General features: G+C 74.4%; 53 protein-coding genes, 2 pseudogenes and 1 riboswitch (1 of these 56 cut by a window edge). Of the genes and pseudogenes, 23 read left to right on the forward strand and 32 right to left on the reverse strand.

Annotated elements, in window-relative coordinates; all coding sequences use genetic code 11:
- The first annotated feature begins 235 nt into the window (after positions 1-235).
- Positions 236-1,225: an acyltransferase family protein gene (locus AB2L27_RS12890; RefSeq protein WP_370441881.1), complete on the forward strand. Its 990-nt coding sequence runs from the start codon at positions 236-238 to the stop codon at positions 1,223-1,225.
- On the opposite strand, the gene AB2L27_RS12895 is transcribed toward AB2L27_RS12890, so the two are convergent.
- Positions 1,226-2,845 carry a dolichyl-phosphate-mannose--protein mannosyltransferase gene (locus tag AB2L27_RS12895; RefSeq protein ID WP_370441882.1) on the reverse strand — a complete coding sequence of 540 codons (1,620 nt, stop codon included), beginning with the start codon at positions 2,843-2,845 and terminating at the stop codon, positions 1,226-1,228. It abuts the gene before it with no gap.
- Between the two features lie 224 nt (positions 2,846-3,069).
- Here AB2L27_RS12895 and AB2L27_RS12900 point away from each other — a divergent pair, with 224 nt between their 5' ends.
- On the forward strand, positions 3,070-3,225 hold the full coding sequence (locus AB2L27_RS12900; RefSeq protein ID WP_370441883.1) for a hypothetical protein: 156 nt from the start codon (positions 3,070-3,072) through the stop codon (positions 3,223-3,225).
- Positions 3,226-4,097: 872 nt separating this feature from the next.
- Here AB2L27_RS12900 and AB2L27_RS12905 read toward each other — a convergent pair.
- On the reverse strand, positions 4,098-5,462 hold the full coding sequence (locus AB2L27_RS12905; RefSeq protein ID WP_370441884.1) for a glycosyltransferase: 1,365 nt from the start codon (positions 5,460-5,462) through the stop codon (positions 4,098-4,100).
- 288 nt (positions 5,463-5,750) lie between these two features.
- Here AB2L27_RS12905 and AB2L27_RS12910 point away from each other — a divergent pair, with 288 nt between their 5' ends.
- A complete protein-coding gene (locus tag AB2L27_RS12910) occupies positions 5,751-6,809 on the forward strand; it encodes an acyltransferase family protein (RefSeq protein ID WP_370441998.1) in 1,059 nt (352 codons plus the stop codon).
- On the opposite strand, the gene AB2L27_RS12915 is transcribed toward AB2L27_RS12910, so the two are convergent.
- From AB2L27_RS12915 to AB2L27_RS12925, 3 genes are all read right to left on the reverse strand, one after another.
- Positions 6,794-7,855: a DUF4124 domain-containing protein gene (locus AB2L27_RS12915; RefSeq protein WP_370441885.1), complete on the reverse strand. Its 1,062-nt coding sequence runs from the start codon at positions 7,853-7,855 to the stop codon at positions 6,794-6,796. The two genes, AB2L27_RS12910 and AB2L27_RS12915, sit on opposite strands and share 16 nt — an antisense overlap.
- Positions 7,856-8,044: 189 nt before the next feature.
- A complete protein-coding gene (locus AB2L27_RS12920; RefSeq protein ID WP_370441886.1) occupies positions 8,045-9,265 on the reverse strand; it encodes a nucleotidyltransferase family protein in 1,221 nt (406 codons plus the stop codon).
- A 12-nt stretch (positions 9,266-9,277) separates the two neighbouring features.
- Positions 9,278-9,415 (reverse strand): lasso RiPP family leader peptide-containing protein, encoded by a 138-nt coding sequence (locus tag AB2L27_RS12925; RefSeq protein ID WP_370441887.1) that lies wholly within the window; start codon positions 9,413-9,415, stop codon positions 9,278-9,280.
- A 112-nt stretch (positions 9,416-9,527) separates the two neighbouring features.
- Between AB2L27_RS12925 and AB2L27_RS12930 the strand changes: the two genes are divergently transcribed.
- Positions 9,528-10,379 (forward strand): phosphoenolpyruvate carboxykinase (ATP), encoded by an 852-nt coding sequence (locus AB2L27_RS12930; protein ID WP_370441888.1) that lies wholly within the window; start codon positions 9,528-9,530, stop codon positions 10,377-10,379.
- On the opposite strand, the gene AB2L27_RS12935 is transcribed toward AB2L27_RS12930, so the two are convergent.
- The 4 genes from AB2L27_RS12935 to AB2L27_RS12950 all read right to left on the reverse strand — a co-directional run bounded on the left by AB2L27_RS12935 (position 10,362) and on the right by AB2L27_RS12950 (position 14,108).
- Positions 10,362-11,516, reverse strand: a complete 1,155-nt coding sequence (locus AB2L27_RS12935; RefSeq protein WP_370441889.1) for an asparagine synthase-related protein — start codon at positions 11,514-11,516, stop codon at positions 10,362-10,364. The two genes, AB2L27_RS12930 and AB2L27_RS12935, sit on opposite strands and share 18 nt — an antisense overlap.
- Positions 11,513-11,824 carry a lasso peptide biosynthesis protein gene (locus tag AB2L27_RS12940; protein ID WP_370441890.1) on the reverse strand — a complete coding sequence of 104 codons (312 nt, stop codon included), beginning with the start codon at positions 11,822-11,824 and terminating at the stop codon, positions 11,513-11,515. Before AB2L27_RS12940 ends, AB2L27_RS12935 begins: the two co-directional genes overlap by 4 nt.
- 110 nt (positions 11,825-11,934) lie before the next feature.
- Positions 11,935-12,198: a PqqD family protein gene (locus tag AB2L27_RS12945; RefSeq protein WP_370441891.1), complete on the reverse strand. Its 264-nt coding sequence runs from the start codon at positions 12,196-12,198 to the stop codon at positions 11,935-11,937.
- On the reverse strand, positions 12,195-14,108 hold the full coding sequence (locus AB2L27_RS12950) for an ABC transporter ATP-binding protein (protein ID WP_370441892.1): 1,914 nt from the start codon (positions 14,106-14,108) through the stop codon (positions 12,195-12,197). The genes AB2L27_RS12945 and AB2L27_RS12950 overlap by 4 nt, the downstream gene beginning before the upstream one ends.
- 87 nt (positions 14,109-14,195) lie before the next feature.
- Here AB2L27_RS12950 and rsmI point away from each other — a divergent pair, with 87 nt between their 5' ends.
- Positions 14,196-15,074, forward strand: coding sequence for a 16S rRNA (cytidine(1402)-2'-O)-methyltransferase (gene rsmI / locus AB2L27_RS12955; RefSeq protein WP_370441893.1), 879 nt, complete (start codon positions 14,196-14,198; stop codon positions 15,072-15,074).
- Between the two features lie 9 nt (positions 15,075-15,083).
- On the opposite strand, the gene AB2L27_RS12960 is transcribed toward rsmI, so the two are convergent.
- From AB2L27_RS12960 to AB2L27_RS12970, 3 genes are all read right to left on the reverse strand, one after another.
- On the reverse strand, positions 15,084-16,124 hold the full coding sequence (locus tag AB2L27_RS12960) for a hypothetical protein (protein ID WP_370441894.1): 1,041 nt from the start codon (positions 16,122-16,124) through the stop codon (positions 15,084-15,086).
- Positions 16,125-16,318: 194 nt separating this feature from the next.
- Complete coding sequence (locus AB2L27_RS12965; RefSeq protein WP_370441895.1) at positions 16,319-17,938, reverse strand: solute symporter family protein; 1,620 nt, start codon at positions 17,936-17,938, stop codon at positions 16,319-16,321.
- Positions 17,935-18,309 (reverse strand): DUF485 domain-containing protein, encoded by a 375-nt coding sequence (locus AB2L27_RS12970; protein ID WP_370441896.1) that lies wholly within the window; start codon positions 18,307-18,309, stop codon positions 17,935-17,937. Before AB2L27_RS12970 ends, AB2L27_RS12965 begins: the two co-directional genes overlap by 4 nt.
- A gap of 152 nt (positions 18,310-18,461) precedes the next feature.
- Here AB2L27_RS12970 and AB2L27_RS12975 point away from each other — a divergent pair, with 152 nt between their 5' ends.
- Entirely contained in the window at positions 18,462-19,718 is a 1,257-nt protein-coding gene (locus AB2L27_RS12975) for an amidohydrolase (RefSeq protein ID WP_370441897.1), read from the forward strand.
- Between the two features lie 97 nt (positions 19,719-19,815).
- Positions 19,816-20,730 carry a diacylglycerol/lipid kinase family protein gene (locus AB2L27_RS12980; protein WP_370441898.1) on the forward strand — a complete coding sequence of 305 codons (915 nt, stop codon included), beginning with the start codon at positions 19,816-19,818 and terminating at the stop codon, positions 20,728-20,730.
- Between the two features lie 12 nt (positions 20,731-20,742).
- On the opposite strand, the gene AB2L27_RS12985 is transcribed toward AB2L27_RS12980, so the two are convergent.
- The 4 genes from AB2L27_RS12985 to AB2L27_RS13000 all read right to left on the reverse strand — a co-directional run bounded on the left by AB2L27_RS12985 (position 20,743) and on the right by AB2L27_RS13000 (position 24,243).
- Positions 20,743-21,408 (reverse strand): methionine ABC transporter permease, encoded by a 666-nt coding sequence (locus AB2L27_RS12985; RefSeq protein ID WP_370441899.1) that lies wholly within the window; start codon positions 21,406-21,408, stop codon positions 20,743-20,745.
- 2 nt (positions 21,409-21,410) lie between these two features.
- On the reverse strand, positions 21,411-22,433 hold the full coding sequence (locus tag AB2L27_RS12990) for a methionine ABC transporter ATP-binding protein (RefSeq protein ID WP_370441900.1): 1,023 nt from the start codon (positions 22,431-22,433) through the stop codon (positions 21,411-21,413).
- Positions 22,430-23,380, reverse strand: a complete 951-nt coding sequence (locus AB2L27_RS12995) for a MetQ/NlpA family ABC transporter substrate-binding protein (protein WP_370441901.1) — start codon at positions 23,378-23,380, stop codon at positions 22,430-22,432. The genes AB2L27_RS12990 and AB2L27_RS12995 overlap by 4 nt, the downstream gene beginning before the upstream one ends.
- A 67-nt stretch (positions 23,381-23,447) precedes the next feature.
- Positions 23,448-23,558: riboswitch (SAM riboswitch) on the reverse strand.
- 58 nt (positions 23,559-23,616) lie between these two features.
- Complete coding sequence (locus AB2L27_RS13000) at positions 23,617-24,243, reverse strand: DUF7711 family protein (protein WP_370441902.1); 627 nt, start codon at positions 24,241-24,243, stop codon at positions 23,617-23,619.
- A 57-nt stretch (positions 24,244-24,300) separates the two neighbouring features.
- Here AB2L27_RS13000 and AB2L27_RS13005 point away from each other — a divergent pair, with 57 nt between their 5' ends.
- Together AB2L27_RS13005 and AB2L27_RS13010 are read left to right on the forward strand one after the other, a co-directional pair.
- A complete protein-coding gene (locus tag AB2L27_RS13005) occupies positions 24,301-24,804 on the forward strand; it encodes an OsmC family protein (RefSeq protein ID WP_370441903.1) in 504 nt (167 codons plus the stop codon).
- A 97-nt stretch (positions 24,805-24,901) separates the two neighbouring features.
- A complete protein-coding gene (locus tag AB2L27_RS13010; RefSeq protein WP_370441904.1) occupies positions 24,902-25,603 on the forward strand; it encodes a GntR family transcriptional regulator in 702 nt (233 codons plus the stop codon).
- Between the two features lie 3 nt (positions 25,604-25,606).
- On the opposite strand, the gene AB2L27_RS13015 is transcribed toward AB2L27_RS13010, so the two are convergent.
- Entirely contained in the window at positions 25,607-26,692 is a 1,086-nt protein-coding gene (locus AB2L27_RS13015; RefSeq protein WP_370441905.1) for an aldose epimerase family protein, read from the reverse strand.
- A 61-nt stretch (positions 26,693-26,753) separates the two neighbouring features.
- Complete coding sequence (locus AB2L27_RS13020) at positions 26,754-27,407, reverse strand: uracil-DNA glycosylase (RefSeq protein ID WP_370441999.1); 654 nt, start codon at positions 27,405-27,407, stop codon at positions 26,754-26,756.
- Positions 27,408-27,750: 343 nt separating this feature from the next.
- On the opposite strand from AB2L27_RS13020, the gene AB2L27_RS13025 reads away from it, so the two are divergent.
- From AB2L27_RS13025 to groL, 3 genes are all read left to right on the forward strand, one after another.
- Positions 27,751-28,008, forward strand: coding sequence for a DUF3263 domain-containing protein (locus AB2L27_RS13025; protein ID WP_370442000.1), 258 nt, complete (start codon positions 27,751-27,753; stop codon positions 28,006-28,008).
- A 417-nt stretch (positions 28,009-28,425) separates the two neighbouring features.
- Positions 28,426-28,629 (forward strand): cold-shock protein, encoded by a 204-nt coding sequence (locus tag AB2L27_RS13030; RefSeq protein WP_370441906.1) that lies wholly within the window; start codon positions 28,426-28,428, stop codon positions 28,627-28,629.
- A gap of 335 nt (positions 28,630-28,964) precedes the next feature.
- Entirely contained in the window at positions 28,965-30,593 is a 1,629-nt protein-coding gene (groL, locus tag AB2L27_RS13035) for a chaperonin GroEL (RefSeq protein ID WP_370441907.1), read from the forward strand.
- A gap of 117 nt (positions 30,594-30,710) precedes the next feature.
- Here groL and AB2L27_RS13040 read toward each other — a convergent pair whose 3' ends face one another.
- The 3 genes and pseudogenes from AB2L27_RS13040 to cofC all read right to left on the reverse strand — a co-directional run bounded on the left by AB2L27_RS13040 (position 30,711) and on the right by cofC (position 33,348).
- Entirely contained in the window at positions 30,711-31,304 is a 594-nt protein-coding gene (locus AB2L27_RS13040) for a suppressor of fused domain protein (protein WP_370441908.1), read from the reverse strand.
- 5 nt (positions 31,305-31,309) lie between these two features.
- Positions 31,310-32,617 (reverse strand): annotated as a pseudogene (cofG, locus tag AB2L27_RS13045) (7,8-didemethyl-8-hydroxy-5-deazariboflavin synthase CofG); the annotation flags it as partial.
- A gap of 44 nt (positions 32,618-32,661) precedes the next feature.
- A complete protein-coding gene (cofC, locus tag AB2L27_RS13050) occupies positions 32,662-33,348 on the reverse strand; it encodes a 2-phospho-L-lactate guanylyltransferase (protein WP_370441909.1) in 687 nt (228 codons plus the stop codon).
- 90 nt (positions 33,349-33,438) lie between these two features.
- On the opposite strand from cofC, the gene AB2L27_RS13055 reads away from it, so the two are divergent.
- From AB2L27_RS13055 to AB2L27_RS13065, 3 genes are read left to right on the forward strand one after another with little or no spacing between them, the layout of a single operon-like run.
- Complete coding sequence (locus AB2L27_RS13055) at positions 33,439-33,891, forward strand: molybdenum cofactor biosynthesis protein MoaE (RefSeq protein ID WP_370441910.1); 453 nt, start codon at positions 33,439-33,441, stop codon at positions 33,889-33,891.
- Between the two features lie 16 nt (positions 33,892-33,907).
- Positions 33,908-34,942 (forward strand): FO synthase, encoded by a 1,035-nt coding sequence (locus tag AB2L27_RS13060; protein ID WP_370441911.1) that lies wholly within the window; start codon positions 33,908-33,910, stop codon positions 34,940-34,942.
- Positions 34,939-36,405 carry a flavin-containing monooxygenase gene (locus AB2L27_RS13065; protein WP_370441912.1) on the forward strand — a complete coding sequence of 489 codons (1,467 nt, stop codon included), beginning with the start codon at positions 34,939-34,941 and terminating at the stop codon, positions 36,403-36,405. Before AB2L27_RS13060 ends, AB2L27_RS13065 begins: the two co-directional genes overlap by 4 nt.
- A gap of 23 nt (positions 36,406-36,428) precedes the next feature.
- Here AB2L27_RS13065 and AB2L27_RS13070 read toward each other — a convergent pair whose 3' ends face one another.
- Complete coding sequence (locus tag AB2L27_RS13070) at positions 36,429-36,698, reverse strand: MoaD/ThiS family protein (protein WP_370441913.1); 270 nt, start codon at positions 36,696-36,698, stop codon at positions 36,429-36,431.
- A 63-nt stretch (positions 36,699-36,761) separates the two neighbouring features.
- Positions 36,762-37,868, reverse strand: a complete 1,107-nt coding sequence (moaA, locus tag AB2L27_RS13075; RefSeq protein WP_370441914.1) for a GTP 3',8-cyclase MoaA — start codon at positions 37,866-37,868, stop codon at positions 36,762-36,764.
- Between the two features lie 146 nt (positions 37,869-38,014).
- Between moaA and AB2L27_RS13080 the strand changes: the two genes are divergently transcribed.
- The gene (locus tag AB2L27_RS13080; protein WP_370441915.1) at positions 38,015-38,164 is read left to right on the forward strand and encodes a hypothetical protein; all 150 of its coding nucleotides are present in this window, start codon (positions 38,015-38,017) and stop codon (positions 38,162-38,164) included.
- A gap of 125 nt (positions 38,165-38,289) precedes the next feature.
- Here the strand turns inward: AB2L27_RS13080 and AB2L27_RS13085 are convergent, their stop codons facing one another.
- A complete protein-coding gene (locus AB2L27_RS13085; RefSeq protein ID WP_370441916.1) occupies positions 38,290-38,580 on the reverse strand; it encodes a WXG100 family type VII secretion target in 291 nt (96 codons plus the stop codon).
- A 167-nt stretch (positions 38,581-38,747) separates the two neighbouring features.
- On the opposite strand from AB2L27_RS13085, the gene AB2L27_RS13090 reads away from it, so the two are divergent.
- Positions 38,748-39,323, forward strand: a complete 576-nt coding sequence (locus AB2L27_RS13090) for a DUF4031 domain-containing protein (protein ID WP_370441917.1) — start codon at positions 38,748-38,750, stop codon at positions 39,321-39,323.
- A gap of 81 nt (positions 39,324-39,404) precedes the next feature.
- Here AB2L27_RS13090 and AB2L27_RS13095 read toward each other — a convergent pair whose 3' ends face one another.
- The 3 genes from AB2L27_RS13095 to AB2L27_RS13105 all read right to left on the reverse strand — a co-directional run bounded on the left by AB2L27_RS13095 (position 39,405) and on the right by AB2L27_RS13105 (position 43,262).
- A complete protein-coding gene (locus tag AB2L27_RS13095) occupies positions 39,405-40,883 on the reverse strand; it encodes a S1C family serine protease (protein WP_370441918.1) in 1,479 nt (492 codons plus the stop codon).
- 94 nt (positions 40,884-40,977) lie between these two features.
- On the reverse strand, positions 40,978-42,546 hold the full coding sequence (locus tag AB2L27_RS13100) for a sensor histidine kinase (RefSeq protein ID WP_370441919.1): 1,569 nt from the start codon (positions 42,544-42,546) through the stop codon (positions 40,978-40,980).
- The gene (locus tag AB2L27_RS13105; RefSeq protein ID WP_370441920.1) at positions 42,543-43,262 is read right to left on the reverse strand and encodes a response regulator transcription factor; all 720 of its coding nucleotides are present in this window, start codon (positions 43,260-43,262) and stop codon (positions 42,543-42,545) included. The genes AB2L27_RS13100 and AB2L27_RS13105 overlap by 4 nt, the downstream gene beginning before the upstream one ends.
- A 108-nt stretch (positions 43,263-43,370) precedes the next feature.
- On the opposite strand from AB2L27_RS13105, the gene AB2L27_RS13110 reads away from it, so the two are divergent.
- A complete protein-coding gene (locus AB2L27_RS13110; RefSeq protein WP_370441921.1) occupies positions 43,371-44,153 on the forward strand; it encodes a HipA family kinase in 783 nt (260 codons plus the stop codon).
- Positions 44,146-44,556 (forward strand): DUF3037 domain-containing protein, encoded by a 411-nt coding sequence (locus tag AB2L27_RS13115; RefSeq protein ID WP_370441922.1) that lies wholly within the window; start codon positions 44,146-44,148, stop codon positions 44,554-44,556. The genes AB2L27_RS13110 and AB2L27_RS13115 overlap by 8 nt, the downstream gene beginning before the upstream one ends.
- 18 nt (positions 44,557-44,574) lie before the next feature.
- On the opposite strand, the pseudogene AB2L27_RS13120 reads toward AB2L27_RS13115, so the two are convergent.
- Positions 44,575-46,283 (reverse strand): annotated as a pseudogene (locus tag AB2L27_RS13120) (PhoX family protein).
- Between the two features lie 233 nt (positions 46,284-46,516).
- Between AB2L27_RS13120 and AB2L27_RS13125 the strand changes: the two are divergent.
- Entirely contained in the window at positions 46,517-48,571 is a 2,055-nt protein-coding gene (locus AB2L27_RS13125) for a M3 family metallopeptidase (protein WP_370441923.1), read from the forward strand.
- Positions 48,572-48,728: 157 nt separating this feature from the next.
- On the forward strand, positions 48,729-49,745 hold the full coding sequence (locus AB2L27_RS13130) for an NADPH:quinone reductase (RefSeq protein WP_370441924.1): 1,017 nt from the start codon (positions 48,729-48,731) through the stop codon (positions 49,743-49,745).
- 65 nt (positions 49,746-49,810) lie between these two features.
- On the opposite strand, the gene AB2L27_RS13135 is transcribed toward AB2L27_RS13130, so the two are convergent.
- The 3 genes from AB2L27_RS13135 to AB2L27_RS13145 form a co-directional block, all read right to left on the reverse strand.
- Positions 49,811-51,484 (reverse strand): DNA repair helicase XPB, encoded by a 1,674-nt coding sequence (locus tag AB2L27_RS13135; RefSeq protein ID WP_370441925.1) that lies wholly within the window; start codon positions 51,482-51,484, stop codon positions 49,811-49,813.
- Positions 51,485-51,521: 37 nt separating this feature from the next.
- Positions 51,522-52,259, reverse strand: coding sequence for a DUF4190 domain-containing protein (locus tag AB2L27_RS13140; protein WP_370441926.1), 738 nt, complete (start codon positions 52,257-52,259; stop codon positions 51,522-51,524).
- A 72-nt stretch (positions 52,260-52,331) separates the two neighbouring features.
- Positions 52,332-54,701, reverse strand: coding sequence for a helicase-associated domain-containing protein (locus tag AB2L27_RS13145; protein ID WP_370441927.1), 2,370 nt, complete (start codon positions 54,699-54,701; stop codon positions 52,332-52,334).
- Positions 54,702-54,753: 52 nt separating this feature from the next.
- Here AB2L27_RS13145 and AB2L27_RS13150 point away from each other — a divergent pair, with 52 nt between their 5' ends.
- Entirely contained in the window at positions 54,754-55,281 is a 528-nt protein-coding gene (locus AB2L27_RS13150) for a DinB family protein (RefSeq protein WP_370441928.1), read from the forward strand.
- A gap of 13 nt (positions 55,282-55,294) precedes the next feature.
- On the opposite strand, the gene AB2L27_RS13155 is transcribed toward AB2L27_RS13150, so the two are convergent.
- Positions 55,295-56,290: a sigma-70 family RNA polymerase sigma factor gene (locus AB2L27_RS13155; RefSeq protein ID WP_370441929.1), complete on the reverse strand. Its 996-nt coding sequence runs from the start codon at positions 56,288-56,290 to the stop codon at positions 55,295-55,297.
- Between the two features lie 91 nt (positions 56,291-56,381).
- On the opposite strand from AB2L27_RS13155, the gene AB2L27_RS13160 reads away from it, so the two are divergent.
- Positions 56,382-56,554 carry the 5' end (the start) of a sulfite exporter TauE/SafE family protein gene (locus tag AB2L27_RS13160; protein ID WP_370441930.1) on the forward strand. Its footprint extends 568 nt past the window's final position, so 173 of the gene's 741 nt are visible here — the first part of the coding sequence; it begins with the start codon at positions 56,382-56,384; its stop codon lies off the right edge, out of view.

Consider the following 56,554-nt stretch of genomic DNA (forward strand, 5'->3'; position numbering starts at 1 on the left):
GCCGGCGACGATCTCGGGGTTGGTGAAGGAGAAGCGGATCCTGGACGGGCGCAACGCGTTGGACCCGTCCAGGTGGCGGGCGGCGGGGTGGACGTACCGCGCCCTGGGCCGACCCCGCGCCTGACCCACCACACACTTCGACGGACGAACAGGATTGCAGCTCGTGAACGGGCCAGGACAGGATCTGCGAGGCGAGACCGTCACTGCTGTCGCTCCCGGGAAGGTGGCCATGCGCATGACGTGGATGGACGTCCTGCGGGGTCTGGCCATCCTGGCGGTCGTGCTCTTCCACGCTGGAACGCTTCTGCGTTACGCCCAGCTCGAGGTACCTGAAGAGCTGCGGGAGTTCAATCGCGCGGTCGCACCCTTCCGCATCCCCATGCTCGTGCTCCTGTCCGGCATGTTGCTTCCGCGTTCGGTCGCGAAGGGAGCGCGGCCGTACACGGCGGGCAAGGCCCGCGCGATCCTGTGGCCGTTCCTGCTCTGGTCGAGCGTGATGGGGGCGATGAAGTGGGTGGAGTACGGTCACCCGTCGCTCAAGTGGTTGCTGCCCAACATCTTCCTCGCCGGTGGAACCTACTTGTGGTACCTGCTGTTCCTGGTCGTCTTCTACGTCGTCGCCCTACCCCTCCGACGTGTGCCCCTGCTGCCCGTGGCGCTGGCGTTCCTCGTCCTGGCCGAAGTCGCGGTGGACGACAGCAAGTGGGGTGAGCGCTTCGCGTTCCTCTTCGCTCTCTTCCTGATCGGCTGGTGGGTGGCGGCCCGCCCGGCTGTCGTGGAGCGTGGACTGTCCTCGAACCGCTGGCCGTTCGTGGCGCTCGGTGTCGGGGTGCTCTCCTACACCCTCGGGGACATGTCGGGGTACGGTCCGCGGGCAATCGCCGGGACGCTCTCCGGGGTCTACCTGCTCGCCTGGGGTGCCTCGAGGTTGTCGAAGGCGCCCGTCCTCCGACCCCTGCGCTTCGTCGGTCGCAATTCGGTGGTCTTCTACTGCGTGCACTTCCCGCTGGTCGTCGTGCTGATGAGCGTGGCTGGCTGGCTCGAGGTCGGCAGTTCAGTCCTGCTCATGGGCGTGGCCTTCGTAGCGTCGGTCGCGGCTGGCGCAGTCCTCTCCCTCCTGCGACCGAGATCGCCGTTCGTCGCCGGGTTGTTCGTCGCCCCGGCATGGGTCGAACGTGCGGTGGCGAGAGTCGCCCCGAGGCGCTGGACGGTTCGACGATCCTGATCAGATCCAGCTCGGCAACCACATCCGCCGGGCCCAGCTGTCGTAGGGGATGACCTGGGCGGTGTAGACCGGCCAGAAGAAGGCGAAGCACGCCACGCAGAGCACGACGACCGCGCCGGCGACCGCGGCGCCCACCCGCCGCCGCAGCAGGGCTGACTCGACGCGCACCCCCGTGCGGAGGACGGCCGTGCTCGGGTCGGGCCCGAGCACCAGGCCGAGCAGGTACACGACGGCCAGGACGACGAACGGGACGAACACCACCGCGTAGAACGTGAAGATCGTGCGGTGCTGGTACTGGAACCACGGCAGGTACGCCCCGGCGTACCCGGCCAGGATCGCCCCGGCCCGCCAGTCCCGGGCGAAGGCCCACCGGAACAGCAGCACCGCCAGGGCGATCAGGCCCACCCACCACAGCACGGGCGTGCCGAGGCTGGTGATGGCCTTGGAGCAGTTCTCGACGGTGCAGCCCTCGACCCCGTTGGCCTTGCTCTCGTAGAAGAACGAGGTGGGCCGCCCCTGCACGAGCCAGGACCACGGGTTCGCCGAGTAGGGGTGCGGGCTGTCCAGGCCGACGTGGAACGTGTAGGCCTGCTGGTGGTAGTGCCACAGGCTGCGCAGTGCGTCCGGCACGACCGCGCCGATCCCGCCGGAGGGGTGCGTGGCGCCCCAGTCCCGGTCCCAGCCCAGGTCGCTGCGGAACCACCCGGCCCACCCGGCGACGTAGGTGAGGACCGCGACCGGCACGAGGGCGAGGAAGGCGCCGATCCCGTCGCGCCAGACCGCCGCCGCGAACCAGGGCCGCACCCCGATCGCGCGTCGCGCCCCCGCGTCCCACAGGACGGTCATGAGCCCGAAGACGGCGAGGACGTAGACGCCCGACCACTTCACCCCGCAGGCCAGGCCGAGGCTCACACCGGCCGCGAGGCGGTACCAGCGGACGCCGATTCGCGGGCCGAGCCCGTCGGCCCCGTGCTCGGCCACCGCGCGCGCCAGCCGGTCCCGGGCGTGGTCCCGGTCGATGAGCAGCAGGGCGAAGGCGAGGAGCACCCACCACATGAGGAAGACGTCGAGCAGGCTCGTGCGGCTCTCCACGAAGTGCTGGCCCTCGAACGTCAGCAGCACCGCGGCGGTCACGCCGAGCAGCGTCGAGCGGAACAGGCGCCGGGCGATGCGCCCGATGAGGAGGATCGACAGCGTCCCGACGAGCGCGGCGGAGAAGCGCCAGCCGAAGGAGGAGTCGACGCCGAAGATCCACTGCCCGACGGCGATCATCCACTTGCCGATCGGCGGGTGGACGACGAAGTCGCCGCTCGTCCCGAACACGTCGGGGGTCCCGGCGGTGAACAGCTCGTCGGGGGCGGAGATGCCGCTGTCGTTGCGCAGCTCCACGCCGTACCGCAGCAGGGAGTACGCCTGCTTGACGTAGTACGTCTCGTCGAAGACGAGCTGGTGGGGGCGGCCGAGCTGGAAGAAGCGCAGGAAGCCGCCGACGGCGACGACCAGCAGCAGTGGCAGCCAGCTGCGGCGCCAGGACTCACCGCTGATCTCCGAGCTGTCTCCCAGGAGCCGACGCCGGGCGTGGGCGGCGGGATCGAACAGGACCTGCGGGCCCGCCGTCACGCCTGATCGCCCGGCGCCGGGACGGCATTTCTGACCAGTCCGTTCGCGATCACTTCGGCATCGTAGGCGCGGTCGGAGCCTCTGGACACACTCGGTGCGTCGGACCGGACACACCCTCGGGGCCCTGTGCCCCTCCGAAGAGGTGGGCCGCGGCTGTGTGAGCTGTCGGATCCGCCGCACGGATCGACGCAGCCTCGCGGCAGCTCGTTGAAGGAGGGAACGTCGTGGTGATCGCGGTCTTCGAGGACCGGCCCAGCCACCGGGTGGGGGCGGAGATCGCGCTGGTGAGCCTGCTGAGGTACTGCCTCGACGCCGAGGCGCACCTGCACTGCCCGAGGGCCGACGGCGACTTCACCGCCTGCCTGTGCGGCTGGGCGTAACCGAGGCCCGCACCTCGCGCACGAACCGCGCTAGAGGTGGCTAGAGGTGGAACGTCAACCGGTCACACCTCACCTCCGGCTCGAACACCTGTCAGCGGGACAGGAGGAGACCGTGTGGCTGGGCACCAGTCCTGGCTCACCAGGACTGGTGCCCCCTGGTAACCGGATCGAGGGCGGACGTCTTCGTCGGCACGGAGGAGACGTCCTAGAGGCAGGTGCAGGGGTGCGCACCGGACCCGGCGTGGGACCTGGAAGCAATCCGGTCGATGCCGTGGACGGTGGACACCGGCCTGGTTCGAGCGACGTGAATTCACTGCTGGACTGCTGGACTGCTGGACTGCTGGACTGCTGGACTGCTGGACTGCTGAAGTCTGGGGCGCGGCTGCTCTCTGACTCCCCGCCACCCAGCGGCAGCCGTGGCGGCAACGGCCGCTGCACCTGCTGGGGGCCAAGGGGTGCTGACAGCCCTGCTCGGCGGCCGCGCCCACGCTGGGGTGCCGGTCCGCCTGCTGGAGCAGGGCACCGACATCGCCCAGTGCTTCGAGCCCGCAGGACTCGCCCTCGGGGGACCGGACCCGGCGGCCTTCCCGCCAGCCGGGGTCTCGCCCTTGGTGCGCACGATGAGGTCCAAGCCGTGGCAGCAGCCGTACCGCGCCGGGGGTCGTCTGTGTGCTGCGCGCGGGCTGCGGCCGCGCGTACGCCGCCATTTCGCCGTGCACGGTACTGGCCGTGTAGCTCCGTAGGGATCTTGCGACGGGTGCCGCGTGGCTACCCGGCAGGTCCGGCGCTCGCCGCGCCTGCCGGGCCCCTCTTCTTGTGACGGTCGTGGACGATGTCGTCCGCCGCGGCCGCCGACGGAGGGGCATGGGTCGCTATCGCATCGAGGGGGTCGGTCGATGGAACTGACCGTGCCGTTCGTGCGGGGCCACAGCCCCTTCGGACGTGTCGATGTTCAACGCCGGGACGGCAGCGCCCGCCCGGTGTCCGCCCAGTATCTCGAAGTACACCGCCGTCACGGCATCGACCTTGCGCTCCCAGTCGAACTCGGCCAAGACCCGTTCCCGGCCGGCCCGCCCCATCGCTACTCCGAGCGCCCGGTCAGAGCCCAGGCGGACCATCGCCTCGGCTAGTGCGGCGGTCATCTCTGACGCGTTCGTCGGTGGGACCAGGAGGCCGGTGACTTCCGGTACGACGTAGTCGGCCGGTCCGCCCCAATCGGTAGCGATGACGGGCAGTCCCACAGCCATCGCCTCCAGCACAACGGCGCCCCCGCACTCGTAGACCGAGGGGAGCACGAGCGCGTCGCAGCCGCGCAGCAGTCGGGCGGTCTCGTCCTGGGAGCTCAGGCCGTGGAAGGTGACGCGCTCACCTAGACCGAGCCGCTGGGCCTGGGCCCGCAGCGCCTCGCGGAGGGGGCCGTCGCCGACGACATCGAGGGTGTGGTCCTGCGGGATCCGGGCGAGGGCGTCCAGGAGCAGGTCGACGCGTTTCCAGTCGACCAACCGCCCCACGAACGCGAACCGCGGGTTCCCCGAGGGCGTCCGCGTCCGCGGCGCGAACCGGGACAGGTTCACGCCGTTCTCGACGAGTTCGACGACGCGTCGGCCACGAGCAGCGCGCGGCAGAGCGTCGCGCGTGCGCGGGTTGGCGACGAACAGGACCGCGGCTCGGCCCTTGCCGTCGATCAACCGGTTCGCGACGTCCGAGCAGGTCCGCACCAGCCAGCGCACGGCGCGCTCGGAACGACGCACTTCGTGGGCGAAACCCTCCGGGTAAGTCATGCCGCCGTTGAGCGGGCCCACCACGACGGGAGCACCGACATCCCGCAGGAAGGAAGGTTGCCGGGGTGAGACGGGTACCGGCTCGTGGACGACGACCTCGGCGGGGGCGGAGTCGACAAGGGCGCGGGCGGTACGGCGTAGGTCGCCGGCCGCGATGGCGCTCATGAGCAGCCAGGTGGACATGGACTTGACGCTGGTGGGCAGGCGGCGGCCGGCGCGTTCGATGCGCCGGCTCGCGCGACGGTCCACGGTGTAGTGGATGCGGTCGGCGTCCTGCGGGAACGTGCTGGACAGTTCTTCACGGTTGCGTTCGTGACACACCAGGTGGGCGTCGAAACCCCGCTCGCGCAGGATGCGGAAGTAGTGCACCGGCAGCATCGCCTCACCACCGAATCGGGTGTTGGCGTTGACGGCGGCCAAGATCACGCGAAGGGTCGACGGGTCGTGTTCCGGCATGCGGCACCTCCTGGGCGGTGTCGGGCGGGCTCGGTGGGGGCGGTAGCGACCCCGATCATGCCTGACCCGGTGTGGAGGACGAAGAGCTGGGAGCGCGCTACGTGAATGCCTTGAGCACGGACGGTAAGAGCTGGTAGCTTCCGCTGGCCGGTGAGCTGACCTTTGCCGCGCTACCCCGCCGACGAGGATCGAGCGATCATGCCTGCCTGGACGAACGCATTTGGTTCCCCGACCCCGGCCGGTGAGACGGCCCCCGCCGTCGCGGCCCGCGGTGGCCACGTTGAGTGGATGGATGCGGCCCGAGGCTTGGCAATCTTGCTGGTGGTCTTCCACCACACCGTGTGGTTCGCCTACTTGACCGAGCTGGCCGACCCGCGGTGGATGCTAGTTGACGCTGTGTTCAACGCGTTCCGCATGCCGATGTTCTTCGCGGTCTCCGGTGTGCTGACCGCCTCGGTGCTCACCCGGCCCTGGCGCGCGATGCTCGCCCGCCGGGTCGTCCCCCTGTTGTGGGTGTATGTCGTGTGGACTGTGATCGTCGAGCTCCTTGAACCGGCGTTGCCACCTGGTGGCGGCTCTGTTCCCGGCGCCTCCCAGGTCGCCTCACGGATCTTGTTCGGAGACAGTGACGCGTGGTACCTCTACGCGCTGGTCGTCTTCGCCGTCGCGGCGAAACTCACCGCCCGGGTGCCGACATGGGTCGTCCTCGGTGTGCTGACAGCCTCATCGGTGGTCTTCGGCAGCGACTTGGTGGTGCCTGACAGCTACACGCTGCACAGCATGGCGATGTACGCCTTGTTCTTCTTTGCAGGGACGAGGTTCCGCCGGCGGGTGCTGGCGCTGCCGCGGTCAGGTGTGCAGTGGTGGGGTGGGGCCGCCGGAGCGGTCGGTTTCGCCGGGGTCGCAGGCACCGCGTACCTGGTCCTGGGGTCGCAGGCACTGTCAGTGCCGGGGGTGAAGCTCGTCCTGAGCTTCGCCGCCCTGGTTGCGGGGTACCTGTTCTCTGTGTGGGTGGCGGGGGTCGTGCTCGGCGCCCCGCTGGTGCTCGTCGGGCGGCTCACGTTGTCGTTCTACGTGACGCACACGTTGGTTGCCCGGGTCCTCCTCCTGGCGGTCCTGGCGGTGCTGCCGGGCGCTGCAGCATCCTCGGCGCTGGGGCAGCTGGTCGTTCCCGTGCTGCTGGTGGCCGCCACACTTGCTGCGGTCGCGCTCGTCCGGGTCCCGTTGGCCGCGGTCCCGGGTCTGTTCACCCCGCCGCGGTGGCTGTTGCACCGGATTACCCCCGCGGTCCGCTCGGGGACCCCGGCAGGCAGGGTCCCCGAGCAGGGGCGTCAGGGCTTGCCGTAGTTCTTCGGGAGGGCCTGCAGCTTTCCCCACGGGAAGTTCGCCATGATCGAGTACTGCGGGGTGCCGCCCATCAGCGACGTCCACGGGTTCGTCCCGGTGCGGGCGATCGAGGCGGCGGGGCTCTCGGCGACGACCGAGGTGCAGCCGGAGGTGTCGGTGACGATGAACCCGTACTTCTGCGCGGCCTCGGCGACCATCTTCGCGATCGGGTGCAGGCTCAGCTTGTCGACGTCCACCGAGGGGTCCAGGCGCAGGCGGGTGCCCTCGGGGACGGCGGCTGCGGAGGTGTCCCAGCCGTCGCCGCGGGTGGCGGGGTAGCTGTAGCCGCGACCGGGCTTGGGCAGGTGCAGGGCGACCGCGTGCTGGATGGAACCGGACTGGACGTCCTTGATGCCGATGGTTCCGCCGGCCAGGGCCAGTCCGCTGGCGCTGGCGCCGAAGGTGCCGCTGAACCCGCCGCGGTCGGTGGACACCCCGTCGATCCGTCCACCCCAGCACGCCTGCCACCTGCCGTCGACCTTCTTGGCCTTCCAGAACTCCCACAGCTGGTCGGTGCTGGGGGAGAAGACCGTGAGCTGGCCGTCGGTGCCGGGCGCGGGGACGGCGTCGGCCGGGATCGGCACCTGGACGAACTGCCCGCCGGGACCGAACAAGCCGGCGGGCGTCTTGCCCTTGCCCTGGCAGTCGTTCCACTTCAGGTCGATGCGCTTCTGGCCGGCGGGGACGGTGTAGAAGCTGGTGTTGTACCTCGTGACGTTGAAGGCGGCGACACCGCCGTAGAGCTTGGCGGTCTGGGCGGCGACGTTCTTGACCATCGCCGCGGAGTTGGGGTGCAGGGGGGCCTTGCGGATGTCCTGGCGCCAGGCGGAGGTGGTGCCGAAGGGGGTGCCGGCGGGCATCGTGACCGGGTTCGCCGTCGTCGTGGTCGCCGTCGTCGAGGCCGCTGTAACGCTTCCGCTGTCCGCCGCGATGGCAGGTGTGGCGGTCCCCACGGTGAGGGCCAGAGCGGCGGGCAGGAGAGCGGCGGAGAGTCGGCGGCGCAACATCAGCAGGTCCTCGCAGGTTTCGACAGGTTCGGTGCGGTACTGAGCCCATCGGGATCGAGCTGCGCGGATCTGGAGTCTGGCACGCCTCGTTCACCCGAACGGGCGTACGTCAGCCTGCCTTTTTACGCTGCGTAATCATAATTCTCGCTGCGTGAGGATTGCCACGTTGCTCTGAGTCCTTTCAGTCGCTTAGGGCGCCTGCGTCTCCGCTGCGGCGAGGGCGAACCAGTCCTGGCGAGCCCGCAGGTCGGGCACCGCCGGGGGAGTCGTCTCCACGGCGGCCCGGGCCCGGACCAGGAACCGGCGCAGGCTGTGCGCGGACGTGCCCCGGGCACCCGCGTAGCAGCGGGTGCTCAACCAGTCGGGACCCTCGAGGGCCTGCGGCGGCACCCAGGCCGTCACCACGCGGCCCACCCGGGACCAGCCCCGCCCGCGCCGGTGCAGGTCGCGCAGCACGTCGGTCGGAACGCGCGCCCCGAGCAGTTCCCGGGCCCGTTGCAGGGCCAGTCCCACGACCAGGCCGGTCCCGGCCTCCCGGGTGAGCGCGACCAGCCCGTCCCAGTCCTCCAGCCGGTCGGCGGCCTGGGCCACGTCGTAGCTCCACCCCAAGCGCCACCCACCGCTGAGCGTCGCGTGCACCGCCAGGTGGTGGGCCTCGTCCACCGGGTGCGGGACCGGCACGTCCAGCCCCAGGACCCGGCGGGTGCGACGACGGTGCAGGACCGTCCGGACGTCGTAGCGGAAGGCGTGCCGGCGTTCGGCGAGGTTCAGGAGGTGCCAGTGCAGGTCCAGCACGGTGCCGTGCGGCAGGGCGAGACCGACCTCGCCCAGCGCCAGGTCGGCGGTGCGGCGCCAGTCCGGGGTGATCACGGCGGCGCCCCCGGTCTCCAGGGCTTCCAGTGCGCGGGGCAGGTCCTCGCCGTGCACGAGCACGTCGACGTCGTGCCACTCGCGGGTGGTCGGACGGGAGTACAGGGACGCGGCGGCGGCGCCCTTGACGACGGTCCACCGCAGGCCCTGCAGGCGGCGGCAGAGCAGGTCCAGGTCGGGTCGCGCCGCCAGGGTCCGGCGCAGCTGGGCCGCGTGCAGCGGCGCGGTCAGAGCGGTCAGACCGCTCAGGGAGGGGGTGCTCGCCAGCACGTCGTGGACGAGCGGACCCACGCGGTGGGCGGCGAGGAGCCGGCCCAGCAGCGCCGGGTCCTGGGCCAGGACCCACCCGGCCTCCAGGTCGGTCGCCTGCCGGTCCTGGCGGGCGCAGCGCAGCAGGTGCAGCACGGCGAGCCCGGTCCGGCGGCGGTCCGCGGGGGGACGGGACAGGCGATCGAGGGCGACGGTGCGCACGATCTGCGGTTCGGGTGGACGGGCGCCGCGCCGCGGCCGGTGTCCCCGCAGGCGCAGGGGCGTGGACACCGGCCGGTCGTCTCAGGAGGCGACGACGAGCGACTGACCCTGGTAGCTGAAGCCGTCGCTCGGGACGCCGATGTCCTTCGGCGTGAGCAGGGTGAGTTCGGCGAACGAACCGAGCTCCGTGACGCGAGGTGCTTCGTACCGCACCGTCATGGTGTGGCCTCCATCCGGGAAGGTGGCGAGATGACGCCACTGTATTCGCGTTCCGTCACCCCATGCGTACTGAACGTCGAAGAATCATGGAGCGAGATGGTGTGATGTGCCCGTGCACGAGCCCACGGCGGCCTACGGCCTGACGTTCCCCGACCTCGTGGGGGGCCGGGAGTTCCTGCGGCCGCCGCGCGGGGACGAGACGGCGTGGCGGATCACCCGCGAGGTCACCGACCGGCCCGCCGCCCCGGCCGGGGTGGGCGAGGACGAGATCACCGACCGGTACGCCGTCCACCCCCTCGGCGACGGCGGCGTGGCCCGCATCGACCGGGCGACCAGGACCACCCACCTCACCACCGCGCACCCGGTGACCGACCGCGAGGTCGTGCACCCCCACCTCGCCTCGACCGCCGTCGTCACCGCCCTCTGGCGCGGCCTGCCGGCGCTGCACGCCGGGGCGGTCTCGCTCGGGCACGACGTGTTCGTCGTCCTGGGCGAGCGGGGAGCGGGCAAGAGCACGGCCGTCTGGTCGTTGCTGCAGCAGGGTTTCGCCCACGTCAGCGACGACGTCGTGCTCGTCGCGGGAGACGCGGTCCTGCCCGGTCCGCGGTGCGTCGACCTGCGTGCCCCGGTGGCGCGCCGGCTCGGCGTGGGCGAGGACCTGGGGGTCGTCGGCCGCCGGGAACGGTGGCGCGCCGGCGTCCGCGGCGAACCCTCCCCGGACCTGCGCCTGGCGGGGTTCGTGCACCTGGACTGGACCGGGGGGCGGTGCTCCTCGATCGAGGACGTGCCGTTCCCGCACCGGTTGCGAGCCGTCGGCGCGGCGCTGGCCGCGCGCGTCCCGCAGCACGACCCCGCCCAGCTCCTGCGGCTGGCGGCCGTGCCCGCCCTGCGGTGGGCCCGGCCGCGGGACCTGGACCGGGTCCACGAGAGCGCCGGGGAACTGGCCTCAGCGTTGCGGGGCTGAGGCCAGCAGGGCGGTGTGCAGCAGGCTGAACGAGTGCGGGTCGGGATCGTCGCTCGACCACTCCCGGTGCAGCGCCTCGACGTCCACGAGGCCCGCGAGGGTCGGGCCGAGCCCGTCGCCGGTCCAGCCGCGCGCCCAGGCGCGCGCGGGTCCGGACCAGAACGCGGCGTTGAACGAGGACTTCGTGCTGCGTTCCACCAGGTCCGCCGGCAGCAGGTCCCCGAACTGCGCCCGCAGTTCCCGGGTGCGCCCGCGCGGGCCGACCCGGCCCCAGTCCGTCGCCGTCGCCGCCAGGACGCTCGGCGCGCAGAAGGGGTTCTCGACGGCCGCGTCGTGCAGGGCCCCGAGACGATCCAGCCCCTCCCGGTGCATCTGCAGGCGACGACCGGGCCACACCCGGTGGCGGACGGTGCGTTCCCACGAGAGCGGTTCGGTCGCCTCCCACCGGGCGAGGTCGGTGCGCAACCGCCGCAGCGCGTCCGGGCGGATCCACCCGTAGCGCAGGTCGACCCGCCGCAGGCACCGCCGCACCCGCAGCGGCCGGGGCGCCAGGTCCAGGGCGGCGGTGCGCGCCGTGCGGCGGTCCACCCGCCAGGCCCGCGACAGCAACCGGTACGGGGTGAGCCGGGCGACGGGGGAGAACAACTCGTCCCCGCCGACCCCCGTCAGCAGGGAACCCCCCGCGGCCAGTGCGGCGATCGGGGCGTGGAAGTGCAGGTTGAACGGCGCGCACACCCCCAGCCGGCGCAGGGTGTCCTGCGCGACCGGGCCCCCCACGTCGAGCTCGTCGGTGAACCTCAACCGGGTCCACTCCCGCAGACCCAGGTGCCGGACGACGAGTTCCTGCCAGCGTCCCTCGTCGCTGGAGGGGACCCGGGGGAAGGTGTTCGTCACCGGGACCGGCAGGGGCAGCCCTTCGCGCCGGGCCAGGGTGGTGGCCACCGCCAGGACGGTCGAGGAGTCGCGGCCGCCGGAGAAGCTCACGACGCAGGGGGGCCGTCGCAGGGCGGCCAGGACCACGTCCTCGACCGCCGACCGCAACGTCCCGGGCACGCGGGCGGTGAGGTCGCGCACGCCGTCGGCCCGCCCGTACGGGACGGTCCACAACAGTTCCAGGTCGGTGAACCGGCGGGTCACGGCCGCAGCACCGTCAGCTCGCGGTACCGGTCGTGCTCGTCGCGGTCGTACCCCCGGATCCAGGCGTGCGCGCTGAACTGCGCGCGCGTGGCGTGCGGGACGGCGACGACGACCTCGGCGACCTGCCCGTGGGCGGCGAACCAGGCCTGCAGGACCAGGCAGCGCTGCAGGCAGGTGGCGTCGTGCTCGCGCAGCGTCCCCTCCACGAGGACGCGCGACCAGCCGGGCAGCGCCGGGACCGGGGCCGTGCACCGGGCCGACATCCCCTCCCGCTCCAGGTCGGCGCGGACGGCGGCCAGGGAACGCACCGTCCACCGCCGCGCCCGTGCCCCCTGCGGGCCCCGGTGCCGCAGCACCCGGCGCCACCGGCGCCACCGGCCCCGCAGGTCCCGCAAGGCCGGTGGCCGTCCGGGGCGCCTCACGGCTCCCGCAGGAACGGGGCCAGTTCGGTGAGGAACACCTCGACGTCGTCCTCGGCCCGGGCGGCCTCGACGGAGAACACCGACCGGAGTTCGGCGACGAGTTCGGCGCGCGTGGTCCCCCGGACGAGCAGCGGCCACAACGTCGTCCCGGCCCCGGTGACCCCGTGGTACGTGGAGGTTCCGGGGTCGAGCACGACGACCTGGTCGTCGACCTCCTGCCACACGAGATCGGCCCGCGTCCGGATCGTCGTCGACGTCACCGCCACCACCCCTTCGTGCCGGGCGCGTCCGTCCGGGGCCCAGCGTCGTCGGCGACGGGGGCGCGTCCGCTGCGGAACGCACGTGCCTGCAGTTCGTACAGGGCAGCGTAGTGCCCGCCGCGCCGCAGGAGTTCCTCGTGCGTGCCGACGTCGTCGACCAGGCCGTCGCGCAGGACGTGGATGCGGTCGACGTCACGGACGTTCGCCAGCCGGTGCGTGATGAGCAGCACCGCCCTGCCCCGGGTGGCGGCGCGGACGGTGGCGAACAGTTCGGCCTCGGCGCGGGCGTCCAGGGCCGCGCTCGGTTCGTCGAGGATCAGCAGGTCGCCGCCGCGGTACAGAGCACGGGCCAGGGCGACCCGTTGCCACTGGCCACCGGACAGTTCCGTCCCCCCGGGACGTTCGGCCGACAACGGGGTGTCGAGCCCGGCGGGCAGTCCCCGCAGGAACTCCCAGGCCCCGGCCTCGCGGGCGGCGTCCTCGACGTCGGGGGGACCGCCGCGGCCGTAGGCCCGGTCGACGTCCCCGAAGGCGATGTTGTCGACCGCCGACAACTGCCAGTGGGCGAAGTCCTGGAACATCACCGCCACCCGCCGGCGCACCGCCGCGGCGGGCAGCTCCGCCACGTCGAGGCCGTTCCAGGTGAGCAGCCCACCGGTGGGGCGGTGCAGACCGGCGAGCACCTTCGCCAGGGTCGACTTGCCCGACCCGTTCTCCCCGACGAGGGCGACGACCTCCCCGGCGCGCAGGTCGAGGTCGATGCCGCGCAGCGCCCGGGCCCCGGAGGAGAACCGGAAGGACACGTCCCGGGCGCGCAGCACCTCCAGCGGGCCCACCGCGGGGGCGTCGTGCGCGTCCGGTTCCACCGGCGTGCTGTGGAACTCGTCCAGGTCGTCGAGGAACAACCCCGACTCCAGGACGGCCCCCACCCCGCGGACGAACTGCCGCGACCGGGCGGCCAGCAACGGCACCGCGACCCCGACGGCGCCGGCCTGGCTGAACGTCAGGCGGCCGGTGTCGAGCGCGGCGACCACGGCGACGAGCAACCCGACCGCGACGAGGGCGGTCACGAGTTCGCCCGCCAGGATCGTCCGGGTCCGCCGGCGCGAGTGCTCCCGGACCGCGCCGATCCACTCGTCCGAGGTGGCGTCCCACCGGCCGCGCAGGTGGGACTGCAGACCGTAGGAGCGCACCTCCGAGGCCGTCCCCCGGTCGGTGAGCGTGCTCTGCAGGTAGCTGCGCAACCGCAGCGCCGGGGCGTGCCGCACGGCGAACTCGAACTCCTGCCGCCCGCCGCGACGGGCGATGAGCAGCAGCACGGGCACCGGGGCGAGCAGGACGAGGGCGACGGGCGCCACCGCCCACACCGCGACCACCACCGCCACCAGACCCACCGCGCCCCCGGCCACGCTGACCAGCCCCTGCACCACGGCCAGCGGTCGGGTCATCGCGTGCAGCCGCACCCGCTCCAGCCGCTCGAAGAACTCCGGGGAGTCGTAGTGCGCCAGGTCCACCCGTGCGCTGACGTCGAGGAAGCGGCTCCACACGTGCCGCTGCACGACCTCACCGAGGACCTTCTGCCGCTGACCCTGCACCGCGCCCGCCATCCCCACGGCCAGGCCGACGAGGGCCAGCAGCAGGAGGGGGACGGCCGCGCGCGCCAGGCGCTCGCCGTCGGCGGTCTCGGTGGTCAGGACGTGCAGCAGGGTGCGCACGAGCGGCAGGAGCGCGGCCAGGACGACGGCCGTCACGAACTGCGGGACCAGCGTCGCCAGCAGGTCCCGGGGCCCCGCCGCCCAGCAGGTGCCCCACGCCCGGCGCACCCAGTGCGGCAGCGCGGCCGGCCGGCTGCGCCCGCGGCGGCTCTCCACCTGCAGGTGCACCGGGTCCACCCGTCGCTGCGCGACCACACCCACCTCCGGCCCGTTGCGGCCACCCCGCGGTTCGCTCCGGTGCGTCCCGATCGGTGGACAGTACGTCACCGGCGGGGAGGGTGGGTGCAGGTGCGGCACGATGGCCCCGTGGAATCGCGAGGCACGATCGGACGTCTGGTGCTCGCTGGCACCCCCATCGGCAACGCCGGGGACGCGACGACCCGGCTCGTGGACCTGCTCGCCACGGCCGACGTCGTCGCGGCCGAGGACACCCGCCGCCTGCACCGCCTCGCCTCGACCCTGGGGGTCGCCCCGCGCGGGACGGTGCTCAGCTACCACGAGCACAACGAGGTCGAGCGCACCCCCGAGCTCGTGGAGGCGGTGCGCGGCGGGTCGACCGTCGCGCTCGTGACCGACGCGGGGATGCCGTCGGTCTCCGACCCCGGGTACCGGCTGGTGCGGGCCTGCGTCGAGGCCCACCTGCCCGTCACGGTGGTCCCGGGCCCCTCGGCGGTGCTGGCGGCCCTCGCCGTCTCGGGCCTGCCCAGCGACCGGTTCGCCTTCGAGGGCTTCGCCCCGCGCAAGCCCGGCGAGCGCAGCCGGGTCTTCGCGGCGCTCGCCGCCGACGAGCGCACGCTCGTGTTCTTCGAGTCCCCGCACCGCACGGCCGCCACCCTGGCGGCGATGGCCGAGGCGTTCGGGGCCGAGCGGGACGCCGCCGTGTGCCGGGAGCTGACGAAGACGTACGAGGAGGTCGTGCGGGGGTCCCTCGCCGAGCTGGCCGCCTGGGCGGAGCAGGGGGAGGTCCGGGGCGAGGTGTGCGTGGTCGTCGCCGGGTCCTCCGGAGCCCCGAGCCGGGAGCCGGCGGAGCTGGTCGAGGAGGTCCTCGACCTCGTCTCCTCCGGCTACCGGCTCAAGGACGCGGTCCGGGTGACGGCCGACCGGGGCGGAGTGCCCTCCCGCACGCTCTACGACGAGGTCGTGGCACGCCGCAAGCGATGACCCGCCGGCTCAAGGCTCAGGGCTTCCCGTAGTCCTTCGGCAGGGCCTGCAGGGCCTTCCACGGGAACCCGGCCATGACGTCCCACCCGGGGTGCCCTCGAGCAGCTCCTCCCACGGGTCCTCACCGGTCGCGGCCTCCACGGCGGCAGGGCTCTCGGCCACGACCGAGGTGCAGCCACCCGTGTCGGTGACGATGAAGCCGTAGCGCTGGGCCGCTTCGGCCACCATGCGCGCCACCGGGTGCAGGTCCAGGGCGTCCACGTCGAGCGAGGCGGGAAGGCGCAGGCGGGTGCCGGTCTTGACGCTGTCGGCGCCCTTGACCCACCCGTCGCCGCGCGAGGCGGGGTAGCTGGTGCCGCGGCCCAGCTCCGGCAGCGACAGGGCGATCGCGTGCTCGATGGACCCGCGGCGCACCTCCTCGATGCCGATGGTGCCGCCGGAGACGGCCAGGCCGCTCGCGCTCGCCCCGAAGGTGCCCGAGAAGCGTCCCTGGCTGCGGGACACGTCGTCGATGCGGCCGCCCCAGCAGGCCTGCCAGTGCGAGTCCTTGCGCTCGGCCTGCCAGAACTCCCACAGCTGGTCGGTGGACGGGGAGTAGATCGTCAGCTGCCCGTCGGTCCCGGCGGCCGGCACCGCGTCGGCGGGGACGGGGACGTCGGTGAACTGCCCGCCCTCGCCCAGCAGGCCGGTGGGGGTGAACGAGAACGACTGGCAGTTCGTCCACCGCACGTCGACCCGCCGCTGGTCGGCCGGCACGGTGCGGAAGCTCGTGGAGTAGCGGTCGACGTTGAAGGCGGCGATGCCGCCGTACCGCTCGGCGGTCTGCCGGGCGATGCCGGCGGCCACGGCGCGCGAGTTCTGCGCCACGGGGGCTTCGCGCACGTCCAGCCGCCACGCGGTCCCCTCGCTGAAGGGCCCGCCCGCGGGCATGGTCACCGGGTGCGGGTCGGCGGCGGAGGCGGGGGCGGCGGCCGCCACCAGCGGGAGGACGAGGGCGGCGGCCGCGGTGAGGGGCAGCAGGGCTGAGCGGCGTCGGCGGGGGCGGGTCATGGGTCCTCACAGGTCGGGGGAGCAGCGACCCCCCGGGGGGTGGGGGCCGCGGACGCACCATTACTCACAGTGCGTTTCGTTCACCCTTTCGGGCGAACGAAACCCTCCCTCAAACACGTTCCGTAGTCACGCTCGTCGTGCGTGACCCTCGACACGTTGCCCTGAGTCGTTCCAGTGACGTAGTGCCCGCCGGGTCAGTGCTCCACCGCCTTCTCCGCCCCCGCCCCGGTGAGGCTGCGCACCTCCATCTCCGCGGCCCGCCGCTCGTTGCCGCGCTCGCGGCCGGTGACCGAGCCGAGCCAGCCGAGGAAGAAGGCCAGCGGGATCGTCACCAGGCCCGGGTTCTCCAGCGGGAACCAGGAGAAGTCCACGGAGGTGTCCCGGATCATCGACAGCGAGGCGCCGGTGTCCGGGTCGACCTTCCCGGAGACCACGGGGGAGGAGGCGATGAGCACCAGGCAGGACAGCAGCCCGCCGTACATGCTCCACAGCGCCCCGCGGGTGGTGAACCGCGGCCAGAACAGCGAGTAGAGGATCGTGGGCAGGTTCGCGCTGGCGGCCACGGCGAAGGCGAGCGCGACGAGGAACGCCACGTTCTGGCCGTTGGCGAAGATGCCGCCGACGATGGCGACGGCGCCGATGACGACGACGGTGATCCGCGCCACCCGCACCTCCGCGGCGGGTTCGACCGTCCCGCGCTTGAGGACCGAGGCGTAGACGTCGTGCGCGAACGAGGCGCTGGCCGTGATCGCCAGCCCCGCGACCACGGCCAGGATCGTCGCGAAGGCCACGGCCGCGATGACGCCGAGCAGGACCGTCCCGCCGAGCTCGTAGGCGAGCAGCGGGGCGGCGGAGTTCACCCGGCCGGGAGCGGCGAGGATCGTGTCCCGGCCGACGAGGGCACCGGCGCCGTACCCCAGGACGAGGGTGAACAGGTAGAAGAACCCGATGATCCAGATGGCCCACACGACGCTGCGGCGGGCCTCCTTCGACGTCGGCACCGTGTAGAACCGCATGAGCACGTGCGGCAGACCGGCCGTCCCCAGGACGAGCGCCAGGGACAGGGACAGGAAGTTCAGCTTCGAGATCTCCGAGGCGCCGTACTGCGCCCCGGGCCCCAGCAGCGCCTCACCGGCCGAACCGGGCGCGGCCACGGCGGCCCCGAGCAGGTCGGACAGGTTGAACCCGTACCGGGCCAGCACCCACACCGTCATGGCCCCGGCGCCCGCGACGAGCAGGCACGCCTTGATGATCTGCACCCAGGTGGTGCCCTTCATGCCGCCGACCAGGACGTACAGGATCATCAGCGCACCGACGACGGCGATGACGACGTTCTGCCCCGCCCGCGAGTCGATCCCGAGCAGCAGCGCGACCAGACCACCGGCCCCGGCCATCTGGGCGAGGAGGTAGAAGAACGACACCGCCAGCGTCGAGACGGCCGCGGCCAGGCGCACCGGGCGTTCCTTCAACCGGAAGCTCAGCACGTCGGCCATCGTGAACCGGCCGGTGTTGCGGAGCAGTTCGGCCACGAGCAGCAGCGCCACGAGCCAGGCGACGAGGAAACCGATGGAGTAGAGGAAACCGTCGTACCCGTAGACGGCGATGGCCCCGGCGATGCCGAGGAAGCTCGCCGCGGACAGGTAGTCCCCGGCGATGGCGACCCCGTTCTGCGGTCCGGTGAACGAGCGCCCACCGGCGTAGAAGTCCGCCGCCGTCTTGTTGTTCCGGCTCGCGCGCAGCACGACCGCGAGGGTGACGACCACGAAGGCGACGAAGATGGCGATGTTGACGACCGGTTCGCCGACGTCGGTCACGGGCGGGCCTCCTGCTCGTGGTCGGTCAGGTCGATCCCGGCGCTCTCGACCCGTGCGCGCAGGGCCTCGGCGGCGGGGTCGAAGCGGCGGTTCGCCCAGCGGACGTAGACCGTCGTGATGACGAAGGTGGAGACGAACTGCCCGAGCCCGAACAGCAGGCCGACGGTGATGTTCGACCCGCCCAGGCGCGTGCTCATGAACCCGTGGGCGTAGTCGGCCAGCAGGACGTAGGCCGCGTACCAGACGAGGAACAGCGCGGCCAGGGGCAGGACGAAACCCCGGAAGCGGCGGCGCAGCGCCTGGAACTCCTCCGAGGCGCGCACCTCCTCGTAGGGGTCGGTGGTCCCGCGGGGGACCTCGGGCTCAGTCATCGGTGACCTCCTCGTCAGCGTGGTCCGAGGCTAGCGCTGTCCACGGGCCGCATCCAGAGGACGCACAGGGTCGACCGGAACCCCCTCCCCGTCGCCACCCGCCGCCACCCGTCGGCGGGCGCCGGTGGGGACCGGCTGCGACAGTGACCGGCGTGGACGACCGCACCCGTGAGCACCCCCAGCGTGACGTCGCCGTCGTCGGGGGGAACGTCCTGACCCTGACCCCGCAGTGGGACGGCGGGTCGGTCCCCGGGACGGTCCTGGTCCGCGACGGGCGCATCGTCGCGGTGGGCCCGGTCTCCGAGGTGCCCGTGCCCGCCGACGTCCCCGTGCTCGACGCCACCGGTCGCTGGGTCCTGCCCGGCTTCGTCGACCCGCACACCCACCTCGGCGTGCACGCCGAGGGGGAGGGCTGGCACGGCGCGGACGTCAACGAGAAGGGCGAGCCCGGCGGTGCGCGGCTGCGCACGTGGGACGGCGTCGACCCGGCCGACCAGGGGTTCGCCGACGCCCTCGCCACCGGGGTCACGACCGTCGCGGTGCTGCCCGGGTCGGCCAACGTCATCGGGGGCCAGACCAGCGCCCTGAAGACCTGGGGCGGCACGGTCGAGGAGATGCTGCTGCGCGCCCCGCTGGGGGTCAAGAGCGCGCTGGGGGAGAACCCGAAGAAGAACGGCTCCGGCCGCGGCCCCCGCACCCGGATGGGGATCGCCGCCGCCCTGCGCGACGCCTTCGCCGCGGCGCAGCGGTTCGCCGCCGACCGCGAACGGGCCCTGGCGGCGGGGGAGCGGCCCGGCCCGGCGACGGGCGCCGACCGCGACGCCGAGGTCCTGGCCCGTGTCCTGGACGGGGAACTCCTGTGGCACCAGCACGCCCACCGCGCCGACGACATCGCGACGGCCGTGCGGCTGGCCGAGGAGTTCGGCCACCGGCTGGTGCTCAACCACGTCACCGAGGGCCACCGCGTGCTGGACCTGCTGCGCAAGCACGGTCTGCCCGCCGTGGTCGGGCCGCTGCTGACCTCCCGGTCCAAACCCGAGCTGCGGCACCGGTCCCTGGCCGTGCCCGGCCTGCTCGCCGGTGCGGGCCTGCGGGTCGCGCTGACGACGGACCACCCCGTGGTCCCGATCCAGTTCCTGCCCGTCTCGGCCGCGTTCGCGGTCAGGGAGGGGATGGACCCCCACGAGGCGCTGCGGGCGCTGACGCTCAACCCCGCGCGCATCCTCGGCCTGGACGACCGGGTCGGGTCCCTGGCCCCCGGCCTCGACGGTGACGTCGTGGTCTGGTCCGGGAACCCCCTCGACGTCATGTCCCGCGCGCTGCACGTCGTCCTCGGCGGGCGCCCGGTCTACCGGTGGCAGGGCCGGGGCGAGGTCCTGGGCACCGACGGCACGTGGGGCACCCTGTGAGGGCCACCGCGACCCGCACCGTGACCCGCACGGTGACCCGTGCCGTGACCCGTGCCGCGGGCGGCACCGGTGCGGCGCGCCGGGCGTTGGACCCGGCGTGAACCAGCACGGACGGGACGACCGGAGCTTCCTGGCCCTCGTCAACGCGGGCGCCGGGTCCGCCGGGTCCGACGCGGTGGGCGCCGTCGTCGGCGAGCTGGGCCGGGCCGGGGACGTCGAGCTGCGCCGCACCGGCAGCCTGGAGGAGCTGCGCGAGGCCCTGCTGGGCGCGGGTGGGCGGCAGATCGTCCTGCTCGGCGGCGACGGGTCCCTGCACGCGGCGTTGCAACTGCTCTGGGACGCCCGGTGCACGTGGGACGTGGGCCCGCTGGGCATCGTCCCCCTCGGCACCGGCAACGACCTCGCCCGGTCGCTGCGCCTGCCCCTGGACCCGGTGGCCGCGGCCCGGGTCGTCACGTCGGGCCGGCCCCGCGCCCTGGAACTGCTCGTCGACTCCCGCGACCGCATCACCGTCAACACCGTCCACGCCGGCATCGGGGCGGCCGCGACCGCCACCGCGCAACGGTTCAAGAAAAGGCTGGGGGCGCTGGCCTACCCGCTGGGGGCGGCGTGGGCCGGGGTCAGCGCGGGCCGGGGGTTCCGGCTGCGCGTGGAGGTCGACGGGCAGGTCGTGGCCCCCGGTCCCGAGCCCGTCCTCATGGTCGGCATCGGCATCGGCGGCACCATCGGCGGCGGTGCGCCCCTCGTGCCGGGTGCCGACCCCCACGACGGGGTCGCCGACGTCGTGGTGAGCACCTCGACGGGGCCGCTGGCCCGGCTCGGCTTCGCCGCCGGGCTGCGCCGCGGCGTCCACGTCGAACGCCAGGACGTCACCACGGCGGCGGGCAGCGTCGTGGAGATCACCGCCGAGTCCGGTGCCTTCCGGCTGAACTCCGACGGGGAGGTGACGGACCCGCAGACGTCGGAGCGCTTCGAGATGCACACCGACGTCTGGCGGGTCTTCTGCCCGTAGGACCCCGTCCGGTCAGCGGCGCATGACCCCGCGCGCCAGCCGGTTCCCGAGGATCTGACCCACCTGCACGATGACGACGATCGCCGCCACCGCCACGTAGATGATCCCGTAGTCGTACTGCTGCTTGCCGTAGCTGATGGCGTACTCGCCCAGGCCGCCGCCGCCGACGATCCCGGCCTGCGCCGTCATGTCGACGATACCGATGAAGATGAACGTGTAGCCCAGGATGAGCGGCCCGAGCCCTTCGGGGATGACGACGCCGACGAGGATCGAGAACCGCGAGGCGCCCACCGCGCGGGCCGCCTCGACCACGCCCGGGTCGACGCTCACGAGGGACTGCTCCACGATCCGCGCCACGGCGAACGCCGCCGCCAGCGAGATCGCGAAGGTGACGGCCGTCGTCCCGATCGTCGTGCGCACCACCGCGATCTGCAGCGGCGTGATCGCCGCGAGGAAGATGACGAACGGGATGGGCCGCACCAGGTTGACGACGAAACCGATGATCCCGAACACCAGCCGGTTGCCGAACAGGTTCCCGGGGCGCGTCGCGTACAGCGCCGTCCCGAGCGCCAGGCCGATCACCCCGGAGACGATCAACGAGACGACCGACATGAGCAGCGTCTGCCAGATCGCGTCCTTGAACACGTCCAGCGTGTCGAGGAAACCGCTGAAGTCCATGCTCAGACCTCCTCGTCCGCGTGGATGCCCCCGGCGCGCAGCGCGTCCAGCGCCGCGTCGACGGAGGGCCCGGTGAGTTCGTAGGTCAGCGACCCGGTGCGGCGCTCACGGATCTCCGAGACCCCGCCGTACACCAGCTCGGCGGTCGTGCCGGTCTGCCGGAACGCCGCGTCGATCCGCTGCTGCAGGCCGGCCTCGTCGGTGATGCGCACGCTGACGATCCGCCCCGGGTGCTGGTGGCGCAACCGCGCCAGGGTGTCCGCGGACGGCCGGTCGTGGGTGGCGCTGCGCACGAACCGCTGCGCGGCGGGGGTCTGCGGGTCCGAGAACACGTCGTACACGTCCCCGATCTCCACGAGCCGGCCGTTCTCCATGACCGCGACCCGGTCGGCGATCTGCCGCACCGCGTCCATCTCGTGCGTGATGACGACGATCGTCACCCCGAGCTCGGTGTTCACCCGGCGCAGCAGCGACAGGACCTCGGTCGTCGTCTCCGGGTCCAGCGCGCTCGTCGCCTCGTCGCACAGCAGCAGCGGCGGGTTCGTCGCCAGTGCCCGCGCGATGCCGACGCGCTGCTTCTGCCCGCCCGACAACTGCTCGGGGTAGGAGTGGGCCCGGTCCAGCAACCCCACGAAGTCGAGGAGCTCGGCGGTGCGCCGGTCGCGTTCGGCCTTGTTCCCGCCCGCGACCTTCAACGGGTAGGCCACGTTCCCGGCGACCGTGCGGGACCGGAACAGGTTGAACTGCTGGAAGATCATCCCGATCTTCGAGCGGGCCGCCCGGAGTTCCCCCTCGGACAACGTCGTGAGGTCCTGCCCGGCGACCAGGACGCTGCCCGACGTCGGCTTCTCCAGCGCGTTGAGCAACCGGACGAGGGTCGACTTCCCGGCTCCCGAGTAGCCGATGACCGCGAGGACCTCGCCGGTCTCGACCTCCAGCGAAACGGCGTCGACCGCCGTGACGGTGGAACCGTCACGACGGTCGAAGCTCTTGCTGACGTCCGTCAGCGAGATGAGAGCCGTCACTTGTCCGCGGCAGCCTTCGCGTCGGCCTCGACCTTCGTCGTCTCCGCCTGCAGGTCCGCCGCCGGGACGTCCTGGACGACCGCGCCCGGGTTCTCCTCCAGGAAGACCTCCTGCACGGCCGGGTCGTGCCACAGCGCGGCCAGGTCCAGGTACGTCTGGTTGCCGACGTCGGCCTTGCGGGCCGTGAAGATGTTCACGTACGGCGCCGCGGCGGGGGACGACGGGTCGTCCTTGACGATGATGTCCTCGACCGGCAGGCCCGCCTTGGTGGCGTAGTTGTTGTTCACGATCGCGGCGGCCACGGACCCGGACTGCAGGGCGCTCGCGGTCTGGTCCGCGGCGACGGTGGTCACCTGGACCTTGGACGACTCGATGTCGTTCGTCTTGGAGAACGCCGTGCCGCCGTCCTTCAGCGTGACCAGACCGGCCTGCTGCAGGACCAGGAGGCCACGGGCCTCGTTGATCGCGTCGTTCGGGATCGCGACCTTGGCGTCGGCGGGGAGTTCGGCGACGGACTTCGCCGTCAGGGAGTACAGCGGCAGCGGGTACACGGCGGTGGCGCCGATGGGCTGCAGGTCGTCGCCCGCGGTCGCGTTGTAGTTCGCGAGGTACTGGATGTGCTGGAACTGGTTGAGGTCCAGCTGGTCCTGCGACAGCGCCGGGTTCGGCTGGGTGTAGTCGGAGAAGTTGATCAGCTCGACGTCGACGTCGTACCTGGACTTGGCGAGCTCGACGTAGGGCGTCCAGTACTTCAGGGACTTGTCGGCGACGCCGATCTTCACCGTCGTCGGTCCGGTGCCACCGGCGGCGCTCGTGCTGGTGCTGTCGTCCCGGGTACCCAGGACGACGGCGACGACCACGACGATCGCGACGACGACGGCGGCGACCACACCGATGAGCAGGCCGCGGCGCTTGGGCTTGTCGGGCAGGGCGGGGGTGTTGGACACGGGATCACTCCGGGAGTCGTTCGGCGGGCGCGCGGCTCGCAGCACCCCGTGCTCGACGGTGTCCGTTGATCCGCGCTTGCCGGACGGGGACGTCCGGCCAGGTCCTCACCTGGGGCACCCCACCGCGGGGGAGGGTTGCCGGACAACGAGCCAGGGCTTGCCGTTGTCACTCATGACCTGCCGCAACGGTAGCACCGGTGACGCGGTGCCCGGGCCGGGCGCGGCGACCGGCCCGCTCAGCCCGCGGCCGCCTCCCGCGCCCGGTCCAGGGCGTCGGCGACGGCCAGGTACCCGAGGGCGGCGTCGGCCAGGACGTCTCCCCGCTTGGCCGGCGACCCCGGCGACCAGCGCTTGTCGTCGTACTCCACGGCGCTGCGGCGCAACGCCTCCCGGCTCACGCGCAGTTCCCGCCCGAGGCGCTCGACGAGTTCGCCCGGTGCGGGGGCCGCCGGTCGCAGCGCGGCCCCGTCCCCGGCGCGCAGCTGCACGAGCACGTCGTGGTCCAGGCCGTCGTGCTCGGTCCAGAACCGCACGGGCCGGTCCACGACGTGGTTCCACACCGGCGCCTGCGCCGACCGGAACCACAGCACCACCGGTCTGGTCTCCAGCCCGGAGGCGGCCAGCCAGTGCCCGCCCGCCGGTGGCCGGGTGCCGGCGGCGCTGTCCTCCTCGGCCGCGTTCGTCACCAGCGCCACCTGGACGGCGTCGGCGTCCGGCAGGTCGTCGCGGCGGGGCCCGAGCAGCGCGCCGAACACCCACGCCTCGCTCACGCGCAGCCGCACGATCCCGGCGGGCTGACGGCTCACGTGCGCGCAGCGGTCGGCGACGTCCTCGAGGGTCCGCAGGGCGGTGGTCCACTTCACGGACCCCAGTGTGGGAGAGGTTGCGGGTCGGGCCGGGACCGGGCCTAAGCTGCGCCGGTGGATTCGACCGAGCTGAGGGCCCTGCAGAAGCCGTTGAAGGACTCCTACCGGGAGGACCCGGCCAAGGCGCTGGTGCCGGCCAAGGCCGTCGCCGTGCTCGACGGGCAGTCCATCGGCGTCTCGGTCGACGGCTTCGCCGGGACGACCCGCGCGGGCCTGCACCCCGCCGCCGGTGGGGACGGCACCGAGGCGTGCTCGGCCGACATGCTCTGCGAGGCCGTCGCCGCGTGCGCCGGGGTGACCCTGCGCAGCGTCGCGACCGCCATGGGCGTCGAGCTGCGCAACGCCTCCGTGACCGCCGAGGCGCACTGGGACGCCCGCGGCACCCTGGGCGTGGCCCGGGAGGTGCCCGTCGGCATCACCGACGTGACCATCACCTTCGACTTCACCTCCGACGCCGACGAGGCGACCGAGCAGAAGATGATCACGCTGGCCGAGCGCTACTGCGTCATCGCCCAGACCCTGCAGACCCCGCCGAAGGTCACCGTCCAGCGCGCCTGACGCCCCCCGGTCCCGGATCGTCGACGCGCAGGGCCGGACCCGCCGGCCCACCGCGTCGACGGTCCCACCCCCGCGGGCCGCTGGCTACGATCAGGGCGTGAGGACCCGATCCGCGCCGCCGGCCCCGCCCGCGCGCGAATCGCTCGCCGACTCCGTCCACGCCTCGTTGCTGGCCTGGCTCATGGACGGCAACGCCGCGCCGGGGCAGGCCCTGAGCATCGACGGCCTCGCCCGCACGCTCGGCGTCTCCCCGACCCCGGTGCGCGAGGCGATGGCGCGCATCGAGTCCACGGGCCTGGTCGAACGGGTCGCCATGCGCGGCTACCGCGTCGCGGGGCTGCTCTCGCGCGAGGAGGTCGACCAGCTCATGGACGCCCGCCTGCTGCTGGAGTGCCACAACGTCGCCGCGGCCGCCGCCCGCGTCGACGAGGCCCTCCTGGCGGAGCTGGCGGACACGGTGCGGCGCATGACGTGCGCCCCCACGGGGCCGTCCTTCGTCGACTACCAGGACTACCACCGCGCCGACCACGAGTTCCACCGCCTCGTGAACCGCGCGGGCGGCAACGGGTTCCTCGCCGACGCCTTCGAGGGGCTGAACGGTCAGCTCCAGCGGTTCCGCCTCCGGCTGGTCGGTCGCGGGGTCACCGACGCCGGGCCGGCCATCGCCGAGCACGCCGCCGTGGTCGAGGCGCTGCGCACCCGCGACGGCTCGCAGGCGGCCGCGCGGATGCGCGAGCACCTCCAGGCCGTCCGGGCGCGGGCCGTCGCGGACAGCGCCGCCGCCGACGCCGCCCGCTAGGGGTCAGCCCGCGGTCGACGTGGTGAAGAGGTACTCGGTCGTCGTGGCGAACTCCTCGCCCGGCCGCAGCACCGGTTCCCCCAGGGCGGCGAGCGCCGGCTGGTTCACGGCGTCGGGCAGGAGCTGGGTCTCCAGGCACAGCGCGTCGCCCTGCCGGACGGGCCGGCCCTGCGCGGTCCGCCAGGAACCGTCGAGGAAGTTGCCCGTGTAGAACTGCAACCCCGGTGCGTCGGTGCGGACCCGGACCGTGCGGCCCGAGCGCGGGCCCGAGACCGACCCCACCTCGCGGAACGTGCCCGGCTCGTCGAGGACGAGGCAGTGGTCGTAGCCCCCGGCGCGCAGCAGCTGCTCGTCGGCGTCGCGCAGGTGCTCCCCGACGCGGGTGGGGGAGGAGAAGTCGAACGGGGTGCCCGCCGTCGGGGCCAGCTCGCCGGTCGGGATGAGGTCCTCGTCCACGGGCAGGTAGCGCGAGGCCGCGACCTGCACCACGTGGTCCTCCACGGAGCCGGCCCCGTCGAGGGCGAAGTAGGCGTGGTTCGTCAGGTTCACCGGGGTCGGGGCGTCGGTGGTGGCGTGGTGGTCCAGGCGCAGCACGACCTGCTCGCCGTCCTGGCGCAGCGAGTACGTGCAGGAGACCTCCAGCGTGCCGGGGAACCCCATGTCACCGTCCGGGCTGGTCAGGGACAACCGGACCGCGGGGGCGCCGTCGACCTCGGTCTCCTGCGCGTTCCACACCCGCTGGTCGAAACCCTCCAGCCCGCCGTGCAGGGCGTTGGGGCCGTCGTTGCGGGGGACGGCGTGCTCGGCGCCGTCGAGGGTGAACCGGCCACCCGCCAGCCGGTTCGCCACCCGGCCCACGCTCGCGCCGGGGTAGCCCTCGGCGGCCTCGTACGCCGCGACGTCGCCCAGCGCGACGACGACGTCGCCGAGCTCGCCCCGGGCGTCGGGCACGCGGACCTGCTGCAGCGTGGCCCCGCGGGTGAGCACGGCCGCGCTGGCACCGGAGGGCAGGCGCAGCTCCCACCGCTCGACCGGCTCACCCCGCCGGGTCCGGCCGAAGGGGCTGCGCTGCACGGAGGGGGACGTCATGGGGTGATCGTGCCCTAGGCCCGGGGACGCGCCCGCTCCACCCCGCCGGCGGCGCGCGGGCTCAGGCCAGGCGCCAGTCGATCCCCTCGCCCCCGGCCTCGCGCAGCAGCGCGTCGACGCGGCTGAAGGGGCGGGAGCCGAAGAACCCGCGCGAGGCGGACAGGGGGCTGGGGTGCACCCCGGTCACGACGGGGACCCCGGCCAGCAGCGGCTGGACCTGCTGGGCGTCCCTGCCCCACAGCAGCGCCACGAGCGGGCCACCGCGCGCGGCCAGGGCGCGCACCGCGGCGTCGGTGACGGCCTGCCAGCCCAGGCGCCGGTGCGAGCCGGAACTGCCCGCCCGCACGGTCAGGACGCGGTTGAGCAGCAGGACCCCCGCCCCCGTCCACGACGACAGGTCCCCGTGCGCGGGGGGTTCGACGCCGACGTCCTCGCGCAGCTCCCGGCCGATGTTGACCAGGCTGCGCGGCAGCGGCCGCACGTGCGGTTCGACGGCGAAGCTCAGCCCGATCGGGTGCCCGGCGGTGGGGTAGGGGTCCTGGCCCACGAGCAGGACGCGCACCTCCTCGAACGGCTGCCGGAACGCGCGCAGGACGTCCCCGGCCGCGGGCAGCCAGTCCTGCTCGCCCGCCAGCGCGGCGGAGATCGCCTCGAGGTCGGCGCGCACGGGGGCCAGGGCCCGCGCCCAGCCGGGGTCGAGGTCGTCCAGGCCCAGACCGGCCGGGTCCGCGGCCGTGGGCGGGAAGACCTTCGGGACGCGTGGGGCGGCTGGGTCGGCGGGCACGGGTGGGACGCTACCCACGCCCGGCCGGCGGCGCGCGGTCCGCGCCACGCGGGCCGGGGTGGGCGGCGATGTCGGGGGGCGCTCCTAGACTTGCCGCTCGAGCTGCTGGCCGGGGGCTCGGTCGAGAGGGGTGGGGCACGTGGAGCGCTGGGACGCGACGGCACGGATCGAGTCCGAGGCACCCGCGGGGGGCCCGGCGGGTGAGGCCGAGACGCAGGCCGGGGCGCAGGCCGGGGCGCAGGCCGGGGCGCAGGCCGGGGCCGAGGCCGGTCGGCTGCCGGAGGGCCTGACCCGCCGCGACGCGGAGATCCTCGCCTTCGAGCGCCAGTGGTGGAAGTACGCCGGCGCCAAGGAGCAGGCCGTGCGCGAGCTGTTCGACCTGTCCCCGACGCGCTACTACCAGCTCCTGAACGCCCTCATCGACACCCCGGCGGCCCTCGCCCACGACCCGATGCTCGTCAAGCGGCTGCGCCGGATGCGCTCGAGCCGGCAGCGCGCACGCTCGGCCCGCCGTCTGGGCGTGCAGCCCTGAGCGGTCGGGGTCAGCGCTCCCGCCAGCTCGCCGCCCGCCGCGGTGCGCACCGCACGCGCCGGGGTCCGGCCGGGGTGGCCGTGCTCGTCCTGGTGTGGCTGCTGGTCGCCGCCGCGGTCGTCGCCGGTGCCGTCCTGGCGGTGCGCGCCGTGCTGGAACCGTTGCTCGGGGCCGTCGACGGGGTGCTGTGAGGCGTCCGGGCCGTGACCCGTTCGTGAAGACGATGTTCACAGAACCTTGTCCGCGGTGACCCTCGCGCCACTAACCTGGGCCTCGGTCGATCAGTCCGAGGAGCACACCCTCCCGGGGGGCGCGCGTCGGGCCTGGCGCGCGGCCTCGTGGCCGCGGCCAGCGTGAGACCCGTGTCCGGCGAGCGCCGGAGGCGTCTTCCGCTCGCTGCAGCACCAGGAGAAGTCAATGGCTCAGGGCACCGTGAAGTGGTTCAACGCCGAGAAGGGGTACGGCTTCATCACCGTCGACGACGGTGGTGCGGACGTGTTCGTCCACTACTCCGCCATCGTGGCGGACGGCTACCGGTCCCTCGAGGAGGGGCAGCGGGTCGAGTTCGAGGTCGGGCAGGGGCAGAAGGGCCCGCAGGCCGAGAGCGTGCGCTCGCTCTGAGGCCGGGCCGGCCGCCGGTCCGGCAGGACGTCGCGCGGGGCCCGGGGTGGAGTCGACCACCCCGGGCCCTCGTGCGTCCGGGCCGCCCCGCGCGGATCGGTGTCCGCCCTCGGCGGACGGGTGCGCAGGGGTTTGCACTCGGGGTGGGAGAGTGCCAACATTGGCGTTGGCACTCTCGAGTCGAGAGTGACAAGCACTCGACCCGGGAGCGAAGCTCCCCGGCCGGTCCGGTGAGGTCCGCGGGTGCCGGGGGACGTGACCCCGGGGCTGCGGTCCGTCCGTCGCGGGCGCCGTTCCGACCACCCACCGCCCGTCTTCTGGGAGGAACACCAGGCATGAGCAAGATCATCGCCTTCGACGAAGAGGCCCGTCGCGGTCTCGAGCGCGGGATGAACCAGCTCGCCGACGCGGTCAAGGTGACGCTCGGCCCCAAGGGCCGCAACGTCGTGCTGGAGAAGAAGTGGGGCGCCCCCACGATCACCAACGACGGTGTCTCCATCGCCAAGGAGATCGAGCTCGACGACCCCTACGAGAAGATCGGGGCCGAGCTCGTCAAGGAAGTCGCCAAGAAGACGGACGACGTGGCCGGTGACGGCACCACGACCGCGACCGTCCTGGCCCAGGCGCTCGTCCGCGAGGGTCTGCGCAACGTGGCCGCGGGTGCGAACCCGATGGGCCTCAAGCGCGGCATCGAGAAGGCCGTCGAGGCCGTGACCGAGCAGCTGCTCGGCGCCGCCAAGGAGGTCACCACCAAGGAGCAGATCGCGGCCACCGCCGGGATCTCCGCCGGGGACGCCTCCATCGGTGAGCTCATCGCCGAGGCCCTCGACAAGGTGGGCAAGGAAGGCGTCATCACCGTCGAGGAGAGCAACACCTTCGGGCTCGAGCTCGAGCTCACCGAGGGCATGCGCTTCGACAAGGGCTACATCTCGCCCTACTTCGTCACCGACGCCGAGCGTCAGGAGACCGAGCTCGAGGACCCCTACGTCCTCATCCTCAACTCCAAGATCTCCACGGTGAAGGACCTGCTCCCGCTGCTGGAGAAGGTCATGCAGTCGGGCAAGCCGCTCGTCATCGTCGCCGAGGACGTCGAGGGCGAAGCCCTCGCGACGCTCGTCGTCAACAAGATCCGCGGCACCTTCAAGTCCGTCGCCGTCAAGGCCCCGGGCTTCGGCGACCGCCGCAAGGCCATGCTCGGCGACATCGCCATCCTCACCGGTGGCCAGGTCATCTCCGAGGAGGTCGGCCTCAAGCTCGACACCGCGGACCTCGACCTGCTGGGCCGCGCCCGCAAGGTCGTCGTCACCAAGGACGAGACCACGATCGTCGAGGGTGCCGGCGACGCCGACGCCATCGCCGGCCGCGTGGGCCAGATCCGCGCCGAGATCGAGCGCAGCGACTCCGACTACGACCGCGAGAAGCTCCAGGAGCGTCTGGCGAAGCTGGCCGGCGGCGTGGCCGTCATCAAGGCCGGTGCGGCGACCGAGGTCGAGCTGAAGGAGCGCAAGCACCGCATCGAGGACGCCGTCCGCAACGCGAAGGCCGCCGTCGAGGAGGGCATCGTCGCCGGTGGTGGCGTGGCCCTCATCCAGGCCGGCACCGCGGCGTTCGAGAAGCTCGACCTCGCCGGTGACGAGGCCACGGGCGCGAACATCGTCAAGGTCGCCGTCGAGGCCCCGCTCAAGCAGATCGCGATCAACGCCGGTCTCGAGGGTGGCGTCGTGGCGGAGAAGGTCCGCAACCTGCCCACCGGTCACGGCCTGAACGCCGCCACCGGCGAGTACGTGGACCTGCTCGGCGCGGGCATCAACGACCCGGTCAAGGTGACGCGCTCGGCGCTGCAGAACGCCGCCTCCATCGCGGCGCTGTTCCTCACCACCGAGGCCGTCATCGCCGACAAGCCGGAGAAGGCCGCTGCGGCCCCCGCCGGTGGCGACGGCGGCATGGGCGGCATGGACTTCTGAGTCACCGACTCGGGTCCAGCACCCCGTAGCACCAGCACCACCCGCGAGGGCGGTCTCCCGTTCGGGAGGCCGCCCTCGTGGCGTTCCCGGCCCCGGTCCCGCGGAGACGGGGTTCGTTCAGACGACGGCGTCGCGGTCCACGTCGTAGAACGGCACCTCGGCCGCCTCGAACCGCTCCTCCAGCGCGTCCAGCCCGTGCTGCAGCAGGAACCGGCGTTCGCTCTCGTGCACGGGGACGGCCTGCAACCAGTGCACGTCGACGCCCGGTTCCAGCCGGTAGCGCGCCAGGCGCGGGAAGGTCCCCGGGGCGGTGAACAGCAGGTGCTCGGTGCGGCCGCCGAGCAGGTCGGCGACGATCCCGGGGAACACCGTCGAGGGCGACAGCGGCCACGGTTCCCCGAGCGCGGCGAAGGCCGAGGCCACCAGCAGACCCGTGGCGAGCCGGTCCTCCACCCCCTCCAGCACGGTCACGAGCTCGACGCGCACGTCGGTGCTCCCCACCAGGTTGGGGCAGCGGTGCATCGTCAGTGTGGAGACCGACGTGAACCCCGGCGAGGGGGCGTCCAGGGCCGTCAGCACGTCCAGGGACAGCGTCTCGTCGCGGCTGAGGAACTCCTCGATCTCCGGGCGGCCGTCCGGCAGCAGCTGCTCGCCGACGAACCGGGCCATCCGCACCTCGGCGTCGGAGGGCGGCGGGGCCTCGGCGCTCACGCCGCCCGCCCCACCGGGACCGCGGACTCCCGCGCCAGCCCCGTCACCGGGTCGGCCAGGGCCGCGACCGCGGCGTGCAGTTCCGGGTCGATCCACGTGTCGTTGCCCGCCAGCGCGTCGAGCACGAACCGCGGGTGGACGGTCAGCCGCTCGGCGAGGGCGAAACCCGCCGCGCGGGTGGTCGCGGCGAGGTCGTCCAGCTGCGGCCACGGCCGTTCGGGGTTGACGTGGTCCGGCGTCAGCGGGGAGACCCCGCCCCAGTCGTCCACCCCCGCGGCCAGGAGCTGTTCGCGCTGACCGGGCTCGGACAGGTTCGGCGGGGCCTGCAGCGACACGCCGGCGCCCAGCAGCAGGCGGGCCACCGCGAGGGTGGCCACGTACTCGGGGTGCTCCAGGTCGGCCTCCCCGCGCATCGCGGTGTCGTCCTTGGCGCGGAAGTTCTGCACGATGACCTCCTGGATCCCGTCGAACTCGCGGGCGACGTCGCGCAGGACCAGCAGGGAGTCGACCCGCTCGGCGGAGGTCTCCCCGATCCCCAGCAGGACCCCGCTGGTGAAGGGCACCCGGGCCCGGCCGGCGTCGCGCAGCACCCGCACCCGCAGGTCGGGGTCCTTGTCGGGGGAGCCGTGGTGCACCTGTCCCGGTTCGGTCCACAACCGCCGCGACGTCGTCTCCAGCATCATCCCCATCGAGGGGGCCAGCGGCCGGGAGGACGTCAGGGCCTGGGACGACATGACGCCGGGGTTCAGGTGCGGCAGCAGCCCCGTCTCGTCCAGGACGCGGCGGGCCAGGTGCTGCACGTACTCCAGCGTCGAGGCGAAACCCCGCGCGGCCAGCCACTGCCGGGCCGCCGGCCAGCGGTCCTCGGGCGCGTCGCCGAGGGTGAACAACGCCTCCTTGCAGCCCATCGCCGCACCCTCGCGGGCGATGGCCAGGACGTCGTCCTCGGAGAGGTACAGCACGGGCAGCCGGCCCGGGACGGTCGCGAAGGTGCAGTAGTGGCAGCGGTCCCGGCACAACCGGGTGATCGGGACGAAGACCTTGCGGGAGTAGGTGATGGTCCCGGGGTGCCCGGCGCGGCGCAGGGCCTCGTCGCGCACGGGGCGCGCCAGCGCGCACACCTGCTCGAGGTCGTCACCGCGGGCGTGCAGCAGGACGCGGGCGTGCTCGCGCTCGGCGCCGGCGGCGTCCCAGCCGTCGGCACCGGCACCGGCCGCGGACTCCAGGGCCTCGGCGAGCGCCGCCGCGCTCGGGACGGGTTCGGCCGGGGCGGCGTGCCGGGTCCGCTCCGGGACGCGGGCGGGATCGGGCAGCGGGGTGCTCACGGGGTGCTCTCTCCGGGTCTGGGCGGTGGGTCTCAGCGGGCGTGCCCGGCGCAGCCCGCCGGGAGGTCGAGGGCGGGCACATCGGGCACGGCGGGCAGGCCGGGCAGGCCGGGCAGGTCGTGGGCCAGGGCGGCGCGCGTGTGCGGGCCGACCCCCAGGGCCAGGGCCGAGCGCAGGTCCGCCACGGTGTCCACGTCGCGGCGCAGCGAGGGCAGGGGGTCCCTCAGCACGACGGCGCCGGCCTCGACGTGGCGCCGGGCCGAGTCGGGCCCGAAGCGGTGCGGCAGGTCGCCGTCGGGGTCGGTGAGCAGGACGCTGCCGGACCCGGCCGCGTCGGTGACCAGGGCGGGACCGGGGACGGTGCGGGCCCGGGCGAGCGCGGCGGCCAGGTCCCGGGACCGCAGGGCCGGCAGGTCCCCGAGCAGGACGGCCGTCGGGCCGCGCTCCAGGCTCGCCAGCCCCGCCGCCACGGCCGCACCCAGCCCCGGCCGGCCGGCCGAGACCGTCCCGACGCCGGCGGCCCGCACGGCGCGCAGCACGACGGGGTCGTCGCTCACGCACACGACCAGCCCCACCCCGGGGGTCCGCCGGCACACCGCCAGGCAGTCCAGGGCCATCGCCAGCGCCAGCTCCTGGCGCCGGGGCAGCGCCAGCCGCGTCTTGGCCTCCTCGCCCCCCTTGACGGGGACGACGACCCGCCAGCCGCTCACGTGCGTCACCTGGCGATCCTCTCCCACGGGGCCGATGTCCGGAACACCCGCCCGTGCGGGCGCGGGTCTGCCGGTCCGACCGGGACCTACCCTGACGGCGTGGAGTCATTCGCCCGCCTCACCGCCCCCGCCCGCCGCGTGGTGCGGACCACCGTGGGGCCCGAGCCGCTCGACGTCGCCGAGCACGCCGCGCTCGTCGGTGACCGCGCGGCCGGGGCCGTCGTCACCTTCGCCGGGGTCGTCCGCGACCACGACCACGGCCGGTCGGTGCGGGCGCTGGAGTACCAGGGGCACCCCAGCGCCCCCGGCGTCCTGCGCGACGTCGTGGCCGAGGTCGTCGCCGGCTCCGAGGTCGACGCGGTCGCCGTCGGGCACCGCGTCGGGCCCCTGGCCGTGGGCGACGTCGCCTTCGCCGTCGCGGTCTCCGCCGCCCACCGCGCCGAGGCGTTCGCCGCCTGCGCCCGGCTCGTCGACGAGGTCAAGGACCGGCTGCCGGTGTGGAAGCACCAGCACTTCGCCGACGGCACCTCCGAGTGGGTCGCCTGCCCCTGAGGGTTAGCCTCGGGCGGTGCCCGCCCCGTCCCCGTCCCTCCCGCTCCAGCAGGCCCTCGCCGTCGCGGCGCACGACCCCCGCACCCTGACCGACGAGCAGGCGGTGGCGCTGCTGGGCGCCGACGGCGAGGACCTCGAACGGCTGGCCGCGCTGGCCGACGAGCTGCGCCGGCGTCGGGTCGGGGACGCCGTGACGTTCGTCGTCAACCGCAACCTCGACGGCGAGCGCGTCGGCGCCGACCTGCCCCACGTCCGCGAGCTGGTCGCCGAGGCCGTGGCCCTGGGGGCCACGGAGGTCTGCGTGCAGGGTCCCGTCCCCGAGCGGGCCGGGCCGGAGGGGCCCCTGGCCCTCGTGCGCGCGGTCGCCGAGGGCGCCGGTCCGGGCGGGGTGCACCTGCACGCCTTCCGGGTCCCGGAGGTGCTGGCGGCCGCCGACCGGCGCGGGTCCACGCCCCGGGAGTTCCTCGTGGCCGCGCGCGAGGCCGGGCTCGGCTCGGTGCCCGGCACCGCCGCCAGGGTCCTCGACGACGCCGTGCGCACCGAGCTCAACGGCGGGGTCCCGGACCTGCCGGTGGCGACGTGGCTGGAGGTCCTGCGCACCGCCCACGGGACCGGGCTGACCTCGACGTCCACCCTCGTCCACGGCGGCCCCGAGACACCCGCCCAGCAGGTGGCGCACCTGCGGCTGCTGGCCGCGCTGGCCGCGGACACGGGCGGCATCACCGAGTTCATCGCCATGCCCTCCCCGCTGCGGCCGCCCTCGGCCCGGGCGACCCGGGCCCTGCACGCCGTCGCGCGGCTGCTGCTGGACGGCAGCGTCGAGCACGTGCAGGCCGCCTGGCCCAAGCACCCGGCCGACCTCGTCGCGGACCTGCTGCGCGGCGGGGCCGACGACCTGGGCGGGCTGCTGCTGGACGGCACGCTGGACCCGGCCGCCGGGCAGGAGGCCGGCACGACGCTGACGCGCGAGGACGCCCGCGCGCTCGCGGACCGGGTGGGCCGGCCGTTGCGCCAGCGCACCACCCGCTACGGCGAGCCCGCACCCGCGTGAGGGCGGGCCCGGACCACGCCGACGTGCTCGACGTCGCCGTCGTCGGCGCCGGGTTCGCCGGGCTGGGCACGGCGATCCGGCTGGCCCGGCGGGGCCGGGAGCGCTTCGTCGTGCTCGAACGCGCCGGTGAGGTCGGCGGCACCTGGCGGGACAACACCTACCCCGGCGTCGCCTGCGACGTGCCCTCGCACCTGTACTCGTTCTCCTTCGCCCCCGACCCCGGCTGGTCGCGGGTGTTCGCCCCCGGCGCGGAGGTGCAGCGGTACCTGCGCGAACGCGCCCGGGAGGTGGCCGGTCACCTCCGGCTTCGGTGCGAGGTCCTGGAGGCGTCGTGGGACCCGGTGGGGGAGCACTGGCGGGTGCGGACGACGACCGGCCCGGTGCGGGCGCGGGTCCTCGTCCTGGCCGCGGGCCGGCTCACCGAACCCCGGACGCCGGACGTGCCGGGGCTGGCGCAGTTCGGCGGGCCCGTCGTGCACACCTCCCGGTGGGACCCCGCGCTCGACCTCACCGGCCGGCGCGTCGGGGTCGTCGGGACGGGCGCCTCGGCCGTGCAGGTCGTGCCGCCGCTGGCCGACCGCGCCGGGCACGTCGACGTCTTCCAGCGCAGCGCGGCGTGGATCGTCCCGCGCGGGGACCGCCCGTTCAGCGCGGCCGAGCGGGCCGGTTTCGCGGCCGCCCCGCAGACCGCGCGGGCGTTGCGGGAGGAGACGTTCGCCGACATGGAACGCGGGCTGGCCGCCCGCCGTCTCGACCCCGGCGCGCTGGAGGCGTTGCGCCGCAGGGCGTCGGACCACCTGCGGGCGCAGGTGCCCGACCCGGGGCTGCGCGCGGCGCTGACCCCGGACTACGAGATCGGCTGCAAGCGCGTCCTGCTCTCGGACGACTTCTACCCCGCGCTGGGCCGCCCCCACGTGCGGCTGGTGCCCTCGGCGGTGCGCTCGGCCGGGCCCGGGGCGGTGACGACGGCCGACGGCCGCCGGCACGCCCTCGACGTGCTCGTGCTCGCCACGGGTTTCCACGCGGCGGTCCAGCCCTACGCGGCGCGGGTCGCGGGCCGGGACGGGCGCACGCTGGCGCAGGCGTGGGAGGGCGGGATGGTCTCGCACGCCTCCACGGTGGTGCACGGCTTCCCGAACCTGTTCGTGCTCGACGGGCCGAACGCGAGCCTGGGGCACAACTCGGCCGTGCACGTCATCGAGAGCCAGATCGGGTACCTGCTCGGGGCGCTGGACCACCTCGCGGCCGCGCCGGGCCCGCTGGAGGTGAGCCTGGACGCGCAACGGCGGTACACCGCCGAGGTCGACGCCCTGGCCGCGGACTCGGTGTGGCTGCGCGGCGGGTGCTCCAGCTGGTACGTCGACCCGCGCAGCGGGCGGCTGACGCTGCTGTGGCCGGACACCGCGACGGAGTTCCGCCGGCGCAACGGCACGTTCGACCCCGAGCCTTTCGGCGGCGGCTGAGCCCGCGCTCCCGGGGCCCGGGCTCAGCCGCCGGCGAAGGGCGGCAGGACGTCCAGGGTCGTGCCGGGACGCAGCCGGTCCTCCGGCCGCGCCGCCACCCCGTCGACGAGGAAGCTGCTCGCGGCCAGGACCCGGGCCAGCGCCGGGTCGCGGGCGCCCAGGACGCGCACCAGGTCACCCAGGGTCCCCACCGGGCGCAGGTCGGAGTCCAGGGCGACGCGCTCCTCCTCCCGGCCCGCGGCGGCCGCGGCCCCCGCGAAGTACCGCACGTCCAGCGTGTCCACGTCGTTCACCTGCTGTTCACCTTCTCCGTCGTCCACTCCTCGCGCACCCGTCGCGCACCCGTCGTCCGCCCCTCAGCCACCGATGGCGCTCATCGGGCGGGTCGGGTGCAGGAAGCCCGGGTCGTCGACGTCGTGACCCGGCAGCTTGCCCCACATGGCGGTGCGCCACAGGTCGGCCAGCGTCGCGTCGTCGGCCCCCGAGCGCAGGGCATCGCGCAGGTCGGTCTCGGTGGTGGAGAACAGGCACGTGCGGACCTGGCCGTCGGCGGTCAGGCGGGTGCGGTCGCAGTCGCCGCAGAAGGGGCGGGTGACCGAGGCGATGACGCCGACGTCGCCCAGGTGCGCGCCGTCGTCGTCCACCACGTCCCACGTCTCGGCCGGGGCCGCCCCCCGGGCCGTGCCCGGACGCGGCACGAGGCGGAACTCCCGCTGCAGCGCAGCGAGGATCTCCTCGGCCGTCACCATCTGCGAGCGCTGCCACGAGCCGTGCGGGTCCAGCGGCATCTGCTCGATGAAGCGCAACCGGTACCCGGCGGCCAGGGCCCAGCGCAGCAGGTCGGCGGCCTCGTCGTCGTTCGTCCCGCGCAGCAGGACCGCGTTCACCTTCACCGGGGCCAGGCCCGCAGCGGCGGCCCCGCGCAGACCGTCGAGGACGTCGGCGAGGCGGTCGCGGCGGGTGATGGCCGCGAAGCGGTCCGGGCGCAGGGTGTCCAGGGAGACGTTGACCCGGGTCAAGCCGGCGGCGGCCAGCGCCCCGGCCCGCCGGGCCAGCCCGATGCCGTTGGTCGTCAGGGACGTCGCCACGGGGCTGCCGTCGGCCGTCCGCAGCCGCGTGGTGGCGGCGACGATGTCCTCCAGGCCCTTGCGCAGCAACGGTTCACCCCCGGTGAACCGCACCTCGCGGACCCCGAGGTCGCGCACGGCCAGGGAGACCAGGCGGACGACCTCGGCGTCGGTGAGGACCTCGGCGCGCTCCAGCCACGGCAGGCCCTCGGGGGGCATGCAGTAGTGGCAGCGCAGGTTGCAGCGGTCGGTGAGGGAGACCCGCAGGTCGCGGGCGGTGCGGCCGTGCCGGTCGAGCAGGTCCGGCGTCGCGGGGCGGTCGGTGGGCAGGCCCGCGCCGGCCCCGGCGGAACCGGGTCGCCGCAGGCGGGGGACACCGAGGTCGACCGTCGTCACGCGCCCAGGGTAGGTCGGCCGTCGGCGGGCTTCCGCACGGATCGTCGTGCGTGTGGTGTTGGTCACACCGGCTGAAGCGCGCCAGAAGTTGCTCCGAAGTGGTTCAGGTCGGCTAAAGTGAACTGCAGATGAACAGGAGGTGGCACATGATCGACATCAAGACCAAGGCCGCGGAACAGGCCACGGCGAAGCCCGTCATGAACTGGGTGACGGTGCGCGACGCGTCGGGCCGCCCGCACCTGGAGATGCGCTGGAGCATCCCCGGGGCGCACGCTCCGCTGTCGCACGCCGCCTGAGGACGGTCCCCGAGCGGGGTGACCGGCACCGGCCCGACCGGCCGCCGGCCCAGCCTCGACCCACCACGGGCCCCGCGCCACCCGGCGCGGGGCCCGTGGTGCGTGCGGTCTCGGCCGGGGTCAGCTCACGAGGCGAACATCCGGGCGTTGGCGGACTCCACGTCGGCGTACTGCCGGCCGGCCTGGGCCAGCGCCCGCTGGATCTCCTCCAGCGAGGCCCGCACCCGGTCCTGGGTGACGCGCCACTGCCCCGACAGGGCCTGGAACCCGCTGGCGGCCTGACCCTTCCAGCACGACTCCAGGTCCAGCAGGTGTCGCATCATGCCGTCGACCTCGGCGGCCAGGTTGGTGGCCGAGGTGGCCACGGCGCTGCTGGCCTGCTCCACCCGTGCGCTGTCGACCTCGAAGCGGGACATGCCGAACTCCTCCCTCGCACCTCGGTACCCTCGGTGCGGACTCCTGGGCCGGGCTCCCCGGCTCCCGACGAACGTAGGACGGTGGCGCAGCTGAGCACGCCGCTCGTCCACAGGGGCAGGACCTCCCGGGCCCGTCGGTGGCCCGTGGATCCCGGGACGACGTCTCCGTGACCGTCCTCATCGACGCAGCGCGCGTCCCCGCGCACGGGACGTGGTGGTCGCACCTGGCCAGCGACACCTCCGCGGACGAGCTGCACGCCTTCGCCCGCCGGCTCGGCGTCCCTCCCCGCGCCTTCGAGGGCGACCACTACGACGTCCCGGCCGACCGCGTCCCCGAGGCCCTCGCCCTCGGCGCCGAGCTCGTCACCACCCGGGAACTGCTCGCGCGGGTGCGGGCGGCCGGGCTGCGCACGCCCAAGCGCCGTGGGGAGAAGGTCGTGCGCACCGGGGTCGTGGACGGCCGGCGCGTCGACGTCGTGCGGGCCCGACACGTGCCCGCCCCGCACGGCACCCACCGCCTCGTGCGCGTCGAGGCCGGCCGGCTCGTCCTGGCCGCGGACGGGGACCTGCCCGTCCTGCCCGGGCTCACCCCCGCCCACGCCGCGGCCGTCGCCGGCTTCCGGCGCCGGTGGTCCCGCTCGTCGCGGGGCGTGCGGGTCGAGCACGACGGCCTCGTCGTCCTCGCCGCACCGCAGGGGCCGCTGCCGCCGGCCTGGTGGGCGCCCCTGCTGCGCGACCCCTGAGCGCGCCGCGCCCACGCGGCGAGAACCCCGCCCCTGACGAGCAGGGACGGGGTTCCAGGGACGGGGACGGGGGGTGCCGGGTCAGCCCTGGTCGCGCGCCGTGAGCGTCGCCGACAGCGTCTGCTCGGCTCCGTCCCGCACGACGGTGATCTTCACCGCGCTGCCCACGGCCTTGCCGCGGATCGTGGCGGTGAGCGACTCGTACCCGTCGATGGACGTGCCGTCCACCGCCGTGATGATGTCGCCGGCCCGCAGCCCGGCCTGCTCCGCGGGCGAGCCGCCGGTCACGTCGGCGACCTGGGCGCCCTGGCGCGAGACGTCCCCCACGGTGGCCGTCGCGGACTGCTCGGACATGCTCACCCCCAGCCAGGCGTGCTGGGCCGACCCGGTCGCGATGAGCTGGTCGGCGATCATCTTGACCTCGTCGGAGGGGATCGCGAACCCCAGGCCGATGCTGCCGGACTGGGCCGAGGAGGAGGCCGAGCTCAGCGAGGCGATGGAGGAGTTGATCCCGATGACCTTCCCGGAGGAGTCCAGCAGCGCCCCGCCGGAGTTGCCCGGGTTGATCGCCGCGTCGGTCTGGATCGCGTTGGTCGCGGCCGTCTCGGCCGTCGTCTGCTGCGGCTGCTGACCGCCGCCGAACCGGCCGAACGGGTCCTGCGCGGAGGGCTGCTGCTCGGTCTGGGTGATGACCGGCCGGTCCACCGCCGAGACGATGCCCGTCGTGGCGCTGCCGGACAGCCCCAGGGGGTTGCCCAGGGCCATGACCGCCTGCCCGGCGACGACGTCGCCGGAGTCGGCGAACGTCGCGGCCTTCAGGTCGCTCGGCGGGTCGGTGAGCGTGATGACGGCCAGGTCGGTGGCGGGGTCGGTGCCCTTGATGGTCGCCGCGTACTCCCGGCCGTCGGACAGCGTCACCGTGATCTTCGCGCCCTGCCCCAGGCCCGAGACGACGTGGTTGTTCGTGACGACGGAGCCCCGGGAGTCGTAGACGATGCCGGACCCCTCGGCCTCACCGGTCTGCCCCGTGACGGTCACCGACACCACGCTCGGCGCCACGGCGCTCACCACGCCCTGCCAGTTCACCGTCGTCTCGCTGACGCCCTGGACCGGGGCGCTCGCCGAACCGGCCGAGGAGGTCGTCCCGCCGGAGCCCCCCGCGGAGTCCTGCCCGAAGGCACCCACGGCGCCGACGGTCACGACGCTGGCCACGAGCGCACCGGCGATCGCGACCCCGGCGACCCCCAGCCAGCCGGGGGAGCGGCGCGGGCCGCGGCGGCCGCCGCCCCCACCGCCGCCGTGGTCCTCGCCACCGCCACCGGGAGGGGTGGGGCCCCCGGGGGTGGCCCAGGGGTCCTGACGGCCCTCACCGGTGGGGGTGCGGTAGGGGCCCTGGTTCCAGTCCCACGCCTGCTGCGGTGCGGTGGCGTCCGCCCCGTCCGGGCGCCCGTACCCCTGACCTGCCCCCTGACCCGGCCCGTCGCTGCCGCGGGCCCGGGTGGACAGGGCCCCGGACCAGGGCCCGGTGTCGTCGGTGGTGGGGCGCTGCGGGCCGTTCATCCGTTGCTCACCTCTGCGGTCGCGTCTGGGGTGTTCCGTCTACTCCACGAGGTTCGGGCACCGCGCTGCAGGTGGGCCCGGAGGCGGCTGGACCCTAGCTGTGAATGCGGTCGGTGGGCTCGTCCGCCCCGCCGTCCGCCCCGCCGTCCGTCCCGCCGTCGGCCCGGAACCGCAGCCGGAACGTCGCCCCACCGCCGTCGGTGGGCAGCACCGCCACCGTGCCCCCGTGCAGGTCGACGATGGTCGCGACGATGGCCAGGCCCAGCCCCGAGCCGCCGCCGGTGCCGCGCCGGCGCGAGGAGTCCACCCGGTAGAAGCGCTCGAACACCTTCTCCGCCTGGTCCGGGGTCAGACCCGGGCCGTGGTCGCGCACCTCCACCACGCACTCCGGCCCCGAGGGCCCCGCCACGCGCCCCACGGCCACCTCCACGTCCGTCCCGGCGGGGGTGTGGTGCACCGCGTTGGCCAGCAGGTTGGTCAGCACCTGGCGCAGACCCGCCTCATCGGCCGACACCACGGCCGAGGAGGGCCCCTCACCGGCGCGCAGCCCCGTCAGGCGCACCGCGCGGTCCGGGGCCAGGGCCCGGGCGTCGTGCACGGCGTCGGAGGCCACCACCACCAGGTCCACCGGCTCCCGGCGCACGGTGCGGGCGCGGTGGGCCTCGTCCAGGCGGGCCAGGGCCAGCAGGTCCTCCACGAGGGAACCCAGCCGCGTCGACTCACCCTCGATGCGGCCCATGACGTGCGCGACGTCGTCGGCCTCGCGCACCGCGCCCTGCCGGTGCAGCTCGGCGAAACCGCGGATGGCGGCCAGCGGGGTCCGCAGCTCGTGGCTGGCGTCGGCGACGAACCGGCGCATCTGCTCCTCCGAGCGCTGCTGGGCGCGGAAGGACGTCTCGATCTGGGCCAGCATCACGTTCAGGGCCCGCGACAACCGCCCGACCTCCGTGCCCGGCGGGGCGTCGGGCACCCGGCGCGACAGGTCACCGCCGGCGATGGCCGAGGCCGTCCGCTCGATGTCGTCCAGGGGCCGCAGGCTGCGCCGGATGGCCAGCACCGCGAAGAACGCGCCCAGGACCAGCACGCCCGCGGACACCACGAGGGCGATGGTGCGGAAGTCCGAGACGGTGCGGGTCGCGCCGGTCAGGGGCAGGGCGACGGCGATGTTCAGGCCCTGGTCGGTCCCGGCCAGGCGGGCCGGGAAGACGAGCACCCGCCACGGGGCGCCACCCCCGGCGTCGGCGACGGTGAACGGCTCGTCCCGGTGGGCCTGCACGTACGCCGACGTCAGCGTCGGCAGCGCCGGCGCCTTCGGGCACTCCCCGCCGTCGTGGGGCCGGGCGCACACCGGGTAGGCGTCCGAACCGTCGACGCCGGCGTAGACGACGTAGTAGTCCGACAGCAGCAGGTTGCGGTCGGCCGGCTGGTTGAACGTCGGGAACGCCTGCTGGGCGGTCGCCTGCCCCCGGTCGAGCAGCTCGGTGTCGACCTGGTTGCGCAGGTTGTCCTGCAGCAGCCTGGAGGACACCAGGCTCGTCAGGGTCATGGCCATCACCAGCAGCACGACGACCACGACGAGCAGGCGCACCTGCAGCGGCAACCGGGCCTCGGCCGCCAGCAGCCGCCCCCGCAGCGCCCCCCACCGCGCCCGGGCCGACCTCATCCCGCCGACTGGGGGACCCGCAGCACGTACCCGACCCCCCGCTTGGTGTGGATCAGCGGGTCCAGGCCCTCGGTGTCGAGCTTGCGCCGCAGGTAGGAGATGTAGGACTCCACGATCCCCGCCTCGCCGTTGAAGTCGTAGTCCCAGACGTGGTCCAGGATCTGCGCCTTGGACAGCACCCGGTTCGGGTTGAGCATCAGGTAGCGCAGCAGCTTGAACTCCGTCGGCGACAGCTCCACCTCCCGGCCACCGCGGCGGACCTCGTGGGAGTCCTCCTCCAGCTCCAGGTCGTGGAAGACGAGACGGCCCGTGTCGGGACCGGCCGCACCCCCCGTGCGGCGCAGGACGGCGCGGATGCGGGCCACGACCTCCTCCAGGCTGAACGGCTTGGTGACGTAGTCGTCCCCGCCGACGGTGAGCCCGGCGACCTTGTCGGCCGTGTCGTCGCGGGCGGTGAGGAACAGCACGGGGACCGCCCGGCCGCGTTCGCGCAGCTTGCGCGTCACCGTGAAGCCGTCCAGGTCCGGGAGCATGACGTCCAGCACGACGAGGTCGGGACGGAAGTCCTCGGCCAGCTTCAGGGCCTCGGCACCGTCGGCGGCCGAGGCGACCTCGAACCCGGCGAAGCGCAGGCTCGTGGCCAGCAGCTCGCGGATGCTCGGTTCGTCGTCGACGACCAGGAGACGGGCTTCCGGTGCGGCACCAGCGGATCTCACCGCCCCAGTCTGCGCCCGCACCCTGGGAGAGTCCTGGAGACCGCACCGCAGGCGGGGGAGGGAACCGCGAAGACCGCCGGTGAGGCGCCCGGGTGACAGGATGCGACGGTGCTGCGCCGCCTCACCGCCACCCGCTACGTCGTCCCGCTGCGCGAGGGCGGGAGCATGCCGGGGCTGTGCGAGGCCGACGACGACGGCACCTACGTCGTGAAGTTCCACGGCGCCGGGCAGGGCCGGCGCGTGCTCGTGGCCGAGGTGCTCGTCGCGGCGCTCGCCGGTGCCCTGGGGCTGGACGTGCCCGAGCTCGTCGTGGCCGACGTGGACCCGGTCATCGGCCGGGGGGAGCCGGACGAGGAGGTCCAGGACCTGCTGCTGCGCTCCCCGGGGGCCAACCTCGGGATGGACTTCCTGCCCGGTGCGCTGTCCTTCGACCCGGCGGTGGACCCCGTCGACCCGCGGTGGGCGGCGCGGGTGCTGTGGCTGGACGCGTTCGTCCTCAACGTCGACCGGTCCTGGCGCAACCCCAACGCGCTGTGGTGGGGCGGTCGGCCCTGGCTCATCGACCACGGTGCGGCGCTGTACTTCCACCACGACTGGACGCGCGCCGCGGCCAGCGTGGACCGGCCGCTGCGGCACGTGGAGGACCACCTGCTGCTCGCCGCGGCCGCGCCGCTGGACGACGTCGCGGCCCGGTGCGCGGCCGCGCTGACCCCCGACGTGCTGGGCGCCGCGGTCGCCGCGCTGCCCCCGGAGTGGGTCGAGGACGAACCCGGCTTCGAGGACGGCGACGCGGTGCGCCGGGCCTACCTGGACTGGTTCACCGGCCGGCTCGCCGCGACCGGGTGGCGCGCCGACCTCGACCGCGCCCAGCGGGAGGTGCCCCGTGGCTGAGGCGACCCTGGACGTCTTCGAGTACGCCGTGGTCCGCGTGGTGCCGCGGGTGGACCGCGGGGAGTTCCTCAACGCCGGGATCGTGCTGTGGTGCCGCGCCCGCGAGCACCTCGCGGCGGCCACCCACCTCGACGAGGACCGGCTGCGGGCCCTGGCCGGGGGCCCGGGCGCGGGCCTGGACGTGCCGGCGCTGCGCCGTCACCTGGACGCGTTCGAGGCCGTCTGCGCGGGGGACCCGCGGGCCGGGGCGGCCACGACGGAAGCGTCCGGCGCCCGCTTCCGCTGGCTCGTGGCACCCCGCTCGACGGTCCTGCAGACCTCACCCGTGCACTGCGGGCTGACCGCCGACCCGGCCGCCGAGCTGGACCGGCTGCTGACGCGGCTGGTCCGGCCCGGCGGCTGAGCCCGCGGTGGGGGTGGGTCAGCCCCGGCGGACCTGCACGACCGAGGGCCGGGGCTGGCCGGTGCCGTCGTAGGGGAACGTCGAGGCCGGCTCGTCGATCGTCGCCCCGTCCACCTCACCGGGGTGCTGCACGGCGACGAACACCGTCCGGCCGTCGTCGGCGATGAGCGGGCCGCACGTCTCCGCGCCGGTGGGCACCGACAGGAACTGCCGCACCCGGCCGCGGTCCGGACCGTCCACGACGACCTCGTACAACCCGTCGTTGGAGCCCAGCGTGTTGCCGTCGGTGGAGATCCACAGGTTCCCCGTGGTGTCGAACGCCACGTTGTCGGGGCAGGAGATCGGGGAGACCAGCGAGGGGTCGAAACCGCCGAAGTACGTGCTCTGGTCCTCCGGGTCGCCGCAGACGAGCACGAGGTTCCAGGAGAACTCCGTAGCCGCGGCGTCGTCGCGCGCCTCGACGATCTCCACGACGTGCCCGTCCTTGTTCAGCGGCCGGGGGTTGGCCTCGTCGACGCCCGGCGCGCCCAGCGTCCCGGGGCGGGTGTTGTTCGTGCACGCCACGTACACGCGGCCGTTGACGGGGTTGCGCTCGACATCTCCGCCACGACCGAGCGGCCGTTCCGCGTCAGCGCCACCCACCGGCCGCGGCCGTCGTAGCGCTCGTCCTCGATCCCGTCGGCGGCCAGGGACACCGTGGCGCCCTCGTGCTTCATGCGGCCCATCGCGGTGTGCTTGCGCGGGGTGGACGTCGGGTCCGAGGGGTCGACCTCGACGACCCAGCCGAAGCGGTTGGCCTCGTTCGGTTCCTGCTCGGCGCTGAAGCGCGCGTCGACGCGTTCCCAGGAACGCCCGCGGCTGCCGTAGACGCTGTAGCGGTCGCTCTGGCCGGTCTCGGTCTCGGGGGAGGAGAAGTACCCGTTGAAGTTCTCCTCGCCCGACAGCACCGTGCCCCACGGGGTGGTGCCGCCGGCGCAGTTGCCGAACGTGCCGACCGGGGTGCGGCCCTGCGGGTCCGCGCTCGTACGCAGCGCCTTCGCACCGGCGGCCGGGCCGGTGAACTCCATCGGCGTCCACGGGGTGATGCGGCGGTTGACGTCCGACCCCCGGAGGTAGCCCCAGGGGGAGCTCGCGTCCGCGCGGCGCAGTTCCACGACGGACATGCCGTGCGCGGCGATCGAGATCCGCAGCTGCTCGTCGGTGGCGGTGTCCGCGTCGGTCCAGTCGCGGAACATCAGTTCCTCGTTGGTGCACTCGTCGTTGCACACCAGCAGCGCTCGGTTCGGGTCCTGCAGCGCGACGATCGTCGTGCAGTCGTTGTTGCAGCCGAACTGCCCGAGCTGGGCCGCCTCGGTCTGGTTCTCGACGTCGAACTCGGGGGCCCCGGGCAGGATCGGGTCGCCCCGGGAGATCAGCGGCGCCCACGTCCAGCCCGCCGGGACGTCGAGGGAGTCGACCTCGGCCGGGACGGGGGCGATGACGTCGAACTCGACGACGTGACCGGGGTCGAACGGGTCCGCGAGCAGGTTCACGTCACCGTCGCCGGGGGCGGCGGCCGCGGGCCGGGCCCCGCCCACGGCGGCACCGGCGACGCCGAGGCCGACCAGTCCGGCCAGGACGCCGCGGCGCGAGACGGCCGAGCGCACCACGTCGCCGAAGCAGGCGTTGCCGGAGCGGTTCTGCACGGGCGTGGCGCACGACGTGGCGCACCGGTAGTGGCACGTCATCGGGCTCCGGCGCCCGGCGGGGGAGTACGGGAGCAGGGTGGGCGTGGGCCGGCAGGCGTCCGTGGTCACGGGGGAGGTCCGGTACGGCGGACGCCACAAAGCCTGCGCGGAGACTGGGGGGGGCGCTCCGGCGGCGGCGCGGTGGACGAACCGTGATCTCTCGCGAGCACGGTGAGCCTCACCTGCCCCGGGGTGAGGGGCTCCCGCGTCTCCCCGTGCGGCAGGATCGGGTCATGGACCTGCCGGAGTCGAACCCCTTCGCCGCCCCGAGCGACCTGCCCTTCGCCGTGCCCCCCTTCGACCGGATCCGCGCCGACCACTTCGCCCCGGCGTTCGAGGCCGGGGTCGCAGCCCACCACGCCGAGCTCGACGCGGTGTTCGCCCGGGACCTGCCGGCGGGGGAGTTCCTCGACGCTCTGGAGTCCACCGGCCGCCTCCTCGGACGGGCCGAGGCGGTCTTCTTCAACCTCGTCGGCACCGACGCCGACGACGACCTGCGGGCGGTGCAGGCGCGGTGGAGCCCCCGGCTGGCCGCCCACCACGACGCGGTGCGGCTCGACCCGCGCCTGGTGGACCGGGTGCGCGTCCTGCACGAGGACCCGCCGGCGGACCTGTCCGAGGAGCAGCGGCGCCTGCTGGACCGGCTGCACCGCGACGCGGCCCGCTCCGGGGCGCTGCTGGACGCGGCGGGCCAGGCCCGGCTGCGCGAGCTCAACGAGGAACTCTCCCGCCTGACCACCGCCTTCGACGTCGACCTGCTCGCCGACACCAACGACCTCGCCGTCCACGTCACCGACGCGGCCGAGCTCGAGGGGTTGAGCCCGGCCGAACTCGCCCGGGCCGCGGCGGCCGCCGACGCCGCCGGGCGGGGTGGCGGCCACCTGCTGCCGCTCGTCCTGCCGTCGGGCCAGCCCGTGCTGGAGTCGTTGCACCGCAGGCAGACCCGGCGTCGCGTGCACGAGGCGTCGGTGAGCCGGGGCGGTCGCGGAGGCCCCCACGACACGCGGGCGACGCTGCTGCGGATCGCGGAGCTGCGGGCGCAGCGGGCGGTGCTGCTCGGGTACGCCGACCACGCCTCCTGGGTCGTGGCCGACGAGACGGCCGGTGACGTCGAGGCGGCCGCCGGGATGCTGCGCCGGCTCGCCCCGGCCGCCGTGGCCAACGCGCGGGCCGAGGAGGCCGAACTCACCGAGCTGCTGCACGCCGACGGGTTCGAGGGACCGCTGGAACCCTGGGACTGGGCCTACTACGCCGAGCGCCTGCGCCGGGAACGCTTCGCCGTCGACACCGAGGCCCTGCGGCCGTGGTTCGAGCTCGAACGGGTCCTGGTCGACGGCGTGTTCGCCACCGCCACGGCGCTGTACGGCCTGACGTTCACCGAGCGCACCGACGTCCCGGTGTACGCCGCCGGCGTGCGCGCCTTCGAGGTGGCCGACGAGTCCGGTTCCCTCGGGCTGTACCTGTTCGACCCCTACGCCCGCCCCTCCAAGCGCGGGGGCGCGTGGATGAGCTCGTTCGTGGAGCAGTCCCGGCTGCTGGGGGAACGACCCGTCGTCGTCAACTGCCTCAACGTGCCCGAACCCGTCGCGGGCGACCCGGCGCTGCTGACGGTGGACGAGGTCGAGACGCTGTTCCACGAGTTCGGGCACACGCTGCACGGGTTGCTCTCCGACGTGCACTACCCGCGGTTCTCCGGGACGAGCGTCCCGCGCGACTTCGTCGAGTTCCCCTCCCAGGTCAACGAGTTCTGGGGGTTCGAGCCCGAGGTGCTGGCCCGCTACGCCCGGCACGTCACCACCGGCGAACCGCTGCCGGCGGGCGCCGCCGAGGGCCTGCGCGCCGCCCGCGCGCACGGCCAGGGGTTCGGCACGACGGAGTACCTCGCCGCGGCGCTGCTCGACCTGGCCTGGCACCGGGTGGCGCCGGGGGCCTTCGACGGTGCCGGCCCCGAGGACGTCGGCCGCTTCGAGGCCGCGGCGCTGGCCGAGGCGGGGGTGGCGCTGGAGACCGTGCCCCCGCGCTACCGCAGCACGTACTTCCACCACGTCTTCGGCGGCGGCTACGCGGCCGCGTACTACTCCTACGTGTGGAGCGAGGTGCTGGACGCCGACACCGTGGAGTGGTTCGCCGAGAACGGCGGCCTGCGGCGGGAGAACGGCGACCGGTTCCGGGCGACCGTCCTCTCGCGCGGGGGCAGCGTCGACCCGCTGGCGGCCTACCGGGAGTTCCGCGGGCGGGACGCGCGGATCGAGCCGCTGCTGCGGCGCCGGCAGCTCACCGGGGTCTGAGAGGCCTCCCGGGCGGGGTGCCGCCGGATCCGGCGCCGGGCCGGGGGCCTCGTTGCCTCCCCGAGGACGATGATCGGCCCCGTGGAGGCAACGAGGACCACGCTGTCGAGAGGGCCCACGCTGGAACAGGACGGCCGGTCGCAGGGTTCGCCCCCACGTGAGAGCTGTCGTGTACTCCGAGACCGGACCGTCCTCCGTCCTGCACCTGGCCGAGCGCCCCGTGCCCGAACCCGACGCCGGGGAGGTGCGCCTGCGCGTGGCGGTGTCGGGGGTCAACCCGACCGACTGGAAGTCCCGCAGCGGCGGCACCGCCTCGCTGGCCTTCCCCGAGGCCGCGCCCAACCAGGACGGCGCGGGCGTCGTCGACGCGGTGGGCCCCGACGTTCCCGACCTGGCCGTGGGGGACCGGGTGTGGACGTGCATGGCCGCCCAGGACCGGCCCACCGGCACCGCGCAGGAGTTCACCGTCCTGCCCGCCGACCGCGTCCACCGGCTCCCCGAGGGCGCCTCCTTCGACGTCGGCGCCTCCCTCGGCGTCCCCGCCGTCACCGCCCACCGCGCGCTGACCGTCGCCGAGGACGGCCCGCGCCGGCTCGCCCCCGGTGCGCTGGAGGGCCGCACGGTCCTCGTGGCGGGGGGCGCCGGTGCCGTCGGCAACGCCGCGATCCAGCTCGCCCGCTGGGCCGGCGCCACGGTCGTCACCACCGTCAGCAGCCCGGAGAAGGCCGAACTCGCCCGCGCCGCCGGGGCCCAGCACGTCGTGAACTACCGCGAGGGCGACCCGGTCGCGGCCATCCGCGAGATCGCCCCCGACGGCGTGGACCTCGTCGTGGAGGTGGCCCCGGCCCAGAACGCCGAGCTCGACGCGCAGGTCGTCCGCCCGCGCGCGTCCATCGCCGTCTACGCGAACAACGGCGGGGACGAGGTGCGCCTGGACGTGCGCCCGAACATGGTGACGAACGCCCGGTGGCAGTTCATCCTCATGTACACGATGGGCGCCGACGCCCTCGCCGCCGCCGCCGAGGACGTGACCGCCGCCGTCGCCGACGGCGCGTTCGGGGTGGGGGAGGAGCGCGGGCTGCCGCTGACGCGCTTCGCCCTCGAGGACACCGCGAAGGCCCACGACGCGGTCGAGGCCGGTGCCGTCGGGAAGGTGCTCATCGACGTCGGCTGAGCCCAGCGTCAAGAACGCGAGGACGCCCCGGACCGCGCGGTCCGGGGCGTCCTGCGCGTCGGGGGTCAGTCCGGCAGCACGCCGTTCGCGTCCGGCACGCCGCCCTCGATGTCGTCGGCGTCCACGATCCGGTAGGCGTACCCCTGCTCGGCCAGGAACCGCTGCCGGTGCGCGGCGAAGTCCTGGTCCTTGGTGTCGCGCGAGACGACCGTGTAGAAGCGCGCCGAGCCGTGGTCGCCCTTGGGGCGCAGCACGCGGCCCAGGCGCTGGGCCTCCTCCTGGCGGGACCCGAACGAGCCCGACACCTGGATGGCGACCTTGGCCTCGGGCAGGTCGATGGAGAAGTTCGCCACCTTGCTCACCACCAGCGTGGAGATCTCCCCGTGGCGGAACGCCTCGAACAACCGCTGGCGCTCCTTGACCGTCGTGTCGCCCTTGATGACGGGGGCGTCCAGGCGGTTCCCGAGGTCGTCGAGCTGGTCGATGTACTGGCCGATGACCAGCGTCGGCTCGCCCCGGTGCTGGGCGACGAGCTTCTCCACCACGCGCGACTTCGCCGGCGACGTGGAGCACAGCCGGTACTTCTCGTCGTCCTCGGCCGTGGCGTAGGCGAGCCGTTCGGAGTCCGGCAACGTGACCCGCACCTCGACGCAGTCGGCGGGGGCGATGTAGCCCTGCGCCTCGATGTCCTTCCACGGCGCGTCGTAGCGCTTGGGGCCGATGAGGGAGAACACGTCGCCCTCACGGCCGTCCTCGCGCACGAGGGTGGCGGTCAGGCCCAGGCGGCGGCGGGCCTGCAGGTCGGCCGTCATGCGGAAGATCGGCGCGGGCAGCAGGTGGACCTCGTCGTAGACGATGAGGCCCCAGTCGCGGGCGTCGAACAGCTCCAGGTGGGGGTAGACGCCCTTCCGCTTCGTCGTCACGACCTGGTACGTCGCGATCGTCACGGGGCGGATCTCCTTGCGGGCCCCGGAGTACTCACCGATCTCGTCCTCGGTGAGGGAGGTGCGCTTGACGAGCTCGTCGCGCCACTGCCGGGCCGAGACGGTGTTCGTCACGAGGATGAGCGTCGTCGCGCGGGCCCGCGCCATCGCCCCGGCCCCGACGATCGTCTTGCCCGCCCCGCAGGGCAGGACGACGACACCGGACCCGCCGTGCCAGAAACCCTCCACGGCCTCGTCCTGGTAGGGCCGCAGCGTCCAGCCGTCCTGGGCGAGGTCGATGGGGTGGGCCTCACCGTCGACGTAGCCGGCGAGGTCCTCGGCGGGCCAGCCCAGCTTGAGCAGGACCTGCTTGAGGTTGCCGCGCTCGCTGGGGTGCACGCGCACGGTGTCGGGCGCCAGGCGCTCCCCGAGCAGGGGCGCGGCCTTCTTGCTGCGCAGCACCTCCTCCAGCACGGCGGCGTCCAGGGCCCGCAGCAGCAGACCCTCGGCCTCGTCCTTGACAAGCTGCAACCGGCCGTAGCGGGCCATCGTCTCGGCCACGTCGACGAGCAGCGCGTGCGGGACGGAGTAGCGGGAGAACTCCAGCAGCGTGTCCACGACCTGCTCGGCGTCGTGGCCGGCCGCGCGCGCGTTCCACAGGCCCAGCGGCGTCAGCCGGTAGGTGTGGACGTGCTCGGGGGCCCGTTCGAGCTCGGCGAACGGGGCGATCGCCGCCCGGCAGGCCGAGGCCCGCGGGTGGTCGACCTCCAGGAGCAGCGTCTTGTCGCTCTGGACGATGAGGGGTCCGTCGGTCACCTGGTGGTCAACTCCGCGCGGGCTCGGGAACTTCCGGTCATCGGTGGAGCAGCACGCTCACGGTGTCGGTGTTGCTGTCGAACGAGGACCCGCTGTCGAAGCCACCGCCGATGCCGATGGCGAAGACGGCGATGAGCCCCAGGACCACCAGGACCGTCAGCCCGATGTTCACCCAGGCGCAGATCTTGCCGGCCAGCAGGTACCCCAGACCCCGCTTGGTGCCGCCGGACTCCACGATCTCCCGCCGGGCCCCGGGGGTGAGCGCCAGCGCGACGATCGCCGCGACCCAGCCCAGCCCGGTGCCCATGAGGACCAGACCACCGACGGCCGTCCAGCACACGGCGTGGGCCATGCCCGTCACCCGCGGGCCGCCGTACCCGGGGTACTGCTGGTCGTACTGCGGCTGGTACCCGCCGTAGGACCCCGCCGCCGGGTACTGCTCGTTCTGCTGCGGGGCGTAGGACTGCGGCCGGCTGTACTGCGGCTGCCCGTACGGCGACTGCTGCCCGTACGGCTGCTGGTCGGAGGACCCGCCGTAGCGCGGCAGCCCCTCGGTCGGGGCCGCCCCGCTCGTGGGCCGGGCCTGGGTGGGGGCCTCACCCGACGAGCCCGACGAGCCCGACGAGCCCGTGCGGTACGGGTCGTGCGCATCGGTCCCGCCGCCCGGCTGCTCACCGGAGCGGTAGGGGTCCTGCGGTGCCGGGTCCGCGTCCGGCTTCTCCCACCAGGAGCGCTGTCCCTCGCCCTGCCCGTTGTCGTTCATCGTGGTCCGCACTCCGAGTCTGTCCGCTGGTCCTCACCGTTGCAGGCTCGACGCTAGCCGACGGCCCCGACACGCACCTCCCCCTCACGGCTCGCTGTGGACCACTCCGGTGATCCGGTGGACGGAGAAGGACCGCACCGTCCGTTCGGCGCGGTCGAAGGCCGTGATCCGTCCTCCGTCGATCCCCAGCGCGTCGACCAGGTGACGTCCGGCGGCGCCGGTGGTGTCCACGTACCCGATCCACACGGGCCGGCGCCGGGCGACGGCCTCGCGCAGCACCGACAGCGACGTCGTCGGGTCCATCGTCGGCAGCGCGGGGGCGTGCTCGTACCGCTCCCGCCGGCGCTCGAGCTCGGCGAGGTCGTCGTCCCCGCCGCGCAGCGTCCGCACCGCCGCGGCCACCAGCGAGGGGCCGGGCAGCGGGGGCTCACCGGTGACCGGGCGCGGCGGCGGCGTCGGGCCCGTGCGGGCCGCGGCGGCCCGCCGCACGACGAGCTCACCGGAGGGCCCCTCGGCGGCCGGGGCCGCGCCCACCTCGCGCAGCACCGCCAGCACCTCGTCCGGTTCGGCCGCCGCCGCCAGCACCGTCGGGGCCAGCGAGCGCAACCGCAGGGACGCGCAGCGCTTGTCGGCGACCAGCTCGGCCAGCAGGGCCGGGTCCTCGGCCCGCACGTAGGCGCTCGCGCGCCCGACCCGCACGCGGCCGTGCCGGCGCGCGACGTCGCGCAGGAGGTACGCCAGCGGCTGCGGGACGCCGGTGGCGGACAGCTCGGCCAGGAAGGCCAGCGCCTCCTCGGCCGTGGTGCCCTCGTCCAGCCCGCGCCGCACCGAGGCCGGGTCGAACCGGTAGACGGTCGCCCCGCCCCGGCTCTCCACCCGCGCCAGGGACTCCAGCCGCCGGGCCAGGGCCGGGTCCAGCGGTCCGGGCGCCACGGCCGTCAGGTCGGCCTGCAGCAGCACCTCGCGCACCGGGGTCGGCAGCGCCGCCTCCAACGCCCGCCGGGCCCCGTCCTCGTCCCCGGCCAGCAGGGCCCGCCCGGCCGGGCTGAGCGCGCCCGCGCCCAGCACCCCGAGCCAGCCCGCGTCCCGCAGCGTCCAGGTCACCAGGTCCTCGCGCAGCCGGCTGGCGCGGCGCGGGGCCGCCCACCCCAGCCGGGCGGCCAGGCCGGCCGCGTCGGCGGCGTGGCCCTCGGGCAGCGCCGCGAGCTCGGACAGCACCGCCTGGCGCACCGCCGGGGCCGACGCGCGGTCCAGGTCGGCGCCCAGGGTGTTGCGGGGGGAGTCCTTGGCGTCGCGGGTGCCGACCATCGCCGGCACGCGGGTGGAGGGCAGCCACGCCGAGACGAGCGTGAGCCACCGCTCCCCGGGTTCCTCCTCCAGCCAGGCGTCGAAGGCCGGGGTGGGCAGCCAGCGCGGTTCGGCCTCGCGGTCGTCGGCGACGAGCCCGGCGGTCCAGGCCGTCTCGACGACGAGCGCGGCCGTCGCCTCGTCGACCTCCAGCGCGCTCGCCGTGCGCCGCAGGTCCCGCACCCCCAGGCCCCCGGCGCGCAGCACCGGCGGCCCGGCGGTGCCCCACCGGCGGCCGAGCTCGGCGACCAGCCGGCACGCCTCGGTGGCGGCCTCGGCGGAGGCCGCGAGGACCTGCGGCAGCGGCCGTGCCGTCGTGCTCAGCTCCGGCGGCGTCCGCCCGGCGGTGCGGTGCACGCGCCCGCCGCGCAGGGCCAGGCCCACCTCCCGCGGCAGCACGACCGTCCCGGGACCGGACACGGCCAGCAGCCCGTGCGAGAGCAGCCACTCCACCGGGCCGGTCGCCGAGGCCGTGCGCACCTGCCGGTCGGCGCGTTCGACGGCCCCGGTCGGTGGACCCCAGGTGAGCTTGTCGAGGACGACCCGCACCCCGTCGGGCGCGTCCTGCAGCAGCCCCTCGACCGTCCCCGGCGCGCTCAGGTGCCCGGCGAGGCGGGCCAGGGCGACCTCCGGGTCGTGGCTGACCTCCAGCCCCAGGTCCTCCAGCAGCTCGGCCAGGCGCTGCGGTGAGCGCCGCCCCAGCGCGTCGGCCAGGGACGGGCCCAGCCCGGCCGGGTGCGGCCCGAGCAGGTCGCGCACGGCGGAGACGAGGTGCAGGCGGCGGTCCGGCCCCCACACCAGGGCCCGCCGGCGCAGCTCGGCGACGGCCTCGCCGGCCTTGGCCCCCCACACCTTCGACACCGCCGTGACGCTCGTCGGGTCCGGCAGGACGCTCAGCACCTCCGCGACCTGCAGCAGGGGGGTGTCGAGCCGTTCCAGGGCCCGCTGCGTGCTGGCCCGCGTCGTGGCCCGCGTGGCCAGGGCCGTCGAGGAGGTCGGCAGGGGGGCGGCGAGGTCGGGCCGCGCGGCGAACAGGACCTGCAGGTCCTCGTCCGCGCGGGCACGCAGGTCCTCGGCGAGGGTGCGCGGAGCTGGGGCCGTGGGCATCGGAGCGAGTTTAGGGCTGTGCCCGGGGGCGGGCCGGTCGTAGCGTTCGCCCGTGACGATCTCCGACCCGGGCACCGGGGAGTCCCCCTCCGCCGAGCGCGCCGCGGTCCTGGCGGCGCTGACGAAGCACCGCCGGCTGTTCACCGCCACGTTGACCGACCTCACCGACGAGCAGGCCGCCGCCCGCACGACCGTCAGCGAGCTGTGCCTGGGCGGCCTCGTCAAGCACGTCGCCGACACCGAGGACCAGTGGGTGCGGTTCGTGGAGCAGGGGACGTCGGCGTTCTCCTCCGTCGAGGACGTCGACTGGCAGGCCCGGCAGGACTCGTTCCGGATGCTGCCGGGGGAGACCGTCGCCGGTGTCCTCGCCGACTACGCCGTCGTCGCCGCCCGCACCGACGAGGCGGTGCGCACCGCCGACCTCGACCGGGCGTTCCCGCTGCCGCCGGCGCCCTGGTTCGCGCAGGAGGAGTGGTCGGCCCGCCGCGTCTTCCTGCACCTGCTGGCCGAGGTCTCCCAGCACGCCGGGCACGCCGACCTGCTGCGCGAGGCGATCGACGGGCGGACGTCGATGGGCTGAGGTCCCGCCGGGCTCAGGCCGGAGGTTCCTGCGGGAACCCGAACAGGCCGAACAGCCGGGTGTCCAGGAAGGAGGTGATGCGCGCGATCCTCCCCTCCGCCAGTTCCAGCGCCTGCACCGCGAAGGGCACCAGTTCGCCGTGGGCGCCGACCGGCTTGTAGTGCGCGAAGGCCGGTGAGCCGTTCATCGTCACCGGCACGAGCCGGGACCCGCGGCACCGGTGCCCCGGGCCGAGCATCCACGCCGCGATGTCGTCCGCGCCTTCCAGCCACAGCTCGAACGGCGGCATGTTCTGGGTGACGTCGGTGGCCAGCAGCGCCACGAAGGCGTCGATGTCGTAGGCCTCGAAGGCGCGCACGTACTCCTCCAGCAGCGCCCGGTGGCCCTCGCCGAGGGGTTCGGTGCGGGTGACGTCGGGCCGCTCGGCGAGGGTGGCGCGCGCCCGCTGCAGGGCGCTGTTCACCGACACCGTCGTCGTGTCCAGCAGCGCCGCGACCTCGTCGGCCTTCCAGCGCAGCACGTCCCGCAGGATGAGCACCGCGCGCTGGCGCGGGGGCAGGTGCTGCAGCGCGGCGACGAAGGCCAGCCGCACCGACTCCCGGGCCACCGCGATCTCGGCCGGGTCCCCGGCCCCGGGCAGCACGCGCCCGTCGACCATCGGCTCCAGCCAGGTGTCCTCCCCGCGGGTGCGGACCAGGGACGCCTCCACCGGCTCCCACGCCGTCGCCGACAGGTCCATCGGCCGGGCCCGCCGGCCCCGCGTCTCGATCGTCGTCAGGCACACGTTCGTCGCGATCCGGTACAGCCACGAGCGCACGCCCGAGCGGCCCTGGAACCCCTCGACGGACTTCCACGCGCGCACCATCGTGTCCTGCACGGCGTCCTCGGCGTCGAAGGCCGAGCCCAGCATCCGGTAGCAGTAGCCGCGCAGCTCGACCCGGCGCGCGGTGAGTTCGCGCTCGAGCTCCTCGCGCGTGAGGGCGGGCGTCCCCGGTGCGGTCGTCGTCACGCGCTCAGCACAGCACAGACCCCCGACACGGGGAGCCCTGCGCGGGGGCCCGTGCGCGGCCGGTCCCGGGCGGGCGGTTGACTGCGGTCCCGTGCCCGAGGTCCCCCTGCTCCTGCTCGCCGGCGTCGCGGCCGGGCTCGTGGGCAGCACCGCGGGGCTGGCCTCGCTCGTGTCCTACCCGGCCCTGCTGCTGTCCGGCCTCCCACCGCTGGCCGCGAACGTCACGAACACCGTCGCCCTGCTGGGGGTCACGGCCGGGACGGC

Source organism: Kineococcus halophytocola, assembly GCF_041276425.1.
In the GTDB taxonomy this organism is placed as follows: domain Bacteria; phylum Actinomycetota; class Actinomycetes; order Actinomycetales; family Kineococcaceae; genus Kineococcus; species Kineococcus halophytocola.

Coding starts and splice junctions, on each gene's coding strand:
- AB2L27_RS13080 (WP_370441915.1), top strand. CDS start 38,015: ATGATCGACATCAAGACCAAGGCCGCGGAACAGGCCACGGCGAAGCCC.
- AB2L27_RS12960 (WP_370441894.1), bottom strand. CDS start 16,124: ATGACCCGCCCCCGCCGACGCCGCTCAGCCCTGCTGCCCCTCACCGCG.
- groL (WP_370441907.1), top strand. CDS start 28,965: ATGAGCAAGATCATCGCCTTCGACGAAGAGGCCCGTCGCGGTCTCGAG.
- AB2L27_RS12970 (WP_370441896.1), bottom strand. CDS start 18,309: ATGACTGAGCCCGAGGTCCCCCGCGGGACCACCGACCCCTACGAGGAG.
- AB2L27_RS13015 (WP_370441905.1), bottom strand. CDS start 26,692: ATGACGTCCCCCTCCGTGCAGCGCAGCCCCTTCGGCCGGACCCGGCGG.
- AB2L27_RS13100 (WP_370441919.1), bottom strand. CDS start 42,546: ATGAGGTCGGCCCGGGCGCGGTGGGGGGCGCTGCGGGGGCGGCTGCTG.
- AB2L27_RS12925 (WP_370441887.1), bottom strand. CDS start 9,415: ATGACGGTGCGGTACGAAGCACCTCGCGTCACGGAGCTCGGTTCGTTC.
- AB2L27_RS12905 (WP_370441884.1), bottom strand. CDS start 5,462: ATGCCGGAACACGACCCGTCGACCCTTCGCGTGATCTTGGCCGCCGTC.
- AB2L27_RS13030 (WP_370441906.1), top strand. CDS start 28,426: ATGGCTCAGGGCACCGTGAAGTGGTTCAACGCCGAGAAGGGGTACGGC.
- AB2L27_RS13125 (WP_370441923.1), top strand. CDS start 46,517: ATGGACCTGCCGGAGTCGAACCCCTTCGCCGCCCCGAGCGACCTGCCC.
- AB2L27_RS13095 (WP_370441918.1), bottom strand. CDS start 40,883: ATGAACGGCCCGCAGCGCCCCACCACCGACGACACCGGGCCCTGGTCC.
- AB2L27_RS12890 (WP_370441881.1), top strand. CDS start 236: ATGACGTGGATGGACGTCCTGCGGGGTCTGGCCATCCTGGCGGTCGTG.
- AB2L27_RS13085 (WP_370441916.1), bottom strand. CDS start 38,580: ATGTCCCGCTTCGAGGTCGACAGCGCACGGGTGGAGCAGGCCAGCAGC.
- AB2L27_RS12915 (WP_370441885.1), bottom strand. CDS start 7,855: ATGTTGCGCCGCCGACTCTCCGCCGCTCTCCTGCCCGCCGCTCTGGCC.
- AB2L27_RS12985 (WP_370441899.1), bottom strand. CDS start 21,408: ATGGACTTCAGCGGTTTCCTCGACACGCTGGACGTGTTCAAGGACGCG.
- AB2L27_RS13145 (WP_370441927.1), bottom strand. CDS start 54,701: ATGCCCACGGCCCCAGCTCCGCGCACCCTCGCCGAGGACCTGCGTGCC.
- AB2L27_RS12910 (WP_370441998.1), top strand. CDS start 5,751: ATGGATGCGGCCCGAGGCTTGGCAATCTTGCTGGTGGTCTTCCACCAC.